This is a genomic window from Variovorax sp. Varisp41 (assembly GCF_047325085.1).
Lineage (GTDB): Bacteria > Pseudomonadota > Gammaproteobacteria > Burkholderiales > Burkholderiaceae_C > Variovorax.
In genome coordinates this window covers 6,672,863-6,726,824 of the sequence record NZ_CP168540.1, presented here as the reverse complement: position 1 = coordinate 6,726,824, position 53,962 = coordinate 6,672,863, and the positions used below count along the sequence as shown (strand labels likewise).

Sequence of the window (53,962 nt, the reverse complement as noted above, 5' to 3'; positions counted from 1 at the left end):
ACGTCGCTCATCTCGCGAAGCCGCCCGGGTAGTGACCGAAAAAGTCTGTCATGCGTTTGTTCTCACAGCGCCACCATCGAGCGCGGACCGATTGTTGGGGGGCGCCTCTCGCTTGCATACTGGGGCAAATGCCTATGCTGCAGTGCAACCTTCTCGAACGGTGAGACCGCCGCGGCACGCATGCGATTCGCACACTGTCGTCGCGACGACAAAGCATGCGAACCGCCACGGCCTGGGCTCGTGCGATGGCCGCGTTTTCACGCGCACTTCCGCGCTACATCGCATCGGCATCGCGCACGGTCCATCGGCGGCAGCCGGGTGGCTTCGGACCGCGCGCCGTCCCCGCGAAATCCGCACAAGTCTTGTGCGGCCACGCCACTACAACGGCACACCGATGCTTCGTACGCTTCGGTCTTCCTCCGTCATCCAGAGAAGACCATGCAGCATCCCAGCATCCGCACGCTCACCGGCGCACAGCCGACCACCCGCCTCGATCCCGCCACCACGGCGCTGATCGCGATCGATTTCCAGAACGAGTACTTCGATGGGCGCATGCCGATCCCCGATGGCTTGCCCGCGCTGCGCCAGGCGCGGCGGCTGATCGAGGCGGCGGACCGGCACGCGATGCCGGTGTTCCATGTGCAGCACCTCGCGCCCGCGGACAGCCCGATCTTCGCGCAGCACAGCGCGGCCTTCGAGATTCATCCCGAGTTGCATCCCGACGCGCGGCACGCGGTGCTGACGAAGGCGACGCCGAGCGCCTTCGCGGGCACCTCGCTCGATGCCGAGCTGCAGGCACGCGGCATCCGCACCCTGATCCTCACCGGCCTCATGACCCACATGTGCGTGTCGGCCACCGCCTTCGATGCCGCGCCGCGCGGCTACCAGAACCTGATCGCGGGCGATGCCTGCGCGACGCGCGACCTCGACCTGGAGGACGGCGGCGTGCTCGGCCACCGCGAACTGCATCGCGCGGCGCTGCGCGGCGTGTCGGACGTGGTGGCCGAGGTGCGCTCCACCGACGAGTTGCTGGGTCTGCTCGATCAGCCGGCCCCGTAACGCGCCGCCGCGAAATCGACGAAGGCGCGCACCTTGGGCGACAGGTGCCGGTTCTGCGGATAGAGCGCGTAGAGGTTCAACGCCGGCTGGCCGAAGTCCGGCAGCACGCGCACCAGTTCGCCGCGCGCGAGGTGGTCGCGCAGGAGAAAGGCCGGCGAGAGCGCGAGCCCGGTGCCGGCCAGCGCGGCCGTGCGCAGCACGATGCCGCTGTTGGCCTGCAACCGCCCGCCGACCTCGACCGTGTGCACGCCGCCGTCGCGCGCGGTGAAGCTCGGCTGCCCCGCCTTGCCCGCGAGCGAATAGTTGAGGCACTCGTGCGCCGCGAGGTCCGCGGGCACGACCGGCGTGCCGCGCCGCCGCAGGTAATCGGGCGAGGCCACCCACCACTCCTCGAAGCTCGCGAGGCGCTTGACGACCAGCGTCGAGTCCGACAGCGCATAGGCCAGCCGCAGGCCCACGTCGAAGCCCTCCTCGATCAGGTCGACGAAGCGGTCGTTGCACACCAGGTCGACCTTGAGCTGCGGATGCGCTTCGAGAAAAGCCGGCAGCCATTGCGCGAGCGCCTCGAGCCCGAAGGACATCGGCGCGTTGATGCGCAGCAGGCCCGTGGGCTCGACCTGGTGCCGCGCGACGGCCAGCGCCGCGGCCTCGAGCTGGTCGAGGATCTGGCGGCTGTGCTGGTAGTAGGTCTGGCCGGCCTCGGTGAGCGCGAAGCGGCGCGTGGTGCGGTTGAGCAATTGCACGCCGAGCGCGGCCTCGAGCTGCTTGACCTGGCGCGAGACGACGGTGTGCGAGACATCCATGGCCTCGGCCGCGGCCGTGAAGCCGCCGGCCTCGACCACCGCGCGAAATGCCTTCAAGGCGGCGAACTGATCCATGCGCGCGACTGTATGCGAACGAAAACCCCCGGGCCTCTTGCGAAACCCGGGGGTCGATGGGAGATGCGGCGAGCGCGGACTCAGTGCGCGCCGGCCGCCGCGTCGCTGCCCGCGCCGCCCGACTGCGGCCGCGCGAACCACACCAGCGGAATCAGCAGCAGGAACAGCACCGCCGATGCATAGAAGATGTCGTTCGAGGCCAGCATGAAGGACTGCTGGTCGACCAGGCGGTTGATCTGGCCCATCACCTGCTCGGTGCTGAAGCCGTTGCTCGCGAGGCCCGACATCGCGCTGGTCGCCGCTGCATTGCCCTGGTTGATCGACTCCGCGAGCTGCGCGTGGTGCAGCGTCGCGCGGTTCTCCCACAGCGTGGTGGCGATCGAGGTGCCCATGGCGCCGGCCGTGATGCGCAGGAAGTTCGACAGGCCCGAGGCGGCCGGGATGCGGTCGGGCGAGAGGCCCGAGAGCGTGACCGTCACCAGCGGGATGAAGAAGAACGCCATCGCGATGCCCTGGATGAAGGTCGGGATCATGATGGTCCCGAAGTCGGCCTGGGTGTTGAAGTTCGACCGCATCCACAGCACCAGCGCGAACACCAGGAACGAGAAGGTGGCGTAGCGGCGCGGGTCGACCTTGGCGATGGTCAGGCCCACCACCGGCGACAGGAAGATCGCCAGCAGCCCCACCGGCGCCATCACCATGCCGGCCTGGGTCGCGGTGTAGCCCATCCACTGCTGCAGCCACAGCGGCAGCAGCACCACGTTGCCGAAGAACAGGCCGTAGGCCACCGCGGTGGCGACCGCGCCCGACCAGAAGTTGCGGCGCTTGAACAGCGACAGGTCGACCACCGGGTGCTTGTCGGTCAGCTCCCAGATCAGGAAGAAGGCGAAGCCGACCACGGCCACCACCGCGAGGGTGACGATCTGCGCCGAGTGGAACCAGTCGAGCTCCTTGCCCTTGTCGAGCATGAGCTGCAGCGCGCCGACCCAGATCACCAGCAGCGCGAGGCCGATGGCGTCGATCGGCACCTTGCGCGTGATGCTCTCGCGCTTGCGGTACAGCACCCAGGTGATGGCCGCGGCGACGATGCCCACCGGGATGTTGATGTAGAAGATCCAGGGCCAGGAGATGTTGTCGGTGATCCAGCCGCCGAGCAGCGGCCCCATCACCGGCGCGACCAGCGTGGTCATCGACCACATGGCCATCGCGAGGCCGGCCTTGGCGCGCGGATAGCTCGACAGCAGCAGCGTCTGCGACAGCGGGATCATGGGACCGGCGACGAAGCCCTGCAGCGCGCGGAAGGCGATCAGGGTCGTCATGTTCGGCGCCAGCCCGCACAGCAGCGAGCTGACCATGAACAGGATCACGCTCGCCATGAACAGGCGGACCTGGCCGAAGCGCTGCGTCATGAAGCCGGTGAGCGGCACCGCGATGGCGTTGGCCACCGCGAAGCTGGTGATGACCCAGGTGCCCTGCGTGGTGCTCACGCCGAGGTCGCCCGAGATCGCCGGCAGCGACACGTTCGCGATCGACGAGTCGAGCACGTTCATGAAGGTGGCGGCCGAAAGCGCAATCGTCCCCCACACGCGGGCGGAGCCCTCGAGCGGAGGCGGCGGTACGTAGGCTGGAGCGGCGGCGGTGGCCATGGTTTCAGCGCGACGTGTGGAGGGAGAGCGGTCGCAACGGCAATGCCGTGGCGATCAACCCCGTTGGCCCTGCGCGGGGATCTGCGCGGCCGAGGCCGGCGACATCGCGGGCGCGGCGGGACTCGCCGGCACCGAGGGCACGTGCACCGCCTTCGCGGCCGGGCTGTTGCCGAGGTTGGCGGCCACGATGCGGTCGACCTCGGCATCGGCGCCGCGGTCGAGCTGGCTGTAGACCTGCGTCTGCGTGAGCGCGGTGGCGCGCGGCGCGTCGGCGAGCATCTTGCCGCCCTTCTGCGTGATGTCGACCTCGACGTCCATCGACAGGCCGATGCGCAGCGGGTTGGTCTTGAGTTGCTCGGCGTCCAGCGCGATGCGCACCGGCACGCGTTGCACCACCTTGATCCAGTTGCCGGTGGCGTTCTGCGCGGGCAGCAGCGCGAAGGCGCTGCCGGTGCCCACGCCGAGGCCGGCGACCTTGCCCGTGTACTCGACCTTCTTGCCGTAGACGTCGGCGGTGAGCTTCACCGGCTGGTCGATGCGGATGTTGCGCAGCTGCACTTCCTTGAAGTTGGCGTCGACCCACAGCTGGTTGAGCGGCACGATCGACATCATCGGCGTGCCGGCCGCGACGCGCTGGCCGAGCTGCACGGTGCGCTTGGCGACGTAGCCGTCGACCGGCGCGGGCATGGCGACGCGCTGCGTGGCCAGGTAGGCCTCGCGCACCTTGGCGGCGGCGGCCAGCACGCTCGGGTGCTCGGCCACGCTGGTGCCTTCGGTCAGCGACTGGTTGCTGGCGAGCTGCTCGCGCGCGGCGATCACGCCGGCCTGCGCCGCGGCCAGCGCGCTCTTCGCGTTGGCGAGCGTGGTCTCGGCATGGTTGAGTTCTTCCTTCGACACCGCGCCGTTGCCCGACAGCGCGCGGCGGCGCTGCAGGTCGTCCTGGGCCTTGGCGATGTCGCTCTGGGCCTTGACGATGTCGCTCTGGCGCAGCGTGACCTGCGCGGCCAGCGAGCCGTTGTTGGCGTACAGCGTGCGGGTCTGGCGCACGGTCTGCGCGAGCGCGGCCTCGGCCTGCTCGAGCGCGACCTTGGCATCGGCCGGGTCGAGCTGCACGAGCGGCTGGCCGGCCTTCACGTAGTCGGTGTCGTCGGCGTTGATCGCCATCACGGTGCCGCCGATCTGCGGCGTGATCTGGATCACGTTGCCCTGCACGTAGGCGTTGTCGGTGTCCTCGTAGTGGCTGGCCACCAGCCATTCGTAGAGGCCCCAGCCGCCGCCGACCACGACCACCGCGACGGTGAGCGCGGTGAGGGCGCGGCGGCGCTTGCCGTTGCCTGCTTCGGGGACCGCGGCGGAGGAAGGAGCAGCGGTGGTCTGTGTGTTGTTGTCGCTCATGATGGTCTTTCCGGATTCGAAAGAGAGATTCAATGGGTCGCGGCCGACGGGGTCGCGGATGCCGTGGTGGTGGCGCCGGAGGCGGCGCTCGCGGTGTTCGACGGGGGCTGCCAGCCGCCGCCGAGCGCACGCGCCAGCGCGACCTGGGTGTCGAGCGCGCGCGCGGCGAGGTCGACGGCGAGCCGGCGCTGCGCCAGCACCGAGGTCTCGGCGGTCAGCACGTTGAGGTAGTTGCCGAGGCCCGCGCGGTAGCGCTGCACGGCGATGTCGTAGGCGCCCTCGGCGGCCGTCTGCGCGGCGCGCTGCTCGGCCTGCTGGCGCGCGATCGACTGGATGCTGGTGACCTGGTCGGCGGCGTCGCGCACGGCATCGATCACGGTGGCGTTGTAGCTCTCGACCGCGGCATCGAGGTCGGCCGACTTGCCGCGCAGGTTGGCGCGCAGTTGGCCGCCCTCGAAGATCGGCAGGTGGATCGCCGGGCCCACGCCCCACTGCTCGCTGCCCGACTTCAGCAGCTTGCCGAAGCCCAGGCTCTGGAAGCCGACGAAGGCCGTGAGGTTGACGTTGGGATAGAACAGGGTCTTGGCATTGGCCACGTCGCTGGTGGCGGCCTCGACGCGCCAGCGCGCGGCCGCGATGTCGGCGCGGCGGCCCAGCAGGTCGGCCGGGATGTTCGGCTGCAGCACGATCGGCTTGACGCTCGCGATCAGCGGCGGCTTGAGGGCGTCGCTCGCGCCGGGCTGGCCCACGAGCGCGTCGAGCGCGTGCTTGGCGATTGCGATCTGCTCGTCGAGCGCCTCGATCTGCTGGCGCGCCTCGGGCAGGCCGCCTTCGCTCTGGCGCAGTTCGAGCCGGGTGTCGAGGCCGGCCGAGACGCGGTCGCGCACCAGCTTCAGGGTTTCGTCGCGCTGTGCCAGCGTGCGCTGCGCCACCGCGAGCTGGTCATTGAGGCGCGCCCACTGGAAGTAGCTGCGCGCCACGTTGCTCGCGAGCAGCACGCGGGCCGCGTCGGCATCGGCGGCGGCGGCATTGGCGGCGCCGATCGCGGCATCGAGCGCGGTGCGGTTCTTGCCGAAGAAGTCGAGCTCCCAGCTCGCGCCGAGCTGCAGCAGGCCGACGTTCTGGATCGAGCCACCCAGCGGTTCGGGATAGATGTAGTTGGTGTTGAACTTCTGGCGCGTGCCATTGAAGTCGAGCCCGACCTTGGGCTTGAGCGCCGCGCCCGCGACGTCGGCATTGGCCTGCGCGCGCGCGAGGCGGGCCTGCGCGACCTGCAGGTTGGGGTTGCCGGCCACCGCCTGGTCGACCAGGCCGTTGAGCTGCGCGTCGCCGAAGGCCAGCCACCATTGGCTGTCGAGGGCGGGAGCGGCGGCCTTGTCGGCCGAGGCGATACCGAGCGAGCCGGCATCGCGCAGCTTGGCATGGCCGCCGATGCCGGCCATGTCGGCGCAGCCGGCGAGCGCGACCACCAGCAGCGCGGCGACCATGACGGGAGTGCGGCGCAGGGCGCGCGCGGCGAATGAATCAGTCATTTTTTCCTCCACGGGCCGCGAGGGCCTGTGCGTTGTCGAGGATGCGGCGCAAGTAGGACTTGAGCTGCCCCCATTCATCGGCGGTGAAGTCCGCCAGCAATTCGTTCTGCACGCGGCTCAGGACGTGGGGCACTTCCTTGGCGGCCGCGCGGCCTTCGTCGGTGAGCTCGATGTTGACCACGCGCCGGTCCTCGAGCGAACGCACGCGCCGGCACAGGCCCTTGGCCTCGAGCCGGTCGAGCAGCCGCGTCATGGCGCCGGTGTCGAGCTCGCAGGCGCGCGCCAGCTCGGCCACCGTGGTGGCCGCGCCGATGTGCAGCTTGTAGAGCGGCACCCACTGCGGATAGGTCGGGCTGCCTGGCTCGCACATGCGGGTTTCCACCGACTGCGCCACCGTGGTGACGATCCGGCGCATGAGGTAGCCGATGCTTTCCTCGGTCGAATACGACTCCGCCCGGTAGAAATCGGGCGCACGGCGCACCTCGTCCGGCGAAACCGGAGCGTCATCGGGAGCAGTGGCATCGTTCATGGCTCGAATATTAGCTGCCATGGCAATTATTGTCAAGGCGACCTTTGTGAAGGCAAAGGTTCTCTCGCGACTCGCTAGAATCGCGGCCCATGGCTTCCTCCCCCTCGCCGGCCTCCACGGCCAAGGGCTCGCCCCGATCGCTGTCGGGACTGGGCCCTTTTCTTCATCCCTACCGTGTGCAGATCACCCTGGCGGCCGTGTTCCTGGTCATGGCGGCGGTCACGACGCTGGTGTTCCCGATCGCCCTGCGCAGCCTGATCGACGGCGGCCTGGTCAACCCCGACAAGGGCGCGCAGACGATGGCGCTGCGCGAGCATTTCGGCGCCCTGTTCGCGGTCGCGGTCGCGCTCGGGCTGTTCTCGGCGGCCCGCTTCTACACGGTGAGCTGGCTCGGCGAGCGCGTCACGGCCGACCTGCGCAACGCGGTCTACAGCCGGGTGCTGCGCCAGAGCCCGGTGTTCTTCGAGACCACCCAGACCGGCGAGGTGCTGTCGCGCCTGACGGCCGACACGACGCTGGTGCAGACGGTGGTCGGCTCCTCGCTGAGCATGGGCCTGCGCAACGCGGTGATGGGCGTGGGCGCGCTCGCGATGCTGGTCTGGACCAATCCCTACGTGATGGTGCAAGTGCTCGGCCTGCTGGTGGTGGTGGTGCTGCCGAGCATGTGGTTCGGCCGCCGCGTGCGCCGGCTGTCGCGCGCCAGCCAGGACCGCGTGGCCGACTCGAGCGCGATCGCGGCCGAGGTGCTGAACGCGATCCCCGTGGTGCAGAGCTACACCGCCGAGGACCGCGAGGCCGGCCGCTTCGAAGGTTCGACCGAGAACGCCTTCCGCACCGCCGTGCGCCGCACCAAGGCGCGCTCGGTGCTGGTCGCCTTCATCATCATCGCGACCTCGGCGGCGCTGCTGTGGGGCCTGTACCAGGGCACGCAGGCGGTGCTGCGCGGCGACATCACGGCCGGCCACCTGGGCCAGACCGTGGTCTACGTGGCGATCCTCGCGAGCGCCACCGCGGTGCTCGGCGAGGTCTACGGCGACCTGCTGCGCGCCGCCGGCGCCACCGAGCGGTTGATGGAGCTGCTGCACGCGCCCGCGGCCATCGTCTCGCCGGCCGCGCCGGTGCGCTCGCCCGTGCCCGCCGCGGGCAGCGCGATCGTGTTCGACCGGATCAGCTTCCACTACCCCTCGCGGCCCGGGACGCCGGCGCTGCGCGACTTCTCGCTGGCCGTGACGCCGGGCGAGACGGTGGCGCTGGTCGGCTCGAGCGGCGCCGGCAAGAGCACGGTGTTCCAGCTGCTGCTGCGCTACTACGACCCGCAGTCGGGCCAGCTGCTGCTCGACGACGCGCCGCTGTCCTCGCTGGCGCTGCACGACCTGCGCACGCGCATCGGCCTGGTGCCGCAAGATGCCGTGATCTTCTCGGCCAGCGCGCTCGAGAACATCCGCTACGGCCGGCCCGAGGCCAGCGTCGAGGAGGTGCATGCCGCCGCGCGCGCCGCCTTCGCGCACGACTTCCTGCAGGCCCTGCCGCAGGGCTACGACACCTTCCTCGGTGAGCGCGGCGTGCGGCTGTCGGGCGGCCAGCGCCAGCGCATCGCGATCGCGCGCGCCATGCTCAAGAATCCCCCGCTGCTGCTGCTCGACGAGGCCACGAGCGCGCTCGACGCCGAAAGCGAACGCATGGTGCAGGCCGCGCTCGAGTCGGCGATGGAAGGCCGCACGACGCTGGTGATCGCGCACCGGCTGGCCACCGTGCAGAAGGCCGACCGCATCGTGGTGCTCGACCATGGCGGCATCGTCGAACAGGGCACGCATGCGGCGCTGGTGGCGCAGGGCGGGGTCTATGCGCGGCTGGCGGCGCTGCAGTTCACCAGCTGATCGGGATCGGGGACCGAACGCGGAAGACGCGAAGGTTTCGCAGAAGTCGCAGAAGGAATTCGGAAAAGGAAAAGGAAAAGGAGAGCCTGGGCTCTCCTTTCTTGTTTCTGGTGTGGCCCGACCTTCGGGGGCTATTGCAGGGTTTCCTTGAGCCCCGCCGGAATCGGCAGCGGCATCACCGCGATGCCCTCGTCGAGCAGCGCCTCGGTCTGCTCGGGCGTCGCCTGGCCGCGGATGCCGCGCTCCTTGGTCTCGCCATAGTGCATCTTGCGGGCCTCGTCGGCGAAGCGGTCGCCGACGTCCTCGGTCTTGGCCAGCACCTCGCGCACGGCGCGCATCCAGCGCGCCTCGGGCGACATCTCGGCCGGCAGGTTCGCGGAGGCCGGTGCGGGAGCGCCGGCGTTCGAACGCTCGGACTCGGGCGCCTTCGCGTTGCCCAGGTTCAGGCGCGGCGCGCTCAGCAGCTTGACGATCGCGGTGTCGGCGCAGACCGGGCACTCGACCAGTCCGCGCGCGAGCTGGCTCTCGAAATCCTCATTGGACCCGAACCAGCCTTCGAAGCCGTGGCCGTGCGCGCATTGGAGATCGAGGACCTTCATGCGCGCGATTATCCCCGGGCCGAGTCGCCCTGCCAGTCGAGAGCCCATGCACCCGAACCCGTGTTCTGCAGCCACAGCGCGCAGGCCAGGGTCTTGGCGTCGGTGACCGAGCCGTCGCGGCACCAGCCCAGCAGTTCGTCGGGCGTGGCGGTGAACACGTCGAGGAACTCGCCGTGGTCGAGCTGCCGCTCGCCGAGCGAGAGTCCGCGCGCGAAGTAGATGTGGATGATTTCGGTCGAATAGCCCACGGCCAGGTGCATCGCGCCGGCACGCGCCCATTCGCGCGCGCGGTAGCCGGTTTCCTCGAGCAGTTCGCGCTGGCCGCAGACCAGCGGATCCTCGCCCGCGTCGAGCTTGCCCGCGGGGAATTCGATCATCACCTGGCCCACCGGGTAGCGGAACTGGCGCTCGAGCACCACGCGGCCATCGTCGAGCAGCGGAATCACCACCACGGCCCCCGGATGCACGACGTATTCGCGCGTGGCGCTGTGGCCATCGGGCAGCTTCACGGTGTCGCGGCGGACTTCGAGGAAGTTGCCCTTGGCGAGCGATTCGCGCGAGGTGAGCTCTTCGCGCAGGTGCGCGTCCGCGGGGGTGCTGGTGGTCATGGTGCGCTCCGTGATCGGGTGGATGGCGGCCTCAGTGCCGGTGCTTCATCAGGTAGCGCCACGTGAAGCCCGGGAAAGCCAGCACGATGAACAGCGCGCCGGTCACCGCATAGAACTCCCAGCCCTGCGTGGCGATCTGCCCTGCCCTGCGCTCGAACAGCAGGCCGATGCCGCCGGCGATGAAATACAGCACCACCAGCTCGCCGAAGCGCACGGCCAGCGTCTTGCGCGCGCCGATCGCCACGGCGCCGAAGAGCCGCTCGTTGACGAACGGCAGGTTGGCCGCCAGCAGGGCCAGCAGCAACACCACCCAGACCGAAGCCGTCTGCGACACCTTGTGCGGGCCCTGGCGCGCGGCGCGTCAGTTCGCCAGCGTGGCGACGATGGCCTTGGCGCACAGCGTCATCAGGCCGCCCGGCACGATGCCGAGGATCAGGATCAGCGCACCGTTGATCGTCAGCACGGTGCGCACGTCGCGCGGCGCCGACACGGTGCTGGCCGTGACCGGTGCGTCGAAGTACATGACCTTGACCACGCGCAGGTAGTAGAAGGCGCCCACCAGCGACATCAGCACCGCGAACACGGCGAGGCCGATGTAGAGGGCCTGGCCCGAGGCGATCAGCGCCTGCAGCACAGCCAGCTTGGCATAGAAGCCGACCAGCGGCGGGATGCCCGCGAGCGAGAACATGGTGATCGCCATCACGCCGGCATACAGCGGGCTGCGCTGGTTGAGGCCGGCCAGGTCGGTGATCTCCTCGCTCTCGAAGCCTTCGCGCGCCAGCAGCAGGATGGTGCCGAAGCTCGCCAGCGTCGTGAGCACGTAGGTCACGATGTAGAACATCGAGGCGCTGTAGGCGAACTGGGCGTTGTAGGTATTGCCGTTGACCACGCCCGCCACCAGGCCGAGCAGCACGAAGCCCATCTGCGAGATGGTCGAGTAGGCCAGCATGCGCTTGAGGTTGGTCTGCGCGATGGCGGCCAGGTTGCCGACCACCAGCGAGGCGATGGCCAGCACCGCGAGCATCTGCTGCCAGTCGATCGCCAGCGGCAGCAGGCCTTCGACCAGCAGGCGGATGATGATCGCGAAGGCCGCGAGTTCGGGCGCGGCGCCGATCATCAGCGTGATCGCCGTGGGCGCGCCCTGGTAGACGTCGGGCACCCACATGTGGAACGGGGCGGCGCCGACCTTGAACGCCAGACCGGCCACGATGAACACGAGGCCGAACACCAGCACCTGGTGGTTGACCTTGCCGCTCGCGATCGCCTTGAACACCTCGTTCACGTCGAGCGAACCGGTGGCGCCGTACATCATCGACAGGCCGTAGAGCAGGAAGCCGCTGGCCATGGCGCCGAGCACGAAGTACTTCATGGCGGCTTCGCTGGCGACCGCGTTGTCGCGGCGCAGCGCCACCAGCGCGTAGCTCGAGAGCGTCAGCAGTTCGAGGCCGAGGTAGATCAGCAGGAAGTTGCTGCCCGAGATCATCACGAACATGCCCAGCAGCGCGAACATGCCCAGCGTGAACATCTCGCCGCCGCGCAGCATGTCGCGGTCGGCCGCGTAGGGACGGCCGTAGACCAGCGTGACCATCAGCGCCAGCGAGGCGAAGCACTTGAGCCAGTTGCCCATCGGGTCGCTCACGACCATGTTGCCGAAGCCGTAGATGGCCTTGCCCTCGCTCGCGGCCATGCCGGTCATCGCGGCCACCACGGCCAGCGTGATCAGGGTCAGGACGTAGGTGCGGGTGCGGCGGGCGCTGGTGTCCGACAGGTCGACCAGCGCGATGATGCAGGCCATGACCAGCAACACGATTTCAGGGTAGATCGTGACCCAGCTGAGTTTGTCAATCATCTCGTTCTCTTCTTCAGCCAGCCATCAGGAGGGGATCTTCGACACCGCCACATGACGCAGCAGCTGGGTCACGGAGGCATCCATCACGTCGGTGAAGGGCTTGGGGAACAGGCCCATCCACAGCACCGCGATCGCCAGCAGCGCCAGCATCAGGAATTCGCGCGCATTGATGTCGCTGAGTTCCTTCACGTGGTCGTTGCCGACCGGCCCGAGGTAGACGCGCTTGTACATCCACAGGGTGTAGGCGGCGCCGAAGATCAGCGCGGTGGCCGAGGCCAGGCCGATCCAGAAGTTGGCCTTGACCGCGCCCAGGATCACCATCCACTCGCCGACGAAACCGGCGGTGCCCGGCAGGCCGCAGTTGGCCATCGCGAACAGCAGCATGAAGGCGGCGAACTTGGGCATGGTGTTGACCACGCCGCCGTAGTCCGCGATCTGGCGCGAATGCACGCGGTCGTAGAGCACGCCGATGCCGAGGAACATGGCGCCCGACACGAAGCCGTGGGCGATCATCTGCACGATGCCGCCGGCCACGCCGAGTTCGTTGAAGATGAAGAAGCCGAGCGTGACGAAGCCCATGTGGGCGACCGACGAATAGGCCACCAGCTTCTTCATGTCCTGCTGCACCATCGCGACCAGGCCGACGTAGATCACGGCGATCAGCGACAGCGCGATCATGAGCCAGGCCCATTCGTGCGCGGCATCGGGCGCGATCGGCATCGAGAAGCGCAGGAAGCCGTAGGCACCGAGCTTCAGCATGATCGCGGCCAGCACGGCGGAGCCGCCGGTCGGGGCCTCGACGTGCACGTCGGGCAGCCAGGTGTGGACCGGCCACATCGGCACCTTGACCGCGAAGGCCGCGAAGAAGGCGAAGAACAGCAGCGTCTGGGCATGGCCGCTCAGCGGCAGCTTGTGCCAGGCGAGGATGTCGAAGCTGCCGCCCGAGGTGTTGTACAGGTAGATCAGCGCCACCAGCATCAAGAGCGAGCCGAGCAGCGTGTAGAGGAAGAACTTGAAGGCCGCGTAGATCTTGTTCGGGCCGCCCCAGATGCCGATGATCAGGTACATCGGGATCAGCGTGGCTTCGAAGAAGACGTAGAACAGCAGGCCGTCGATGGCCGAGAACACGCCGATCATCAGGCCCGACAGGATCAGGAACGCGCCCATGTACTGGTTGACGCGCTCGGTGATCACTTCCCAGGCCGAGATCACCACGATGATCGTGATGAACGCGGTCAGCAGCACGAACCACACCGACAGGCCGTCGACGCCCAGGTTGTAGTTGATGTTGAAACGCTCGATCCAGGGCGCCTTCTCCACGAACTGCATCGCGGCGGTGCCGTTCTGGAACCGCGTGATCAGCGGCAGCGTGACCAGGAAGCTCACGATCGACCCGACGAGCGCCACCCAGCGCACGCCCTTGGCATGCTCGTCGCGACCGAACGCCAGCAGCACGGCACCGAATGCGATCGGCACCCAGATGGCAAGGCTCAACAAACCCATTTTTCTTTTACTCCAGCGCTTTGCGGCTTAGCGTTTGAACCAGACGAAGTACGTCATCAGGACGAAGATCCCGAGCAGCATCGCGAAGGCGTAGTGATAGATGTAGCCCGACTGCAGCCAGCGGACCACGCCCGAGATGCGGCCCACCAGCTTCCACGAGCCATTGACGACCGCGCCGTCGATCAGTGCCTGATCGCCGCCCTTCCACAGGCCCATGCCGAGGGCGCGGGCACCGCGCGCGATGATGTTCTCGTTGATCCAGTCGAGGTAGTACTTGTTCTCGAGCAGGCGGTACACGGGGCCGAAGGCGCGCTTGATCGCGGCCGGCAGCGCCGGGTTGACCATGTACATGTAGTACGAGAGCGCCACGCCCGCGAGCGCCAGCCAGAACGGCATGGTCTGCAGGCCGTGCAGCGCCATCGCGCCGGCACCGTGGAAGGCCTCCTCGAGCTCCTTCATGGCGTGGTGCTTCGTCGCGTCGACGAAGATCGCGTCCTTGAAGAACTCGCCGTAGAGCATCGGGTGGATCGTCAGGAAACCGATGACCACCGAGGGGATCGCGAGCAGCACCAGCGGCAGCCACACCACCCAGGGCGATTCGTGCGGCTTGTGGTCGTCGTGACCGTGGCCATGGCCGTGGTCGTCGTGCGCGTGATGGTCGTCGTGCGCGTGATGGTCGTCGTGGTGCGCATCGGGGTTCTGGTCGTAGCGTTCCTTGCCGTGGAAGACCAGGAAGTACATGCGGAACGAATAGAAGGCCGTGACGAACACGCCGATCAGCACCGCGTAGTAGGCGAAGTTCGCGCCCCACAGGTGGCTTTCCTTCACCGCCTCGATGATGCTGTCCTTCGAGTAGAAGCCCGAGAACAGCGGCGTGCCGATCAGCGCCAGCGAGCCCAGCAGCGAGGTGATCCAGGTGATCGGCATGTACTTGCGCACGCCGCCCATCCAGCGGATGTCCTGGTTGTGGTGCATGCCGATGATGACCGAGCCCGCGCCGAGGAACAGCAGCGCCTTGAAGAAGGCGTGGGTCATCAGGTGGAACACCGCGACCGAATAGGCCGAGGCACCGAGCGCCACCGTCATGTAGCCCAGCTGCGACAGCGTGGAGTACGCCACCACGCGCTTGATGTCGTTCTGGATGATGCCGAGGAAGCCCATGAACAGCGCGGTGATGGCACCGATCACGAGGATGAAGCTCAGGGCCGTGTCGCTCAGCTCGAACAGCGGCGACATGCGCGCCACCATGAAGATGCCTGCCGTCACCATGGTCGCCGCGTGGATCAGCGCCGAGATCGGGGTCGGGCCTTCCATCGAGTCGGGCAGCCACACGTGCAGCGGGAACTGCGCGCTCTTGCCCATCGCGCCGATGAACAGGCAGATGCAGATCACGGTGATCAGCATCCAGTCGGTGCCCGGGAAGGTGATGCCGCCGAGCGTGCCGGCCTTGGCGAAGGCTTCGGTGTAGTTGAGCGTGCCCGCGTAGGCCGCGATCAGGCCGATGCCGAGGATGAAGCCGAAGTCGCCCACGCGGTTGACCAGGAAGGCCTTCATGTTCGCGAAGATCGCGGTCGGCTTGTTGAACCAGAAGCCGATCAGCAGGTACGACACCAGGCCCACCGCTTCCCAGCCGAAGAACAGCTGCAGCATGTTGTTGCTCATCACGAGCATCAGCATGGAGAAGGTGAAGAGCGAGATGTACGCGAAGAAGCGGTTGTAGCCCTCGTCTTCTTCCATGTAGCCGATGGTGTAGATGTGGACCATCAGCGACACGAAGGTCACGACGCACATCATCATCGCGGTGAGGCCGTCGACCATGAAGCCGACTTCCATCTTGAGGCCGCCGACGACCATCCACTCGTAGAGGGTCTGGTTGAAGCGGGCGCCGTCGACGATGACCGACTTGAGCGTCAGCGCCGAGATGACGAAGGCGACGAACACGCCGAGGATGGTCAGCGAGTGCGTGATCTTGCGGCCGATGTGGTTGCCGCCGAACTTGGTGCCGAAGATGCCGGCCAGGGCCGCCCCGACCAGGGGGGCCATGGGAACGGCCAGCAGCGTGGATGCGGAAAGGGTTGCGCTCATTCTGGTGTCAGCCTTGGATCAGCCCTTGAGCGAGTTGAGTTCGTCGACGTTGATGTTCGACTTGTTGCGGAACAGCAGCACCAGCAGCGCGAGGCCGATGGCCGACTCGGCCGCGGCCACCGTCAGGATGAAGAACACGAAGATCTGGCCGTGCATGTCGCCCAGGAAGTGCGAGAAGGCGACGAAGTTCATGTTGACCGCGAGCAGCATCAGCTCGATGGCCATCAGCAGCACGATCAGGTTCTTGCGGTTCAGGAAGATGCCGATCACCGACAGCGCGAACAGCATCGCGCCCAGCGAGAGGAAGTGTCCGAGGGTGAGCGTCATGCCTTGTTCTCCTTTGCTGCCGGCGCCGCCGCTTCGGCCGGGGCTTCCACCACGGGCTCCGCCGCGCGGGTGACCGGCATCTGCACCACGCGCACGCGGTCGCGCGCCTTCACGCGCACCTGGTCGGCCGGGTCGACGTACTTGCTGTCCTTGCGGGTGCGCAGGGTCAGCGCGATGGCGGCGATGATGGCCACCAGCAGGATGACGGCGGCGATCTCCAGCGGATAGAGGTATTCGGAATACAGCAGCTTGCCCAGCTCGAGCGTGTTGGAGCTGTTGGCCGCGGCCACCGCGCGCGGTGCCTCGCCCAGGCGGAAGCCGCCCATCAGCACGGCCGCCATCTCGAGCGCGATCAGCGCGCCGACGGCCGCCGCCAGCGGGAAGTGCTTCCAGAAGCCCTGCCGCAGGCTGTCGACGTTGATGTCCAGCATCATCACGACGAACAGGAACAGCACCATCACCGCGCCCACGTACACCAGCACGAGCGAGATCGCGAGGAATTCGGCGCGCAGCAGCAGCCAGATGGCCGAAGCCTGGAAGAAGGCCAGCACGAGGTACAACGCCGCGTACACGGGGTTGCGGGCGGTGATGACGCGGAACGATGCGAACAGCAGCACCGCGGCAAACAGATAGAACAGACCGGTCTTGACGTCCATGAGTTCGAATTCGTAGGGGTTCAGGCCAGGCCGGCTCAGCGGTACTTGGCGTCAGCCGCCTTGTTTGCCGCGATTTCTGTTTCGTAGCGGTCGCCCACGGCCAGCAGCATGTCCTTGGTGAAGTACAGGTCGCCGCGCTTTTCGCCGTGGTATTCGAAGATGTGGGTTTCCACGATCGAGTCGACCGGGCAGCTCTCTTCGCAGAAGCCGCAGAAGATGCACTTCGTCAGGTCGATGTCGTAGCGCGTGGTGCGGCGCGAGCCGTCGTCGCGCACATCGGATTCGATGGTGATCGCGAGCGCGGGGCACACGGCCTCGCAGAGCTTGCAGGCGATGCAGCGTTCTTCGCCGTTCTCGTAGCGGCGCAGCGCGTGCAGGCCGCGGAAGCGCGGCGACAGCGGCGTCTTCTCTTCGGGGAACTGCACCGTGATCTTGCGGCTGAAGGCGTACTTGCCCGTGATGGCCAGGCCCTTGAACAGCTCGAACAGCATGAAGCTGCCGAGAAAGTCCTTGAGCGAGAACGGCGCGGACGGGGTTGCGGTGTGCGCAGACATGGTGTTGGCGCTTCCAGTTATTTCCAGATGTTGAACGGCGTCTGCATCCAGCCACCGACCACGACCAGCCACACGAGGGTGACGGGAATGAAGATCTTCCAGCCCAGACGCATGATCTGGTCATAGCGGAAGCGCGGGAACGTCGAGCGCACCCACAGGAACATGGTGACCACGCAGAAGGTCTTGGCGCCGAGCCAGATCCAGCCCGGGATGAAGCTCAGGAACTCGAACGGGGGCAGCCAGCCGCCGAGGAACAGGATGACGGTCAGGATCGAGACCAGCCACATGTTCGCGTACTCGGCCAGGAAGAACATCGCGAAGCTCATGCCCGAGTACTCGATCATGTGACCCGCGACGATTTCCGATTCGCCTTCCACCACGTCGAAGGGGTGGCGGTTGGTCTCGGCCAGGCCCGAGATGAAGTAGACGACGAAGATCGGCAGCAGCGGCAGCCAGTTCCACGACAGGAAGCCGACGCCGAGGTTGGCGAACATGCCCTTGCCCTGGACGTTCACGATCTCGCTCATGTTCAGGCTGCCGGTGACCATCAGCACCACGACGAAGCAGAAGCCCATCGCGATTTCGTAGCTCACCATCTGGGCCGATGCACGCAGCGCGCCCAGGAAGGCGTACTTCGAGTTCGAGGCCCAGCCCGCGATGATCACGCCATAGACCTCGAGCGAGGTGATGGCCATCACGAACAGCAGGCCGGCGTTGATGTTGGCGAGCGCCACGTCGGGACCGAAGGGAATCACGGCCCAGGCGGCGAGCGCCGGCATGATGGTCATGATCGGGCCGAGCAGGAACAGGCCCTTGTTGGCGACCGTCGGAAGGATGATTTCCTTGGTCATCAGCTTGAGCGCGTCGGCGATCGGCTGCAGCAGGCCCAGCGGCCCGATGCGGTTCGGGCCCACGCGGATCTGCGTGAAGCCGATGGCCTTGCGTTCCCACAGCGTGAGGTAGGCCACCGCCAGCATCAGCGGGATGACCACGACGATGATCTTGATCAGCGTCCAGATGACGGGCCAGACCACGCCGGTCCACCAGCCGGCGGCGACGAGACCCTGGCCGAAGCCGTGAATGGCGTCGATCATGCCGACACCTCCTCGGCCTGAGCGCTGGCGGGCGCGGCACCGATGCCATGGCCCGCGTTGCGCGCGTCGGCGGTCAGTTGCAGCGACGGCGCGCGGCGCACGATCGAATCGAGCTGGTAGATGCTCGCGACCACGGGCGCGGCCGCGCCGTTGTCGGCCGCCGCAGCGGCACCGGTGGCGTTGCGCAGCGCATCGGCCGGCAGCGCGCCGTTGTCGCCCACCGTGCGCAGCACGTCGGCGGTCGATTCGAACGCGAAGCCTTGCAGGCCCAGCAGGTTGGCGAGCACGCGCAGCACCTTCCAGGCCGGACGGGCCTCGCCCTGCGGCTTGACCACGGCGTGGAAGCTCTGCAGGCGGCCTTCGGCATTGACGAAGCTGCCGGGCGTTTCGGTGAACGGCGCGATCGGCAGCAGCACGTCGCTGAATTCGAGGTTGGCCTTGAACGGGCTCAGCGTGACCACCATCTGCGCATTGCCAATGGTGTCGGCGGCAGCGGCGCCGGCGGCCGAGTCGAACACCGGCTCGGTGTTCAGCAGCAGCACGGCCTTGAGGCCGGAGCCGGCGGCGAGCATCTGGCCGGCGTGAAGGCCGCCGTTCTTCGGGAACGCGCCCACGAGCTGCGCGCCCACGGTGTTCGCGGCTTCGGTCAGGTAGCCGACGCTGGCGCCGGTCTGCGCGCCGATCCAGTTGGCCAGCGCGAGCAGGCTGCCGGCCTGCGCATGGTGCGCGGCCGCATTGCCCAGCAGGATGGCCTTGCGCTCGCCGCTCAGCAGCGAGGCGGCGATGGCCTGCGCGGTGGCGTCGGGCGCGTTGGCGGGTGCCAGCGGCGCGGCGGCGCCAGTGGACTGGCCCACCACGGTCGCGATCGCGGCCAGCACTTCGATCCATTGGCCGGCATCGACGATGGCGGCCTGCGCGGGCTGGATGGCCCAGGCTTCGGCGTCGGCCATCAACTGCTTCGAGGTCAGCACGCTGAGCGCGGCGCCCTTGCGCACGGCCTGGCGGATGCGCTGCGCGAACAGCGGATGGTCCTTGCGCAGGTTCGAGCCGACGACGAAGGCGCGCTGCAGTTGGGTCAGCGAGGCGATCGAGGTGCCGAGCCAGCGGATGCCTTCGAAGGCCGTGAATTCGGCGTTGCGCAGGCGGTAGTCGATGTTGTCGCTGCCGAGCTCGCGCGTGAGCAGCGCGGCGAGCTGCAGCTCCTCGAGCGTGCTGTGCGGGCTGACCAGCGTGCCGATGCTCTGCGCGCCATGGTCGGCCTTGATCTGCTTGAGGCCGTTGGCCACGTACTCGAGCGCGGTCTGCCAGTCGACCTGCTGCCATTGGCCGCCCTGCTTGAGCATGGGCTGCGTCAGGCGCTCGCCGCCGTTGAGCGCTTCGTACGAGAAGCGGTCACGGTCGGCGATCCAGCATTCGTTGACGTCTTCGTTCTCGAGCGGCACCACGCGCATCACGCGGTTGTTCTTGACCTGGACGATCAGGTTGGCGCCGGTGGAGTCGTGCGGGCTCACCGACTTGCGGCGCGACAGTTCCCAGGTGCGGGCGCTGTAGCGGAAGGGCTTGCTCGTGAGCGCGCCGACCGGGCAGATGTCGATCATGTTGCCCGAGAGCTCGGAGTCGACCGAGTCGCCGAGGAAGGTTTCGATTTCCGAGTGCTCGCCGCGGTGCGACATGCCGAGCTCCATCACGCCGGCCACTTCCTGGCCGAAGCGGACGCAGCGCGTGCAGTGGATGCAGCGGCTCATCTCTTCCATGCTGATCAGCGGGCCCACGTCCTTGTGGAACACGACGCGCTTCTCTTCCTCGTAGCGCGAGGAGGAACCGCCGTAGCCCACGGCCAGGTCCTGCAGCTGGCATTCGCCGCCCTGGTCGCAGATCGGGCAGTCCAGCGGATGGTTGATCAGCAGGAACTCCATGACCGACTGCTGGGCCTTGATCGCCTTCTCGCTCTTGGTGCGGACGATCATGCCCTGCGTGACGGGCGTGGCGCAGGCCGGCATCGGCTTGGGCGCCTTTTCGACGTCGACCAGGCACATGCGGCAGTTGGCCGCGATGCTGAGCTTCTTGTGATAGCAGAAGTGCGGAATGTAGGTGCCGGCCTTGTCGGCAGCATGCATGACCATGCTGCCTTCGGCCACTTCGACCTTCTTGCCGTCGAGTTCGATTTCAACCATATGTCTTTTTCTCGCGCTCAGGCCTGGACCGTTGCTTTCGGGACGTAGCCCGGGATCAAGGCTTCGAACTCGTGGCGGAAGTGCTTGATCATGGCGCGCACCGGCATGGCCGCCGCGTCGCCGAGGGCGCAGATGGTGCGGCCCATGATGTCGCCGGCGACGGAGTCCAGCAGCTGCAGGTCGCTGGGCTTGCCCTGGCCGTTGTGGATGCGGTCGACCACGCGGTAGAGCCAGCCGGTGCCTTCGCGGCACGGCGTGCACTGGCCGCAGGATTCGTGCATGTAGAAATACGAGAGGCGCTTGAGCGACTCGACCATCGAGCGGCTGTCGTCCATCACGATCACCGCGCCCGACCCCAGCATGGAGCCGGCCTTGGAGATGGAGTCGTAGTCCATCGTGCACTGCATCATGATGTCGGCCGGCAGCACCGGTGCCGACGAGCCGCCGGGAATCACGGCCTTGAGCGTGCGGCCCTTGCGCACGCCGCCGGCCAGTTCGAGCAGCTTGGAGAACGGCGTGCCCATCGGCACTTCGTAGTTGCCCGGCAGTTCGACGTCGCCGCTGACCGAATAGATCTTGGTGCCGCCATTGTTCGGCTTGCCGCACTCGAGGTACGCCTGGCCACCGTTGCGGATGATCCAGGGCACCGCCGCGAAGGTCTCGGTGTTGTTGATGGTGGTCGGCTTGCCGTACAGGCCGAAGCTGGCCGGGAACGGCGGCTTGAAGCGCGGCTGGCCCTTCTTGCCTTCGAGCGATTCGAGCAGCGCGGTTTCCTCGCCGCAGATGTAGGCGCCGAAGCCGTGGGCGGCGTGCAACTGGAAGTTGTACGTGCTGCCCATGATCTTGTCGCCCAGATAACCGGCGGCGCGCGCCTCCTCGAGGGCTTCCTCGAAGCGCTCGTAGCTCTGGAAGATCTCGCCGTGGATGTAGTTGTAGCCCACGCTGATGCCCATCGCATAGGCGGCGATGGCCATGCCCTCGATCACGATGTGCGGGTTGAACTGCAGGATGTCGCGGTCCTTGCAGGTGCCCGGCTCGCCTTCGTCCGAATTGCAGACCAGGTACTTCTGGCCCGGGAACTGGCGCGGCATGAAGCTCCACTTCAGGCCGGTCGGGAAACCGGCGCCGCCGCGGCCGCGCAGGCCCGAGGCCTTGACCTCGGCGATCACCTGGTCGGGCGTCAGGCCCTCGGTGAGGATCTTGCGCAGCGCCTGGTAGCCGCCGCGCGCCTCGTAGTCGGCGAGATGCCAGTTGGTGCCGTCGAGGCCGGCATAGATCTGGGCGCCGATGTGGCGGTCATGGAAGCAGGTCTGCACGCCGGTGGCGCGGAACTGCGAAAGAACCTGATCGGGCGTCATCACGAAGCCTCCCCGGGGGTTGCACTGCGCAGGCCATCGACGAGCTGGTCGAGCTTGTCGTTGCTCATGAAGCTGCACATCGTGCGGTCGTTGACCAGCATCACCGGCGAATCGGCGCAGGCGCCCAGGCATTCGCTCTGCTGCAGCGTGAACAGGCCATCGGCCGTGGTCTCGCCCATCTTGATGCCGAGCTTCTTCTCGAGGTGCACGAGGGCGGCGACGCCATCGCGCAGCTGGCACGGCAGGTTGGTGCAGACGTTGAGCTTGTACTTGCCCACCGCATGCTGGTTGTACATGTTGTAGAAGGTCGTGACCTCGTGCACCGCGATCGGCGCCATGCCGAGGTACTCGGCGATCTCGCGCTCGCGCTGGGCGCTCACGAAACCCTCGTCCTGCTGCACGATCGCCAGGCAGGCCATCACGGCCGACTGCTTGCCGGCCTCGGGGTACTTGGCCACCTCGCGCGCGAAGCGTTCGAGGGTCTCAGGCTTCAGCGGCGCCGAAGGCGCCGCGTGAGTGTCATGGGTAGAGGAAGTCATTCGCTCTTTCTCACCTGTCGATTTCGCCGAACACGATGTCCATCGTGCCGATCACCGCGACAGCGTCGGCGATCATGTGGCCGCGCGACATTTCGTCGAGGGCGGCGAGGTGCGGGAAGCCAGGGGCGCGGATCTTCAGGCGGTACGGCTTGTTGGCGCCGTCGCTCACGAGATAGATGCCGAACTCGCCCTTCGGATGCTCGACGGCGGCATAGGCCTCGCCCTCGGGCACGTGGAAGCCTTCGGTGAAGAGCTTGAAATGGTGGATCAGCTCCTCCATGTTCGCCTTCATCGATTCGCGCGCGGGCGCGGCGACCTTGTGGTTGTCGGTGATCACCGGGCCGGGGTTGGCGCGCAGCCATGCCGCGCACTGCTGGATGATCTTGTTGGCCTGGCGCATCTCCTCGACGCGCACCAGGTAGCGGTCGTAGCAGTCGCCGGTGCGGCCGACCGGCACGTCGAACTGCATGCGGTCGTAGACGTCGTAGGGCTGCTTCTTGCGCAGGTCCCATTCGACGCCCGAGCCACGCAGCATCGGGCCGGTGAAGCCGAGGTTGAGCGCGCGCTCCGGCGTGACCACGCCGATGCCCACGGTGCGCTGCTTCCAGATACGGTTGTCGGTGAGCAGCGTCTCGTACTCGTCGACCATCTTCGGGAAGCGCTTGCAGAAATCGTCGACGAAGTCGAGCAGCGAGCCCTGGCGGTTCTCGTTGAGCTTCTCGATCGCCTTCGCGTTCTTGATCTTGCTGACCTTGTACTGCGGCATCACGTCCGGCAGGTCGCGGTACACGCCGCCCGGACGGAAGTAGGCCGCGTGCATGCGCGCGCCCGACACCGCCTCGTACATGTCGAACAGGTCTTCGCGTTCGCGGAAGCAGTAGATGAGCATGTTCATCGCACCGCAATCGAGGCCGTGCGCGCCGAGCCACAGCAGGTGGTTCAGCAGCCGGGTGATCTCGGCGAACATGACGCGGATGTACTGCGCGCGGATCGGCACCTCGAGGCCCATCATCTTCTCGATGGCGAGGCAGTAGGCGTGCTCGTTGGACATCATCGACACGTAGTCGAGGCGGTCCATGTAGGGCAGCGACTGGATGAAGGTGCGCGATTCGGCGAGCTTCTCGGTCGCGCGGTGCAGCAGGCCGATGTGCGGGTCGGCGCGCTGGATCACTTCGCCGTCGAGCTCGAGCACCAAGCGCAGCACGCCGTGTGCCGCGGGATGCTGGGGACCGAAGTTGAGGGTGTAGTTCTTGATTTCGGCCATGTCAGTGGAGTCCGCCGCCGTAGTTGTCTTCGCGGATCACGCGCGGCGTGATCTCGCGCGGCTCGATCGATACCGGCTGGTAGACCACGCGCTTCTGCTCTTCGTCGTAGCGCATCTCGACATGACCCGACACCGGGAAGTCCTTGCGGAACGGATGGCCGATGAAGCCGTAGTCGGTCAGGATGCGGCGCAGGTCGTCGTGGCCTTCGAACACGATGCCGTAGAGGTCGAAGGCCTCGCGCTCGAACCAGGTCGCCGCGTTCCACACGGGCTGCAGGGAGTCGACCACCGGCAGGTCTTCGCTGGGCGCGAACACCTTGAGGCGCACGCGCTGGTTGAGGCTCACCGACAGCAGGTGCGAGACGACGCCGTAGCGCTCGCCTTCCCACTCGCCTTCGCGGTAGTCGGAATAGTCCATGCCGCAGAGATCGATCAGCTGCTCGAAGCGGCAGCCCGGCGCATCGCGCAGCAGCAGCGCCGCGTCGATGTAATCGGCAGCGCCCACCACCACGGTCACCTCACCCAGCGCAACGGTCACGCTCCGGGCCTTGTCGCCCAGGGTCTGCACCAGAGTCGCCTGCAGCGCCTCCGGAGAAATTGCAAAGTCGGTCATCTCGGCAATTCCTCAGGCACGCGCGATGGTGTTGGTGCGGCGGATCTTCTGCTGCAGCTGGATGATCCCGTAGAGCAGCGCTTCGGCGGTGGGCGGGCAGCCCGGCACGTAGACGTCGACCGGAACGATCCGGTCGCAGCCACGCACCACCGAGTAGCTGTAGTGGTAGTAGCCGCCGCCGTTGGCGCACGAACCCATCGAGAGCACCCAGCGCGGCTCGGGCATCTGGTCATAGACCTTGCGCAGCGCCGGCGCCATCTTGTTGCACAGCGTGCCGGCCACGATCATCAGGTCGGACTGACGCGGGCTCGGACGGAACAGCATGCCGAAACGGTCGATGTCGTAGCGGGCCGCGCCCGCGTGCATCATTTCGACCGCACAGCAAGCCAGACCGAACGTCATCGGCCACAGAGATCCGGTCTTCGCCCAGTTCACCACCGAGTCGTAGGTGGTCGTGACGAAGCCTTCCTTGAGAACGCCTTCAATGGCCATCGTGTAGCTTCCTTATTCCCAGTCGAGCGCGCCTTTTTTCCACTCGTAGGCGAAGCCCACGACGAGGATGGCGAGAAAGATCATCATGGCCCAGAAGCCGACAGCACCGATCTCCTTGAGCGCAATGGCCCACGGGAAGAGAAAGGCAATCTCCAGATCGAACAGGATGAAGAGAATGGCAACCAGGTAATAGCGCACGTCGAACTTCATGCGCGCATCCTCGAAGGCCTCGAAGCCGCACTCGTAAGGTGCGTTCTTGGCTGCGTCAGGCCGATTGGGGCCGAGGATGTATCCGATGACCTGTGGAGCGACGCCTACGCCGACCCCGACCAGAATGAACAAAAGGACGGGAAGGTAGGAATCGAGGTTCATCGGGAGCTTTCACCGCTTGCCACCGACAGAAGCACCTTCATGAGGCGTCCTGTCGGTGAGATTTGGTGCGGTCGGCGAGACTCGAACTCGCACAGCTTTCGCCACTACCCCCTCAAGATAGCGTGTCTACCAATTTCACCACGACCGCGGTTTTTTCTGTTCGGATGGCATGAGGTGCCTACAAAGAGGTTTGGCTTTCCGAACAGCTTTAGAGTTTACCCTGAAATGAAGCCATTTCTTACGGGTCACTCTGAAAACATCAGAGTTACTTGCTGGGAATCTGTCCCGCGCCAGCCGCAGGCGCGCTCGCGGGTGCCGCGGCAGGCGCCGCGCCCGACTGGCCCGAGGGAATCTGGCCTGCCGCACCCGAAGCCGGCGTAGCGGGCACGCCGATGGCCGCACGCTCCAGCAGGCTGCCGCCGCCCGTGGGACGTGCGTGGCTGAAGTAGGCCAGCAGCAGCGTGCAGGCAAAGAACACCGCGGCCAGCACGGCCGTGGTGCGCGAGAGGAAGTTCGCGCTGCCGCTGGCGCCGAACAGGCTGCCGGCGCTGCCGCTGCCGAAGGCCGCGCCCATGTCGGCGCCCTTGCCGTGCTGGATCAGGATCAGCCCGATCATCACCAGCGCCGACAGCATCTGCACGCCGACCAGAAGGTTGAGGACCACGTTCATTCGTTCTTACTCCTAATTGATGCCTGCCCTGCCCGCTTCAGCGGACGGCGGCGGAAATGATCTGCAAAAAGTCGGGGGCCTTCAGGGAAGCGCCACCGATCAGGCCGCCGTCGATGTCGGCTTGCGCCAACAGTTCGGCCGCGTTGGCGGCATTCATGCTGCCGCCGTAGAGGATCTTGATGCCGGCCGCGTGCTCGCTCGCGGCGTGATGCAGTTGCGCGCGCAGCACCGCGTGCACCGCTTGCGCCTGTTCGGGCGTAGCGGTCTTGCCGGTGCCGATGGCCCACACGGGTTCGTAGGCGACCACGATCTCGCTGATGCAGTGGCCGTTCACGTGGATGACCGCCGCCAGCTGGCGCTTCACCACTTCCTCGGTCTGGCCCGCTTCGCGCTGCGCCAGCGTCTCGCCGACGCAGACGATCGGCGTGATGCCGTTGGCCAGCGCGGCCGCGGTCTTCGCGGCCACGGCGTCGTCGGTCTCGCCGTGGTACTGGCGGCGCTCCGAATGGCCGACGATGGCATAGCGCACACCGAAGTCCTTCAGCATCGCCGCCGACTGCTCGCCCGTGAAGGCGCCCTGCGCCTGCGCGGAAATGTCCTGCGCGCCCAGCGCCATCGGCGAACCCGCCAGCAGCGACTGCAGTTGCGCGAAATACGGCGCAGGCGCGCACAGCGCGATGTCGCACGCGGGCGCATTCGCCGCGAGTCCCTGCCGCAGCGCCGTCACCAGCGCCTCGTTGGCAGCCAGGCTGCCATTCATCTTCCAGTTCCCTGCGATCAGTTTCTTGTGGGTCGTCATCGTGCTCGTCTCGTCACCAGGTCAGCACGATCTTGCCGATGTGCTGGTTCGATTCCATCAACGCATGCGCCTGCGCCGCGCCGCTGGGCTCGCCGGCCGCCGCGAAGGTGCTGTGGATCACCGGCTTGACCGCGCCGCTCTCGAGCAGCGGCCACACCTTCTCGCGCAGCGCCTTGGCGATCGCGCCCTTGAATGCCACCGGCCGCGGACGCAGCGTCGAGCCCGTGATCGTGAGCCGCTTGCGCAGCACCAGGCCCGCGTTGATCTGGCTCTTGACGCCGCCCTGCACCGCGATGATCACCAGCCGGCCGTCCTCGGCCAGGCATTCGACCTCGCGCGCCACGTAGTCGCCCGCGACCATGTCGAGGATGACGTCCACGCCCTTGCCGCCGGTCAGCGACTTCGCCACTTCGACGAAATCGGCCGTGCGGTAGTTGATCGCGTGATCGGCGCCGAGTTTCAGGCAGGCCTCGCACTTGTCGTCGCTGCCGGCCGTGACGATCACGGTCGCACCCAGCGCCTTGGCGATCTGGATCGCCGTGACGCCGATGCCGCTCGAGCCGCCCTGGATCAGCAGGGTTTCGCCCTGCTGCAGGCGGCCGCGCTCGAACACGTTGCTCCAGACGGTGAAGAAGGTCTCGGGCAGCGAAGCCGCCTCGACGTCGCTCCAGCCCTTGGGCACCGGCAGGCACTGCGCCACCGGCGCCACGCACAGCTGTGCATAGCCGCCGCCGGCGATCAGCGCGCAGACGCGGTCGCCGATCGCGAAGCCCGCCTCGGCCAATGCCGCGGCATCGCCCGACACGATCTCGCCGGCCACCTCGAGGCCCGGCAGGTCGGAGGCGCCGGGCGGCACCGGGTAGTGGCCCATGCGCTGCAGCACGTCGGGGCGGTTGACACCGCTGGCCGACACGCGGATCAGCAGCTCGCCCACGCCGGCGACCGGATCGGGACGATCCGTGACGCGCAGCACCTCGGGGGCGCCGTACGAAGCGATTTCAATGGCTTTCATGGTCTCCTGGCCTCCAGCCGCCCGTGCGACGGGCGCATTCAGCAATCGGAAAGGCAAAGGCGGCGCGCGGCGCATGCCGCGGCCGCCATGGCCTTCTTACTCCTGCGACTCGCGCGGAGCCTGCGGCTGCTGCGACTCGCCGGCCGGAGCCTGCTCGTTGCGCGGCTGCTGCTGGTCGTTGTTGAAGCGCGGAGCGCGCTCGCCGCGGTCACCGCGGTCACCGCGATCGCCGCGATCACCACCACGGTCGCCGCGGTCGCCACGGTCACGGCGCTCGCCGCCACGGTCACCGCGGTCTTCGCGCGGCGGACGCTCGCTGTATTCCATGCCGGCCGGACGCTCGGTCAGTGCCTTCATCGACAGCTTGACGCGACCCTTGTCGTCGGTCTCGAGGACCTTGACCTTCACGATCTGGCCTTCGCTCAGGTAGTCGGTCACCTTCTCGACGCGTTCGTGCGCGATCTGGCTGATGTGCAGCAGGCCGTCCTTGCCGGGCAGCAGGTTGATGAGCGCACCGAAGTCCAGGATCTTGGTGACCGGGCCTTCGTAGATCTTGCCGATCTCGACCTCGGCCGTGATCTGCTCGATGCGCTTCTTGGCCTCTTCGGCCTTGGCCGGATCGGTCGACGCGATGGTGATGGTGCCGTCTTCGTCGATGTTGATCTGCGTGCCGGTTTCTTCCTGCAGGCCGCGGATGACCGCGCCGCCCTTGCCGATCACGTCGCGGATCTTCTCGGGGTTGATCTTCAGCGTGGTCAGGCGCGGTGCGAACTGCGACACGTCGGACTTGGCCTCGCCCATCGCTTCCTGCATCTTGCCGAGGATGTGCATGCGCGCTTCCTTGGCCTGTGCCAGCGCGACCTGCATGATTTCCTTGGTGATGCCCTGGATCTTGATGTCCATCTGCAGCGCGGTGATGCCGTTGGTCGTGCCGGCCACCTTGAAGTCCATGTCGCCGAGGTGGTCCTCGTCGCCCAGGATGTCGGTCAGCACCGCGAAGCGGTTGTCTTCCTTGATCAGGCCCATGGCGATGCCGGCCACGTGGGCCTTCATCGGCACGCCGGCGTCCATCATCGAGAGGCAGCCGCCGCAGACCGAAGCCATCGACGAGGAGCCGTTCGACTCGGTGATCTCCGACACCACGCGCACGGTGTAGGGGAACTCTTCCTTGTTCGGCAGCACGGCGACGAGAGCGCGCTTGGCCAGGCGGCCGTGGCCGACTTCGCGGCGCTTGGTCGAGCCCATGCGGCCCACTTCACCGGTGGCGAAGGGAGGCATGTTGTAGTGGAACAGGAAGCGGTCCTCGAACTCGCCGGCCAGCGCGTCGATGCGCTGCGCGTCGCGTTCGGTGCCCAGCGTGGTCACGACCAGCGCCTGGGTCTCGCCGCGCGTGAACAGCGCCGAGCCGTGGGTGCGCGGCAGCACCGAGTTGCGGATCTCGATCGGGCGCACGGTGCGGGTGTCGCGGCCGTCGATGCGCGGCTCGCCTTGCAGGATCTGGCTGCGCACGATGCGCGCTTCGATCGCGAACAGCAGGTCGCTGACCTTGCCGGCGTCGAATTCGGCGCCTTCGGCCTTCAGGGCCTCGTAGACGCTGGCATTGGCTTCGCGCAGGGCCTGGGTGCGGGCCTGCTTGCTGCGGATCTGGTAGACGGCGCGCAGCTTCTCCTCGGCCAGGCCGTTGACCTTGGCGATGAAGGCCTCGTCCTTGGCTTCGGGCGCCCAGGTGCCTTCCTTGACCCACAGCGGCTTGCCGGCGTCGCGCACCAGTTCGTGGATGGCGTTGATCGCCACCTTGCCCTGTTCGTGGCCGAAGACCACGGCGCCGAGCATGATCTCCTCGGCCAGTTGCTGGGCTTCGGACTCGACCATCAGCACGGCGGCTTCGGTGCCGGCCACGACGAGGTCCATCTGCGAATCCTTGCGCGCGGTCTGGCCCGGGTTCAACACGTACTGGCCGTTGATGTAGCCCACGCGCGCGGCGCCGATCGGGCCGTCGAACGGAATGCCCGAGACCGACAGGGCGGCGCTCACGGCGATCATCGCGGCGATGTCGGCGTCGACTTCGGGGTTCAGCGACACGGTGTGGATCACCACGTGCACTTCGTTGAGGAAGCCCTCGGGGAACAGCGGACGGATCGGGCGGTCGATCAGGCGGCTGGTCAGGGTCTCGAGCTCGCTGGGCTTGGCTTCGCGCTTGAAGAAGCTGCCGGGGATCTTGCCGGCGGCATAGGTCTTCTCGATGTAGTCGACGGTCAGCGGGAAGAAGTCCTGGCCCGGCTTGGCGCTCTTGGAAGCGACCACGGTGGCCAGCACGACGGTGCCGTCGATGTCGACCAGCACGGCGCCCGTGGCCTGACGGGCGATTTCGCCCGTTTCCATGACGACGGTCTTGTCGCCCCATTGGAAGGACTTGGTGACTTTGTTGAAGAGGCTCATGTTTGCTCCTGTTTTAGTAGCAGATCATCGAAGATCCGCAGGACTCGGAGGGCTTTCTCAGAACACGATGCCATTCCAGCGAAGCTCGGCTCGAACTTCCCTGGAATGACACAGCTTCGCTCTGTAGGGCACCCCGAAAGTGGTTCGCGAAGTAAAAAACGCCTGAGCTAGCGGACTAACCCAGGCGTTTTTTCATGCGATTCGGCTTACTTGCGCAGGCCCAGCTTGGCGATCAGCGCGGTGTAACGGTCGGCGTCCTTGGACTTCAGGTAGTCGAGCAGCTTGCGACGGCGGCTCACCATGCGCAGCAGGCCGCGACGGCCGTGGTGGTCCTTGGCGTGCGTCTTGAAGTGGGGGGTGAGCTCGTTGATGCGGGCGGTCAGCAGTGCGACTTGCACTTCGGGGCTGCCGGTGTCGTTGGCTGCGCGGGCGTTGTCCTTGACGACTTCGGCCTTGATGGAGGCTGCGATCATTGGTTTTTCCTTTGTTCCGGTGGTGTTTGACTTGCGGTGGGTGCTGGAACTGCGCTCACCGTGCGCCTTGCGGCATGCAAAGCCTTGGGATTATACATCGGCCGTCCCGGACGCCCCTTCCCGGCGGCGCCTGTCGAGCGAGACCAGCGCCACCGCCCCCAGCACGCAGGCCGCGCCGGCGATCTGGGGCCAGCCCACCGGTTCGCCCAGCCACCAGGCCGCGAGGGCCAGCGCCGACACCGGCATCAGCGCCGTGAACAGCGCCGCCTCGGCGCCGCTGAGCCGGGCCGCGCCCGCGTACCAGAGCAGGAAGCCCGCCACGGTCGGCACCAGCGCGTAGTAGGCCACACCGGCCAGCGCCTCGGCCGGCACCGCCTGCAGCCAGGCACGCTCGAGCAGCGCGGGCGGCAGCGACAGCAGCAGCCCCAGCGCGGTCATCGCGCTCGACTGCGCGAGCGGCGGCAGCGGCACGCGCAGCCGCTTGTTGAGCAGGATGAACAGCGATTCGAAGGCCACCGCGCCCAGCACCAGCAGGTTGCCGAGCAGCGCGGCCGGCGTGCGCGCGCCGCCCTCCCCGCCCGGTCGCAGCGTGATCGCCAGCACGCCCAGGCTCGCGAGCACGATCCCGCCGATCAGGTAGCGCCCGGGCCGCTCGCGCAGCGCGAGCACCGCCACCAGCGCGGCGATGGCGGGCCGGGGGCCGGCCACCACGCCCGCGTCGGCCGCCGGCGCCCAGCGCAGGCCCAGGATCAGCAGCACCGTGTAGCCGACGCTGCCCGCGGCCGCCTGGCACAGCAGCAGCCAGGCATCGTGCCGGTCCGGGCGCGGCCAGCGCACGCGCATCCACCGCATCAGCACCAGGAACACCGGCAGCGCCAGCGCGAAGCGCAGCGCGGTCGCCGTGAACGGCGGCAGGCCGCCCGCGATCAGCTTGCTCGCGACCACCGTGCTGCCGACCGTGACCATCGCGAGCGCGCACAGCCACATCCCCTTGCCACGTTCCGACATACCTGTCGCCTTTCATTTGCAGAAAGCGCGAGCGTCTCCCGCCGGAGGCGCGGCGGTCTTGAACGAAATTGCAGGGGACCGGCTCAGGCGCCGTGCGCGGCCGCATAGGCCCCGGGCGTGAAGCCCAGGAAGCGCACGAAGGCCCGCGTCATGTGGCTCTGGTCGGCGAAGCCCGCGCCGGCCGCGGCATCGGCCAGCGCCCGCCCCTGCGCGATCAGCCGGCGCGCGCGCGACAACCGGCACTGCTGCAGCCAGGCATGCGGCGGCAGCCCGAAGGCGGCCGCGAAGCCGCGCAGCAGCTGCCAGCGGCTCAGGCCGGCCTCGTGCGCGAGCTCGGCGAGCGTGGGCGCAGTCACGCAGTCGTCGGCGATGCGTGCCCGCGCGCGTTCCAGCGCCACGGAGGCGATGCGAGGCACGGGCTCCGGCGCCAGCGCGCCCGGTGCATCGCGCAGCAATTCGAGCACGCCCTGCTCGAGCGCCAACGCATCGGCGCCCTCGGCCACGCGCGCGAACAGCCGCTCGACCCCGCACCGCAGCGCCGGATCGTTGAGCACCGGCCGCGTCAGCTCGAGCCCGGGCGCGGCATCGGCCAGCAACGCGGGCGCCAGGTGCAGCATGCGCCAGGCGCGCGCCTCGCCGCGCAGCGCGACGCCGTCGTGCACCTCGCCCGGGTTGACCGTGATGACGTCCCCGCGCACCGCCTCGACCGCACCGCGGCCGCTGGCCGAGCGCTGGCCGCCGCGATCGATCACGCCGATGCCGTAGACGTCGTGCATGTGGCGCGGAAAGCTGCGCGCCGATTCGGCCGCGATCGTCTGCAGGCCCGCCAGCGCCGAGCCGCGGATGCGCACCGCATCGACGGTCGCGGGCCTCGGCTTCATTCAGCCCTGCTGCTTGGCGAGCCAGCCGCGCAGCCGCTCCACGCCCTGCACCAGCCGCTGCGGATCCTTCGAGGCGAAGCACCAGCGCAGCCAGCCCTGCCCCTCGGGGGCGAAGGCATTGCCGGGCGCGAGCCCGAGCCCGGCCTCGACCACCAGCCGCTTGGCCACCTCGAAGGAATCGTCGAAACCCTCGAGCCGGAAGAAGGCGTACATGCCGCCCCTGGCCGGCGCCACCTGCACGCCCGGCACATCCGCGAGCAACGGCACCAGCGTGTCGCGGCAATGCTTGAGGTGCGTCACCACGCGCGGCGTGATCTCGGCCGTGTGCTCGATCGCCACCACCCCAGCGCGCTGCGTGAACACGCTCGCGCACGAGGTGTTGAACTCGATCAGCTTGCCGATGCCCTCGACCAGCGCGGGCGGCAGCACCAGCCAGCCCAGGCGCCAGCCGGTCATCAGGAAGCTCTTCGAGAAGCTGTGCGTGACCACCAGCCGGTCGTCGGGCCGCGCGATGTCGAGGAAGCTCGGCGCGCAGCCGTTGGCCGTGGGCTCGAAGTACAGGCGCTCGTAGACCTCGTCCGCGAGGATCCAGGTGCCGGTCTCGCGGCAATGGTCGAGCACGGCCTGCTGTTCCTCGCGGGTCATCGTCCAGCCGGTCGGGTTGTTCGGCGCGTTGACGATCAGCAGCCTGGTGGTCGACGTGACCGCCGCGCGCAGCGCCTGCAGGTCCAGCGTCCATTCGCCCCGCACCGGCACCAGCGGCACCGTGCGCACCGTCGCGCCGAGGATCGCGGGCTGCGCCGTGAGGTTGGGCCACACGGGCGTCACCGCGACCACCTCGTCGCCGGCATCGACCAGCGCCTGCACCGCGAGCATCAGCGCGCTCACGCCGCCCGAGGTGACGGCGATGCGCGAGGCATCGACCGCGGGATGCAGGCTGCTGGTGTAGCGCGCGATCGCCGCGCGCAGCTCGGGCAGGCCGAGGTTGTGGGCGTAGAAGGTCTCGCCGCGCTGCAGCGAATCGATCGCCGCCTGGCGGATGACTTCGGGCGTGACCTCGTCGCTCTCGCCGAACCAGAAGGCGAGCACGTCGCTGCGGCCGAGGCCGGCATTGGCGACTTCGCGGATCTTGGAGGCTTCGAGGTTGTGGATGGCTTGGCGCATGCTGTGTTTTTCTTTCGTTGTCGTCGTGTCTTCGCTTCGTGCCTTCAGGGGCGCTTCATCTTGCACGAAGTCGGCAGCTCCGCGCGCTCGGGGGCAATGGTCTTGACCACGCGAAAGCCGTAGCCCGAGCCCTCGACGTCGAACTGCACGCCCGGTCGGCCCTGCCTGTCCATCACGCCGACCACCAGTTGCTGCTGGAACTGGTGGTCGGCCGCGCGCATGCGCCCGCGCTGGCCGTACAGCGTGACGTCGGCCTGCTCGAGCGCGCGCGCCACGGCCACGGTGTCGGTGCCGCCCGCGCGCTCGAGCGCCTGCGCCAGCGACTCGATCAAGAGCTGCATGCGCATGTGGACGTAGTCGTCCGCGGGCTTCGGAAAGCGCGTGCGGAAGGCGCGGTAGAAGGCCTCCGACTGCGGCGTCTGCACATTCGGCAGCCAGTCGGCCACCGCGATCACGCGGCCGATGCCGGCATCGCCGATGGCCGCGGGCGCGCCCAGCGCATTGCCGTAGAAGGTGTAGAAGGTGCCGTTGAAGCCGGCCTCGCGCGCGGCCTTCACGAGCAGCGTGAGGTCGTTGCCCCAGTTGCCCGTGACCACCGCCTGCGCGCCGCTCGCGATGATCTTGCTGGCGTAGGGCGCGAAGTCCTTGACCTTGCCCAGCGGATGCAGCTCGTCGCCGACGATCTCCACGTCGGGCCGCAGCGTGCCGAGCTGGCGCCGCGATTCGCGCAGCACCGCCTGGCCGAAGCTGTAGTCCTGTCCCAGCAGGTAGATGCGCTTGAGCGCGGCGTCGTCCTTCACCACGTCCATCAGCGCGGCCACGCGCATATCGGCATGGGCGTCGAAGCGAAAGTGCCAGAAGCTGCAGCGCTCATTGGTCAGCGAGGGCTCGACCGCCGCGTAGTTGAGGAACAGCATGCGCCGCTGCGGGTCGCGCTCGTTGTGCTTGTCGATCGCATCGATCAGGGCCGCCGCGGTGGCCGAGGAGTTGCCCTGCAGCACGATGCGCGCGCCATCGTCGATCGCGGCGCGCAGCGCCGACAGCGCTTCCTCGTTCTGACCCTTGCTGTCGTAGCGGTCGAGCTGCAGCGGCCGCGCGCCGCCCGGCAGCCTGATGCCGCCGCGCGCATTCACGCGCTCCACGGCCCACAGCAGGTTGCGGAACACCGCCTCGCCGGTGTTGGCGAACGGGCCGCTCATGCTTTCGATGAGCGCCAGGCGGATGGGCGCGGGCGGGGTCTGCGCAAGCGCCGCGAAGGGCCTCGCGCATAGCGACAGTGCCGCTAATTTCAAGGCCCGGCGGCGCTCGAAAAAGCTGGAATTCATTGACTTGAAACGCGCGCCACAAGGCCTAGATGAGGTCTCAAGCGGCACTCAGATTGAACGGCCGCGCAGTGTAAGGGACACACATTCCATGTCCCCATTGTGTTCATTCAGGAGTACTTCCATGTTTTTCGCACCCGCTCTCCGCGCCACCCGTTTCACCCCCCGCGCCTACGACCGCGCCTTCGAACGCTTCGTGAACGATGCCTTCGCCGGCACCGCGCGCCGCTCGCCGCTGGTCGAGCAGGACGACAAGAGCTGGACCCTGTCGCTCGACGTGCCCGGCTTCGCCCGCGAGGACCTGAGCATCGGCATCGAAGGCGCCGTGGTCCGCATCGAGAGCAAGGCCGACGCCAAGCGCCAGTTCAAGGCCGCCTACGAGCTGCCGCTGGACATCGACGCAGCGGCCAGCGAAGCCAAGCTCGAGAACGGCGTGCTGACCCTGAAGCTCGCCAAGGTGGTGCCGGTCAGCCAGGTCTCGCAGCTGCAGATCAACTGATCCAGGCGCAACCGACCTGCGAAAAAGCCCGCGCGGCGACCAGCCACGCGGGCTTTTTCATGGGCGCTCTCAGGCGGTGGCGGGCAGGTCCGCCGACAGCGAGGCCATCGGCCAGCGCGGCTTCACGTCGAAAGCGTAGCGCTCGGTGGGCTGCGACAGCCCCGACTGCAGCCGCATCGCCGCGGCCATCGCGATCATCGCGCCGTTGTCGGTGCACAGGTGCAGTTCGGGGTAGTGCACGCGCACGCCGCGCTTCGCGCAGGCGGCATTCAACTGCTCGCGCAGCATGCGGTTCGCTCCCACGCCGCCGGCCACCACCAGCCGCTTGAGGCCGGCCTGGTCGAGCGCGGCCAGCGACTTCTTCAGCAGCACTTCGACGATCGCCGCCTGCGTGGAGGCCGCGAGGTCGGGCTTGCGCGCCTCGAGCGAATCGCCGAGCTTCCTGGCCTGCGTGAGCACGGCCGTCTTGAGGCCGGCGAAGGAGAAGTCGAGATCGCCGCTGTGCAGCAACGGGCGCGGCAACTTGAAGGCCGCCGGATCGCCACCCTCGGCCAGCTTGGCGAGCCAGGGGCCGCCGGGGTACGGCAGGCCCATGAGCTTGGCGCTCTTGTCGAAGGCCTCGCCGGCCGCGTCGTCGATGGTTTCGCCCAGCAGCTCGTAGCGGCCCACGCCGTCCACGCGCATCAGCTGGGTGTGGCCGCCCGAGACCAGCAGCGCCACGAAGGGGAACTCGGGCGGGTCGGCGCTCAGGAACGGCGACAGCAGGTGGCCTTCGAGATGGTGCACGCCCAGCACGGGCTTGCCGAGCGCCGCGCCCAGCGCGCAGGCCACGCCCGCGCCCACGAGCAGCGCGCCCGCGAGGCCGGGGCCGCGCGTGTAGGCGACCACGTCGACCTCGGCCAGCGCACGCCCGGCCTCGGCCATCACGGCATCGGTCAGCGGCAGCACGCGGCGGATGTGGTCGCGGCTCGCGAGTTCGGGCACCACGCCGCCATAGGCCTGGTGCATCGCGATCTGGCTGTGCAGCGCATGCGAGCGCAGCACCGGCAGCGCGTCGCCATGCGACTCGACCAGCGCCACGCCGGTCTCGTCGCAGGAGGATTCGATTCCTAGAAGCAGCATGGCCGCGAGTGTAGGCGGCGGGCGGTAGGCGCTGCTGGCGCGGGGGTACGGCACGGATGTTGCTGCTCGTCCTGCACCCCATGAAATCCGGACTGCACTTCCTGATCGCCGCGCGGCGCAGCGAGATCGACGCGCTCGAGCAGCTCGCGCGCACCAGCGAGCTGGTCGGCGCCGTGGGCCGGCTCGTGCATGCGCTGCAACGCGAGCGCGGCATGTCGAACCTGTTCCTGGCCTCGCGCGGCGCGCGCTTCGGCGACCAGCGCGATCCTCAGATCGCCGAGTGCGTGGCGCTCGAGCAGGCGGTGCGGCTGGGCTTCGACCGGCTCGAGGCCGAGGCGCACGGCCGCGCGGGCGACGGCAACCACACGCGTCTGTTCAGCCGCATCGCCTGGGTGCTGCCGGGCCTGGACGGCCTGCCGGCCCTGCGCCGGCGCATCGGCGCGCTCGAACTGCAGCCCGCGCAGGCCACCGCGGCCTTCGCCAAGCTGGTCGCGGGGCTGCTGTCGGTGGTGTTCGAGGCCGCCGACGGCGCCACCGACCCCGAGATCTCGCGCCTGCTGGTGGCGCTGTTCAACTTCATGCAGGGCAAGGAGTTCGCGGGCCAGGAGCGCGCCCTCGGCGCCGCCGCCCTCGCCATGGGCCGCGTCGACGACGCCCAGCGGGCCCAGTGGCTGCACCTGGTCGAGTCGCAGGAGCGCTGCTTCCAGGTCTTCACCGAGTTCTCGAATCCCGCGCTGCTCGCGCTGTGGCGCCAGAGCCAGAGCGACAGCACCCTGGCCGGGCTCGAGCGCATGCGCCGCATCGGCACCGTGCATCCGGGCGCGGCGCCCGCGGGCGGCCTGCCCGACCCGCGGCTGAGCCAGGCCTGGTTCGACTGCTGCAGCGCGCGCATCGACGCCATGCGCACCGTCGAGGACCAGTTGGCCGACGACCTGCGCCTGCAGTGCGGCCACAAGACCGCGCAGGCGCGGCGCGAACTCGAGGACTACCAGCGCCTGCTCGACACCCTGGCGCCGCGCGACGACGGCGAGCGCTTCTTCGACGACGTGCTGGCGCCGGTACCGGCCGCCGCGCGTCCCGCCGCGCCCGAGGCCGCCACGCTCTACGGCCGCACGCTCGAGCGCTCGGTGCTCGACATGGTGCAGGCCCAGTCGCGCCGGCTGCAGGCCATGGGCGACGAGCTCGAGACCGTGCGCGCCTCGCTCAACGAGCGCAAGCTGGTCGAGCGCGCCAAGGGCCTCTTGATGGCGCACCGCCGGATGAGCGAGGAAGAGGCGCACAAGATGCTGCGCCAGACCGCGATGAACCAGAACCGCCGGCTGGTCGACGTGGCCGAGTCGGTGCTCGCGATGGCCGACTACCTGCCGCGTTGACCTGCGCGTCGATCGGTCCGCTCTGGTGCAGTGCACAACAACCGTGCCTGCCGACGCGCCGGCCGCCTTTTCCCACCGAATCGAAGGCCCGGGCGCACCCATACGGCGTATCGAGCTAGCAAAGCCATAGCAAAACCACGCGCGGCAGGGCTGGCACGCGCTTTGCTCAAGACATTTCATGAGGCTTTCGGGCCTCCAGGCAGAGGGCCCCCAATGGCGGGGGCCGTCCACCGACCCGGACAAAGGCGTCCTTATCCCGCGGGGCTGGCTCGTTTGCGAGCAGCCCCCGCGGTGGTGAGGACGCCTTTTCGTTTTTGTCTTCCGCCTTTCTCTTCGCAGGAGTCCGCCCCATGTCCGATCCGCTGCAAACCAAACTGAGCCGGCGCCGCGTGCTGCAGGCCGCCGCCATCGGCGCCGTCGGGATCGATCCCGCACTGCGCGCCGCCGTCTGGGCCCAGGGCTCCGACAAGCCCGAGAAGGAGGAAGTGAAGATCGGCTTCATCCCGCTGACCGACTGCGCCAGCGTGGTGATGGCCTCGGTGCTGGGCATCGACAAGAAGTACGGCGTGAAGATCGTGCCGAGCAAGGAGGCGAGCTGGGCCGGCGTGCGCGACAAGCTGGCCAACGGCGACCTCGACATGGCGCACGTGCTCTACGGCCTGGTCTACGGCATGCACCTGGGCCTGAGCGGCCCGAAGAAGGACATGGCCGTGCTCATGACCCTCAACAACAACGGCCAGGCGATCACGCTGTCGAAGAAGCTGGCCGACAAGGGCGCGGTCGACGCAGCCTCGCTCGCCAAGCTGATCGCCAGCGAGAAGCGCGAATACACCTTCGCCCAGACCTTCCCCACCGGCACCCACGCGATGTGGCTCTACTACTGGCTCGCCTCGGCCGGCATCGACCCGTTCAAGGACGTCAAGAACATCACCGTGCCGCCGCCGCAGATGGTGGCCAACATGCGCGTGGGCAACATGGACGGCTACTGCGTCGGCGAGCCCTGGGGCCAGCGCGCGATCATGGACGGCATCGGCATCACGGCCATCACCACGCAGGACATCTGGAAGGACCATCCCGAGAAGGTGCTCGGCACCACGGCCGAGTTCGCGAAGAAGTATCCGAACACCGCGCGCGCCGTGACCGCCGCCGTGCTCGAGGCCGGCAAGTGGATCGACGCCGGCCTGCAGAACAAGAACAAGATGGCCGAGACCATCGCCGACAAGAGCTACGTCAACACCAGCGTGGACGCGATCAACCAGCGCATCCTGGGCCGCTACGTCAACGGCCTGGGCAAGAGCTGGGACGACCCCAACCACATGAAGTTCTACAACGGCGGCGCGGTCAGCTTCCCCTACCTGTCCGACGGCATGTGGTTCCTCACGCAGCACAAGCGCTGGGGCCTGCTCAAGGAGCATCCCGACTACCTCAAGGTCGCGACCGAGATCAACCGCATCGACATCTACAAGCAGGCCGCGGCCGCCACGCAGACGCCGGTGCCCAAGGACCCGATGCGCAGCAGCAAGCTGTTCGACGGTTCGGTCTGGGACGGCAAGGACCCGAAGAAGTACGCCGAGTCCTTCAAGCTCCATGCATAGGGAGAACACCATGGTCAGCGCAGTCTTCCATTCGCCGCTCGAGGCGGTCGCCGCGCCGTCGGCCCCGGCCCTCGCGGCCAAGCCGGCGGCCGCCACCGCGGCCCCCGTTCGCCCCCTGCCCGCGCCCGAGCCGCGGGTGCGCACGCCGCTCGATTTGCGCGCCTTCTGGATGCGCGTGCTGCCGCCGCTCGCGGGCTTCGGCCTGCTGCTGCTGGTGTGGGAGATCGTGGCCATGCGCAGCACCACCGGCTTTCCCTCGCCGCTGGCGGTCTGGCAGCAGGCGCTCACGGTGTTCAGCGATCCCTTCTACAGCAAGGGCCCGAACGACCAGGGCGTGGGCTGGAACGTGCTGTCCTCGCTGCAGCGCGTGGCGCTGGGCTTCGGCCTCGCGGCGCTGGTCGGCATTCCGGCCGGCTTCGCGATCGGGCGCTTCGAGTTCCTTTCGCGCATGTTCAATCCGCTGATCAGCCTGCTGCGCCCCGTCTCGCCGCTGGCCTGGCTGCCGATCGGCCTCCTGGTGTTCAAGGGCGCCAACCCGGCGGCGATCTGGACCATCTTCATCTGCTCGATCTGGCCGATGGTGATCAACACCGCCGTGGGCGTGCAGCGCGTGCCGAGCGACTACATGAACGTGGCCAAGGTGCTGAACCTCAGCGAATGGAAGATCCTCACCAAGATCCTGTTCCCGGCCGTGCTGCCCTACATGCTGACCGGCGTGCGGCTGGCCGTGGGCACCGCCTGGCTGGTGATCGTGGCGGCCGAGATGCTGACCGGCGGCGTGGGCATCGGCTTCTGGGTCTGGGACGAGTGGAACAACCTCAACGTCGCCAACATCATCATCGCGATCTTCGTGATCGGCATCGTCGGCCTGGTGCTCGAGTTCGCGCTGATCAAGCTCGCGACGGCCTTCACGTTCGAAGAGGTGAAATCATGATCGACGAGTCGAAGTACATCGAGATCCACGGCGTCGAGCAGGCCTTCAAGACGCCCAAGGGCCGCTTCGTCGCGCTGCGCGATGTGAACCTGAACGTGGCCAAAGGCGAGTTCATCACGCTGATCGGCCATTCGGGCTGCGGCAAGTCCACGCTCTTGAACCTGATCGCCGGGCTCACCACGCCCACCGCGGGCGCGCTGCTGTGCGCCAACAAGGAGATCAAGGGCCCGGGCCCCGAGCGCGCGGTGGTGTTCCAGAACCATTCGCTGCTGCCCTGGCTCACCTGCTTCGAGAACGTCTATCTCGCGGTCGAGCGCGTGTTCGCCGCCACCGAGAACAAGGCGCAGCTGCGCGCGCGCACCGACGCGGCGCTGGCGCTGGTCGGCCTCACGCCCGCGGCGCAGAAGCGCCCCGGCGAGATCTCGGGCGGCATGAAGCAGCGCGTGGGCATCGCGCGCGCGCTGTCGATGGAGCCCAAGGTGCTGCTGATGGACGAGCCCTTCGGCGCGCTCGACGCCCTCACGCGCGCCAAGCTGCAGGACGAGCTGCTGGCCATCGTGCAGAAGACGCGCAGCACGGTCGTGATGGTCACGCACGACGTGGACGAGGCCGTGCTGCTGAGCGACCGCATCGTGATGCTGACCAACGGCCCGGCCGCCACCATCGGCGAGGTGCTCACGGTCGACATCCCGCGCCCACGCAACCGCGTCGAGCTCGCGGAGGATCCCGTCTACGTGCATGCGCGCAAGGCCGTGATCGACTTCCTCTACACGCGCCAGGGGCACGTGGAGAAGGCCGCGGCCTGACCCGGGTACGAGCCGGGCCGCCCGGCGCATCGGTGCACACCAGCGCCCCGCCCGCTCGATATCCGCTCGGTCGCAGAAAGGCAGGGCCCCATGAAGAAGATGAAACTCGTGCTGATCGGCAACGGCATGGCCGGCGTGCGCACGCTCGAGGAGCTGCTGAAGATCGCGCCCGGCCTCTACGAGATCACGGTGTTCGGCGCCGAGCCGCACCCCAACTACAACCGCATCATGCTGTCGCCGGTGCTCGCGGGCGAGCAGACGCTCGACGAGATCGTGCTCAACGGCTGGGACTGGTACCGCGACCACGGCATCGCGGTGCATGCCGGCAGGAAGGTGGTCGAGGTCGACCGCGTGAAGCGCATCGTGCGCGCCGACGACGGCACCGAGGCCGCCTACGACCGCCTGCTGGTCTGCACCGGCTCCACCCCCTTCATGCTGCCGGTACCCGGCAAGGAGCTCGAGGGCGTGATCGCCTACCGCGACATCGCCGACACCGACTGCATGATCGAGACCGCGCGCACGCACCGCCATGCGGTGGTGATCGGCGGCGGCCTGCTGGGCCTCGAGGCCGCCAACGGCCTGATGCGGCGCGGCATGGAGGTGACGGTGGTGCACGTCATGCCATGGCTCATGGAGCGCCAGCTCGACGAAACCGCGGCCCGGCTGCTGCAGCAGTCGCTCGAGGAACGCGGCCTCAATTTCAGGATGGGCGCGCAGACCCAGGAACTGGTCGGCGGCGAGCACGGCCGCGTCACCGCGATCCGCTTCAAGGACGGCAGCGAGGTCCCGGCCGACCTGGTCGTGATGGCCGTGGGCATCCGCCCCAACGTCGAGCTGGCCGAGCGCATGCGGCTGCACTGCCACCGCGGCATCGTGGTCACCGACACCCTGCAGACCGTGACCGATGCGCGCATCTACGCGGTGGGCGAATGCGCGGCGCACCGCGGCATCGCCTACGGCCTGGTGGCGCCGCTGTTCGAGCAGGCCAAGGTGGCGGCCAACCATCTCGCGCAGCTCGGCATCGGCCGCTACCAGGGCTCGCTGACCTCGACCAAGCTCAAGGTCACGGGCATCGACCTGTTCAGCGCGGGCGAGTTCATGGGCGGCGAAGGCACCGAGGAGATCGTGCTGAGCGATCCCTTCGGCGGCGTCTACAAGAAGCTGGTGCTCAAGGACGACAAGCTGGTGGGCGCCTGCCTCTACGGCGACACGGTGGACGGCAGCTGGTACTACGCGCTGGTGCGCGAAGGGCGCAGCGTGCAGGAGATCCGCGACCGGCTGATGTTCGGTGAAGCCGTTGCCAGCGAGGACGAACCGAAGGCGGCCGCATGACCGACACCCGCTCCACCTGCCCCTACTGCGGCGTCGGCTGCGGCGTGATCATCGAGTCCGAGGGCGCGCAGATCACGGGCGTGCGCGGCGACCCCGACCACCCCGCCAACTTCGGCCGCCTCTGCACCAAGGGCTCGACCCTGCACCTGACGGCCAGCGCGCCGATCACGCGCCAGACGCGGCTGCTGCGCCCGATGCAGCGCGCGCGCCGCAGCGAGGCACCGCAGCCGCTGGACTGGGATGCGGCGCTCGACCAGGCGGCCGGGCGCTTCGCCGGCATCGTGCAGGCGCACGGCCCCGACGCGGTCGGCTTCTACGTCTCGGGCCAGCTGCTCACCGAGGACTACTACGTCTTCAACAAGCTCGCCAAGGGCCTGGTCGGCACCAACAACATCGACACCAACTCGCGCCTGTGCATGAGCAGCGCGGTGGCAGGCTACAAGCAGACGCTGGGCGCCGACGCGCCGCCCGCCTGCTACGACGACCTGCGGCACGCACAGTGCCTGTTCATCGTCGGCAGCAACACCGCCTGGGCCCATCCGATCCTGTTCAGGCGCATCGAGGACGCGAAGGCCGCCAACCCGGCGCTGAAGATCGTGGTGGCCGATCCGCGCCGCACCGACACGGTGGAGATCGCCGACCTGTTCCTGCCGCTGCAGCCGGGCACCGACGTGATGCTGTTCAACGGCATGCTGCACCTGATGCTGCGCGAAGGCTGGATCGCCGCCGACTACATCGCGGCCCACACCAGCGGTTTCGAAGCGCTGAAGGCCACGGTCGGCGACTGCACGCCCGAGACGGTGGCGCGGGTCTGCGGCCTGTCGACCGAGCAGCTGTTCGAGGCGGCCCGGCTGTTCGCCACCTCGCCGGCCACGCTGAGCCTGTACTGCCAGGGGCTCAACCAGTCCTCGAGCGGCACCGCGAAGAATGCAGCGCTGATCAACCTGCACCTGGCCACGGGCCAGATCGGGCGCGCGGGGGCCGGGCCGTTCTCTCTGACCGGCCAGCCCAATGCGATGGGCGGGCGCGAGGTCGGCGGCCTCGCGAACCTGCTGAGCGCGCACCGCGATCTCGCGAACCCCGCGCACCGCGCCGAGGTGGCGGCGCTCTGGGGCGTGCCCTCGGTGCCCGCGCAGCCCGGCAAGACGGCGGTCGAGATGTTCCAGGCCGCGGCCGACGGCGAGATCCGCGCGCTGTGGATCGCCTGCACCAACCCGGCCCAGTCGATGCCCGACCAGGCCATGGTGCGCCGCGCGCTCGAGCGCGCCGAGTTCGTGGTGGTGCAGGAAGCCTTCGCCACCACCGCCACCTGCGCCTACGCCGACCTGCTGCTGCCGGCCACCACCTGGGGCGAGAAGGAAGGCACGGTCACCAACAGCGAGCGCCGCATCTCGCGCGTGCGCCCCGCCGTGCCGCCGCCCGGCGAGGCGCGCCACGACTGGTCGATCGCGGCCGAATTCGCGCGCCGGCTCGAGGCGAGGCTGGGCCGCGCGGCCACGCTGTTTCCCTACGGGAACGCCGAGTCGGTCTGGAACGAGCACCGCGAATCGACGCGCGGGCGCGACCTCGACATCACAGGCCTGAGCTGGGCGCTGCTCGAGCACGCCGGCCCGCAGCAATGGCCGCTGCGCGAGGGCGAAACGGCCGGCCGCGCGCGGCTCTACGAGGACGGCGTGTTCCCCACGCCCGACGGCCGCGCGCGCTTCGTCGACACCGTCTACCGCCCGCTGGCCGAGCCGCGCGAGCCGCGCTGGCCGTTCTCGCTCAACACCGGCCGGCTGCGCGACCAGTGGCACGGCATGAGCCGCACCGGCAACGTCGGCCGGCTGTTCGGCCACGTGGCCGAGCCCGCGGTGCAGATGAACCCGCAGGACATGGCGCGGCGCGCGCTGCGCGAGGGCGACCTGGTGCACCTGAGCTCGCGGCGCGGTTCGATCCTGCTGCCCGCGCGCGCCAGCGAGGAGATCGCGCCCGACCAGGCCTTCGTCGCGATGCACTGGGGCGGCGAGTACCTGGGCGGCTCGTCCTCCACCGGCACGCCGCTCGCCGGCATCAATACCGTCACCACGCCGGCGTACTGCCCCATCTCGAAGCAGCCCGAGCTCAAGCACGTGCCGGTCAAGATCCTCAAGGCCGAGCTGCCCTGGTCGCTGCTGGCCATGGCCTGGCTGCCCGACGACGACGCGCTGGCCGCCCGCCGCGCGCTGCAGGCGCTGATGGCGGCCTTCCCGTTCGCGGCCTGCGTGCCCTTCTCGGGCGCCGACGGCAGCCGCGGCGGCCTGCTGTTCCGCGCCGCCGCCCACGAAGCGCCCGACGACGCCCTGCTCTCGCGCATCGAGGGCCTGCTGGGCCTGCAGGCACCCGACACCCTGCGCTATGCCGACCGTCGCCGCGGCCAGCGCCGCGCGGCGCGGCTGGCGCGCCGGGCCGATGGCGCGCGGCTCGAGGCCTTCCTGCTGGGCGGCGACACCAGCGCCGAGGCCTGGATCGCCACCGTGCTGCGCGAGGAGCTGCCGGCGCAGGACTACGGCCGGCTGCTGCTGTCGCCCGGCGCGCGCGCCCCGGTGGCGGTGCAGTCGCGCGGCAAGCCGGTCTGCACCTGCTTCAACGTGACCGACCTCGCGATCGAGCGCCAGCTGCGGCGCTGCGACGGCTCGCCCGCGGAACGGCTGGCCGCGCTGCAGGGGGCGCTGAAATGCGGCACCAACTGCGGCTCCTGCATTCCCGAACTCAAGCGGCGGGTGCGGGCGACACCGGTCGAGGCTGCGGTGGCCGCATGAATACGGACTTCCGGACGCAGAGGACGCGAAGGTTGCGCGAAGGACGCGAAAGGAGAACCTCAAGAATTTCATGTCTTCTTTTGCGCTCTTTGCGCAACCTTCGCGTCCTCTGCGTCCGGCGGTCCGCTTTCAAGAAACCATGCATAAGCCGACTTTCATTCCGGCATAAGCCTTGCGGGACAATCCGCCTACCCATGGGAATCAGCCACTACATCAAGGAAATCGGCCGGGGCGCGCGCGGCGCCCGGCCGTTGTCGCGCGAACAGGCCTGCGACCTGTTCGGCCAGGTGCTCGACGGCACCGTCACCGACCTCGAGATCGGCGGCTTCTGCCTCGCGATGCGGATCAAGGGCGAAACGCCCGAGGAGATGGCCGGTTTCCTCGATGCCACGCATGCGCGGCTGGCGCGCTTTCCCGCCAGCGAGCGTCCGCTGGTCGTGCTGCCCAGCTACAACGGCGCGCGCAAGCTGCCGGTGCTCACGCCGCTGCTGGCGCTGCTGCTGGCGCGCGAGGGCCTGCCGGTGCTGGTGCACGGCAGCGCCACCGAGACCGCGCGCGTGCTGGCCTCCAACGTGCTCGAGGCGCTGGGCACCGCGCCGCTGACCGCGGTGCGCGAAATCGCCGCCGGCGAGGCCGCCTTCGCCGCCACCGAGCTGATGAGCCCGGGCCTCAAGCGGCTGCTCGACGTGCGCCGCGTGGTCGGCCTGCGCAATCCGGGCCACAGCGTGGTCAAGCTGATGCAGCCGGGCGCCGGCGCCTGCGTGGTGGTCGGCAGCTACACCCATCCCGAATACGCGCGCGTCATGGCCGACACCTTCGAGCTCACCGGCATGACGGCGCTGCTGTCGCGCGGCCTCGAGGGCGAGGTGGTGTCGGACCCGCGCCGCACCGCCCGGATCGACGGCTTCGTGCGCGGCGTGCGCACCGAGCTGCAGGCCCAGCAGCCCGGCACCGACCCCGAGGTGCCCGGCCTGCCGAAGGACATCGACGTCGCGACCACGGCCGACTACACGCGCCGCGTGCTGGCGGGCGAGCTCCCCGTGCCCGAGGCGATCGCAACGCAGGTCCGGTACATCACGCAACTGGCATCCCACGCATGACAACGAACGCCCCCACCCCCTCCCTCATCGCCGGCCGCTGCACGCTGGTGGGCGCCGGCCCGGGCGACCCCGAGCTGCTGACCGTCAAGGCCGTGAAGGCGATCCAGGCCGCCACGGTGCTGCTGGTCGACGACCTCGTGAACGACGCCATCGTGCAGGCCCATGCCCGGCCCGATGCGCGCATCGTGCACGTGGGCAAGCGCGGCGGCTGCAAGAGCACGCCGCAGGCCTTCATCGAGCGGCTGATGATCACCGCGGTGCGCGAGGGCGAGACGGTGGTGCGGCTCAAGGGCGGCGACCCCTTCATCTTCGGCCGCGGCGGCGAGGAGGTCGAGCACCTGCGCGAGGCCGGCATCGAATGCGCGGTGGTCAACGGCATCACGGCCGGCCTCGCGGCCGTCACCGCGCTGGGCGTGCCGCTCACGCACCGCGACCATGCGCAGGGCGTGGTGTTCGTCACCGGCCATGCCAAGACGGGCGCCGGCGCCGCCGACGATCCGACCGACTGGCGCGCGCTGGCCGCGACCGCGCACGGCGCGCGGCTCACGCTGGTGATCTACATGGGCGTGTCGGGCGCGGCCCATATCGAGCACGAGCTGCTGCACGGCCTGCCGGCCGACACGCCGGTGGCCGTGATCCAGCATGCGAGCCTGCCGCAGCAGCGCCACGTCGCGACCACGCTGGGCCGGCTGCAGCGCGGCATCGCAGAGGCCGGCCTCGCGAGCCCGGCGGTGATCGTGGTGGGCGACGTGCTGCGCGGCCTGGCCGCCGCCGGCCTGCCCGCGGACGCGGACCGCTTCGGCACCTGACCCCGGCGCGCGCCGTACGCCCTAAGGCGTAGAGGCGGCCCCGCCCGGCGGCCGCGGGCATGGATCGTGCTCGGCCACGGGTAATGAATGCCGTCGCCACGCCCGTCCCCGCCGCCATCGAGATCGTCGCGCTGAGCAAGCGCTACGCCCCGGGCACCCCGGCCGCCGTCGACCGGATCGACCTGCGCATCGCCAGCGGCAGCTACTGCTGCCTGCTCGGCCCCTCGGGCTGCGGCAAGAGCACCACGCTGCGCATGATCGCGGGCCACGAGTCGGTGACCAGCGGCGACATCCTGCTCGACAACCGCAACATCACCGATCTGCCGGCCGCCGCGCGCGGCACGGCGATGATGTTCCAGAGCTTCGCGCTGTTCCCGCACCTGTCGGCCACCGACAACGTGGCCTTCAGCCTCAAGATGAAGGGCGTGGCCAAGGCCGAGCGCCAGCAGCGCGCCAATGCGCTGCTCGAGCGCGTCGCGATGGGCCACCTGGCCGCGCGCAAGCCCGGCGAGCTCTCGGGCGGCCAGCAGCAGCGCGTGGCGCTGGCGCGCGCGCTGATCACCGAGCCGCGCGTGCTGCTGCTCGACGAGCCGCTGTCGGCGCTCGACCCCTTCCTGCGCATCCAGATGCGCGCCGAGCTGCGGCGCTGGCAGAAGGAGCTGGGCCTGACCTTCGTGCACGTCACGCACTCGCAGGAGGAGGCGATGGCGCTGGCCGACACCATGGTGGTGATGAACCACGGCGTGATCGAGCAGGTCGGCTCGCCGCACGCGGTCTACAACCATCCGGCCAGCGAGTTCGTGGCGCGCTTCATGGGCGGCCACAACGTGCTCGACACGCCCGCCGGCCCGATCGCGGTGCGCAACGACCGCATGCGGATCGCACCGGCCGCCGAGGCGTCGGAAGGCATCGCCGCCACCGTCACCGACGTCGAATACCAGGGCACCTACGTGCTGCTGGGTCTCGCGCTCGACGCGGCCGCGCCCGGGCGCGCGAATGTCTCGGTGCAGCTCGGCGAGGCCGCATTCCTCGCGCGGCCCTATGCGCTCGGCGAGGCCGTGCGGCTGTCGTGGGCCGAGGCCGATGCGCGCGTGCTCGGGCCGGGCGCCAAGCCGCCGGGCGAACGCGCGCCGCAGCCCGCCGCCGCGCTGCGCGACGACACGGCGGCGATCGCGATGACGCTCTGAGCCCCCTCTTTTCTTTCTTCTCTTCCGCGTTCCTCCCCTTTCTTTCAGGAGACCCAGCATGACCGACATCATCGACCCGACCCTCGGACTCAAGCGCCGCACGCTGCTGCAAGGCACGGCCGGCATCCTGGCCACGGGCATCGCGCCCTTCGTGCATGCGCAGGACAAGGTGGTGCTGCGCTATCTCGGCACGGCCGTGAACCAGGACAAGGCGATCGCCGAGAAGTTCAAGGCCGACACCGGCATCGAGATCCAGTACGTGGCCGTGACTACCGACGACGTGACCAAGCGCGCGGTGACGGCGCCCAACAGCTTCGACCTGATCGACACCGAGTTCTTCTCTCTCAAGAAGATCGTGCCGACCGGCAACCTCAAGGGCATCGACAGCAAGCGCGTGAAGTACGCCGACAAGATCACCTCGCTGTTCACCAAGGGCGAGGTGGCAGGCAAGAAGGTCGGCGACCAGGGCACGGCGCCCGTGAAGGTGATCTACCTCGAGGGCGAGAAGAGCAAGGCCTTCGCCAAGTCGGCCACGCAGTTCATGTCGCTGATCCCGACCACCTACAACGCCGACACGCTGGGCATCCGCCCCGACCTCATCAAGCGCCCGATCGGCTCCTGGGCCGAGCTGCTGAACCCCGAGTTCAAGGGCAAGACCGCGATCCTCAACATCCCCTCGATCGGCATCATGGACGCGGCGATGGTGGTGGAGGCCAAGGGCATCCACAAGTACGCCGACAAGGGCAACATGACCAAGGCCGAGATCGACCTCACGATCAAGACGCTGATCGAGGCCAAGAAGGCCGGCCAGTTCCGCGCGCTGTGGAAGGACTTCAACGAGTCGGTGAACCTGATGGCCTCGGGCGAGGTGGTGATCCAGTCGATGTGGTCGCCGGCCGTGACGGCCGTGCGCAGCAAGGGCATCGACTGCACCTTCCAGCCGCTCAAGGAGGGCTATCGCGCCTGGGCCTCGGGCTTCGGCCTGCCGGCCACGTTGTCGGGCAAGAAGCTCGACGCGGCCTACGAGTTCATCAACTGGTTCCTCGACGGCTGGGCCGGCGCCTACCTCAACCGTCAGGGCTACTACAGCGCGGTGCTCGACACCGCGAAGACCAAGATGGAAGCCTACGAATGGGCCTACTGGATGGAGGGCAAGCCCGCGGCGCAGGACATCAAGAGCCCGCAGGGCGACGTGATCGCCAAGGCCGGCGCGGTACGCGACGGCGGCAGCTACGAGCAGCGCATGGGCGGCATCGCCTGCTGGAACGCGGTGATGGACGAGAACGAGTACATGGTCCGCAAGTGGAACGAGTTCGTCGCGGCCTGATCCCGTGAGTGCACCCACCACCCGCGCGAACGCCGCCACCGCGCCCCTGCATGCCGTGAAGGCGTGGTGGCAGGCGGCGCCGTTCGCGCTGGTGTTCCTGCTGTTCTTCCTGGTTCCGCTGGCGCTGGTGGCGATGGTGAGCCTGTGGAACTTCAACGAGTACGAGCTGATCCCGGCGTTCACGCTGCGCAACTACCTGAGCCTGTTCGAGGGCTGTTCGCGGCTGACCGACAACGGCGATCTCTGCGTGACGCTCAACACCTACCTGAGCACCTTCAAGTTCTGCCTGCTGGTCTGGGGCATCACGCTGCTGATCGGTTTCTCGGTGGCCTACTTCCTGGCCTTCCACGTGCGCTCGTCGACGGTGCAGACGGTGCTGTTCGTGCTGTGCACGGTGCCGTTCTGGACCTCGAACGTGATCCGCATGATCTCGTGGGTACCGCTCTTGGGCCGCAACGGGCTGGTGAACCAGGCGCTGATGGGCCTGGGGCTGGTGCAGCAGCCGGTGGAGTGGCTGCTGTTCTCCGACTTCTCGGTGGTGCTGGCCTTCGTGCACCTCTACACGATGTTCATGATCGTGCCGATCTTCAACAGCATGATGCGCATCGACCGCTCGCTGCTCGAGGCCGCGAACGATGCGGGCGCCTCGGGCTGGCAGACGCTGTGGAACGTGGTGGTTCCGCTGTCGCGCACGGGCATCCTGATCGGCTCGATCTTCGTCATCACGATCGTGATGGGCGACTTCGTGACCATCGGCGTGATGGGCGGCCAGCAGATCGCCTCGATCGGCAAGATCATCCAGGTGCAGACCTCGTACCTGCAGTTCCCGCTGGCGGCGGCCAACGCGATGATCCTGCTGGCCGTGGTGCTGATGATCATCTGGGGGCTGACGCGGCTGGTCGACATTCGCAAGGAGCTCTAGTGACCCCGCACATCAGAGAGAAACGCAACAAGGGCTTCTGGCCCCTGGCCACCGTCTTCGCCCTCTTCGTGCTGTTCCTCTACGGCCCGATGATCACGATCTTCGTGCTGAGCTTCCAGGGCCCCGAAGGCGGCCTGACCTTCCCGCTGCGGGGCGTCTCGCTGCACTGGTTCCACAAGCTCGCCGAGGGCCTGGGCACGGTCGACATCGGCGCCGCGTTCCGGCGTTCGCTCGCGCTGGGCGCCGTGGTCATGGGCTTCACCGTCGTGCTCTCGGTGCTCGCGGGCCTCGCGTTCCGCAAGAAGCTCGCGGGCGGCAACACCCTGTTCTTCGTCACGGTCGCGAGCCTGATCATGCCGTCGATCATCATTTCGCTGGGCATCGGCCTGCAGTTCCGGCTGCTCGACAGCGGCATCAAGGCCCTGCTGACCGCCATGGACGCCACCACCCTGCTCGAGGGCTACGGCACCGCGCTCGGCCTGTTCAGCTCCGCCCTCGGCGCCCACCTCACCTGGACCCTGCCCTTCGGGCTGCTCATCATGTTCGCGGTCTTCAACCGCTTCAATCCGGCCTACGAGGAGGCCGCGCGCGACCTCGGCGCCACGCCCTGGCAGACCTTCCGCTTCGTCGTGCTGCCGCTGATCGGCCCCTCGATCGTGGGCATCGGCATGTTCGGCTTCACCCTCTCGTGGGACGAGATCGCGCGCACCTCGCAGGCCATCGGCGACGTCAACACCCTGCCGCTCGAGCTGCAGGGCCTGACCTCGACCGTGACCACCCCTTCGATCTATGCCCTCGGCACGGTGACGACCGTGGTGTCGCTACTGGTCATGGCGGCGGCGCTGGGGGCGGCCGCGTTGCTGCGGCGACGCTCCACCCGAAGGGGGTGACCGCTTTGGCGCCGCCCGACCTAAAATCGCGCCCCTACAAAAAAGCAAGACAGAGGCGGGCATGCTGGAAATCGACAAACTCAACGAACTCGCCGAAAGCCACGGCGAGCTGCGCCGTGGCAAGGGCATGGTCACGGGCACCATCGCCATCAGCCTCGCGGTGCTGTGCTTCCTCGGCGTGCTGGTATTCCACTTCCCGCAGTACCTGAGCACGCCCGAGCTGCGCAAGAGCTACAACGTCGACCTCATGCGCTGGGTGCTGCTGATCGCCATGGTGGTCTCGGGCAGCCTCTCGCTGGTCAACATCATCTTCAACCGCACGCGCTGGCTCTCGTCCTTCGCCTTCCTCTTGATCGTGCTGTCGGCCCTGCTCGGCGGCCACAAGGTCCCGGTCCACGACTTCGCCGACAACACCCCCTACATCGGCCTCGACTGGTTCATCCTCGACCTGCTCGGCTCCTCGCTGATCTTCATCTTCATCGAGAAGCTGTTCGCGCTGCGCAAGGACCAGCCCGTGTTCCGCGAGGAGTGGCAGACCGACTTCCACCACTTCGTGGTCAACCACATGATCGTGGGCTTCGTGCTGCTGGCCACCAACCTCATGGTGCACAAGCTGTTCGGCTGGGCCGCCAACGACGGCATTCGCGGCTGGGTCGGCAACCTGCCGTTCTGGGCCGGGCTGCTGCTGATCATCCTGGTGGCCGACCTGGTGCAGTACTGGACGCACCGCGCCTACCACGAGGTGCCGGTGCTGTGGCGGCTGCACGCGGTGCACCACAGCGTGAAGAGCATGGACTGGATGGCCGGCTCGCGCCAGCACATCCTCGAGCTGCTGATCACGCGCACCCTGGTGCTGGCGCCGATCTACGTACTGGGCTTCAGCAAGGAAGTGATCGACGCCTACATCGTGGTGGTGGGCTTCCAGGCGGTGTTCAACCACTGCAACGTGAGCGTGCGGCTCGGCCCGCTGCGCTACGTGATCGTGACGCCCAACTTCCACCACTGGCACCACAGCCAGGACCAGGAAGCGCTCGACAAGAACTACGCGGCGCACTACGCCTTCCTCGACTACCTGTTCGGCACCGCGGTGAAGAGCACCAGGCTCTGGCCCGAGAAATACGGCGTGCTCGGCGACTACGTGCCCAACGGCTTCTTCAAGCAGTTGAAGTTCCCGTTCGTCTGGAAGGGCTGATGCGCGCGTTCCGCCAGACCTGCGCGGCCCTCGCTGCCGCGGGCGCCGCCCTGCTGCTCGGGGCCTGTGCCACCCGTCTCGACCTGCCCTCGCAAGACAACGGCCTGCGCCTGCGGGTGCAGAGCTCGGTGATCGCGCCGGGCAACGGCGGCGAGCTGATCGCGGCCGACGCGCTGGAGCCCGGCGACATCCTGCTGACCTCGATCGCCACGGTGAACTCCTTCGGTATCCGGCTGGGCACCTTCTCGCCCGTGAGCCATGCGGTGCTCTACCTCGGCGACGGCCGGATCGCCGAGGCCGTGGGCAGCGGCGTGCGCGCGCGGGCGCTGGCCGAGGTGGTCGACGAGGAACAGATGGTGGTGGCCTTCCGCGTGCCCGGCGTGGACGCGGCCGGCGCCGAACGCATGCGCGCCTGGGCGCTGTCGCAAGTCGGCGTGCGCTACAACACCGTGGGCGTGCTGCTCAACGCCCCCTTCGTGCTGAATCGCCGGCTGTGCGAACTGCCGCTGATGCCGGGCGCGGTCAGCCACTACTGCATGAGCGGCATGGCCATGGTGCAGCTGGGCGCGAGCCGCGACGACCAGTTCTTCTGCTCGCAGTTCGTGCTCGAGGCCTACAACCGAGCCGGCCTGCCGATCACCAGCGCCGACCCGCGCTGGGTCAGCCCGGCCGACCTGCTGCACATGCGCGAGGGCGACGTGCCCTCGATCGCCGCCACCCAGCCGCTGCGCTACGTGGGCCACCTCAAGTACAACCCGCCGCCGGTGCTGGCGGCCGACGGGCCATGAGCGAGGCCAAGCATTTCGACGCCGTGGTGATCGGCGCCGGCGCCGCCGGCCTGTTCTGCGCGGGCGTGGCGGGCCAGCGCGGGCTCAAGGTGCTGCTGCTCGACCACAGCGAGAAGGTGGGCGAGAAGATCCGCATCTCCGGCGGCGGCCGCGCCAATTTCACCAACCGCGACCTCGACGTGCGCGCGCCGCAGCGCCACTTCATCGGCGAGAACCCGAATTTCTGCCGCTCGGCGCTGTCGCGCTATGCGCCGCAGCAGTTCATCGAACTCGTGCAGAAGCACGGCATCGCCTTCCACGAGAAGCACAAGGGGCAGCTGTTCTGCGACGGCTCCTCGCAGCAGATCGTCGACATGCTGCTGGCCGAATGCGCGGCCGGCGGGGTCGAGCGCTGGCAGCCCTGCCGCATCGGGCAGATCGTGTTCTCGGCCAAAAACGCAGATGGGGCGAGCGTCGGCAGCTATCGAATCGAGAGCAGCCGCGGCCCGATCGAGACGCCGAAGATCGTGGTCGCCACGGGCGGCCTGTCGATCCC

49 protein-coding genes, 1 tRNA gene and 1 pseudogene (1 of these 51 only partly in view) are annotated in these 53,962 nt (G+C 68.3%); 18 read left to right on the top strand and 33 right to left on the bottom strand.

Annotated elements, in window-relative coordinates; genetic code table 11:
- Positions 1 to 438 precede the first annotated feature (438 nt).
- On the top strand, positions 439 to 1,059 hold the full coding sequence (locus ACEN9J_RS31185; protein ID WP_261212647.1) for a cysteine hydrolase family protein: 621 nt from the start codon (positions 439 to 441) through the stop codon (positions 1,057 to 1,059).
- Here the strand turns inward: ACEN9J_RS31185 and ACEN9J_RS31180 are convergent.
- From ACEN9J_RS31180 to ACEN9J_RS31160, 5 genes are all read right to left on the bottom strand, one after another.
- Positions 1,044 to 1,937 carry a LysR family transcriptional regulator gene (locus ACEN9J_RS31180; protein ID WP_413762942.1) on the bottom strand — a complete coding sequence of 298 codons (894 nt, stop codon included), beginning with the start codon at positions 1,935 to 1,937 and terminating at the stop codon, positions 1,044 to 1,046. The two genes, ACEN9J_RS31185 and ACEN9J_RS31180, sit on opposite strands and share 16 nt — an antisense overlap.
- Before the next feature lie 80 nt (positions 1,938 to 2,017).
- Positions 2,018 to 3,583: a DHA2 family efflux MFS transporter permease subunit gene (locus ACEN9J_RS31175; RefSeq protein WP_057592183.1), complete on the bottom strand. Its 1,566-nt coding sequence runs from the start codon at positions 3,581 to 3,583 to the stop codon at positions 2,018 to 2,020.
- A gap of 54 nt (positions 3,584 to 3,637) precedes the next feature.
- Complete coding sequence (locus tag ACEN9J_RS31170; RefSeq protein ID WP_057592182.1) at positions 3,638 to 4,978, bottom strand: efflux RND transporter periplasmic adaptor subunit; 1,341 nt, start codon at positions 4,976 to 4,978, stop codon at positions 3,638 to 3,640.
- 29 nt (positions 4,979 to 5,007) lie between these two features.
- Positions 5,008 to 6,510 (bottom strand): efflux transporter outer membrane subunit, encoded by a 1,503-nt coding sequence (locus ACEN9J_RS31165; RefSeq protein ID WP_261212641.1) that lies wholly within the window; start codon positions 6,508 to 6,510, stop codon positions 5,008 to 5,010.
- Positions 6,503 to 7,039, bottom strand: a complete 537-nt coding sequence (locus ACEN9J_RS31160; RefSeq protein WP_057592180.1) for a MarR family winged helix-turn-helix transcriptional regulator — start codon at positions 7,037 to 7,039, stop codon at positions 6,503 to 6,505. The genes ACEN9J_RS31165 and ACEN9J_RS31160 overlap by 8 nt, the downstream gene beginning before the upstream one ends.
- Before the next feature lie 89 nt (positions 7,040 to 7,128).
- On the opposite strand from ACEN9J_RS31160, the gene ACEN9J_RS31155 reads away from it, so the two are divergent.
- A complete protein-coding gene (locus ACEN9J_RS31155) occupies positions 7,129 to 8,916 on the top strand; it encodes an ABC transporter transmembrane domain-containing protein (RefSeq protein WP_296736268.1) in 1,788 nt (595 codons plus the stop codon).
- Positions 8,917 to 9,047: 131 nt separating this feature from the next.
- Here ACEN9J_RS31155 and ACEN9J_RS31150 read toward each other — a convergent pair whose 3' ends face one another.
- From ACEN9J_RS31150 to ACEN9J_RS31020, 27 genes are all read right to left on the bottom strand, one after another.
- Positions 9,048 to 9,515 carry a DUF1178 family protein gene (locus ACEN9J_RS31150; RefSeq protein WP_057592178.1) on the bottom strand — a complete coding sequence of 156 codons (468 nt, stop codon included), beginning with the start codon at positions 9,513 to 9,515 and terminating at the stop codon, positions 9,048 to 9,050.
- Between the two features lie 8 nt (positions 9,516 to 9,523).
- Positions 9,524 to 10,123, bottom strand: a complete 600-nt coding sequence (locus tag ACEN9J_RS31145; protein WP_057592177.1) for an NUDIX domain-containing protein — start codon at positions 10,121 to 10,123, stop codon at positions 9,524 to 9,526.
- 31 nt (positions 10,124 to 10,154) lie between these two features.
- Positions 10,155 to 10,457 carry a DUF2818 family protein gene (locus ACEN9J_RS31140; RefSeq protein ID WP_413762941.1) on the bottom strand — a complete coding sequence of 101 codons (303 nt, stop codon included), beginning with the start codon at positions 10,455 to 10,457 and terminating at the stop codon, positions 10,155 to 10,157.
- Positions 10,458 to 10,484: 27 nt separating this feature from the next.
- Entirely contained in the window at positions 10,485 to 11,972 is a 1,488-nt protein-coding gene (gene nuoN / locus ACEN9J_RS31135) for an NADH-quinone oxidoreductase subunit NuoN (protein ID WP_057592175.1), read from the bottom strand.
- A gap of 24 nt (positions 11,973 to 11,996) precedes the next feature.
- The gene (locus tag ACEN9J_RS31130) at positions 11,997 to 13,475 is read right to left on the bottom strand and encodes an NADH-quinone oxidoreductase subunit M (protein WP_057592174.1); all 1,479 of its coding nucleotides are present in this window, start codon (positions 13,473 to 13,475) and stop codon (positions 11,997 to 11,999) included.
- 27 nt (positions 13,476 to 13,502) lie between these two features.
- Positions 13,503 to 15,560: an NADH-quinone oxidoreductase subunit L gene (nuoL, locus tag ACEN9J_RS31125; RefSeq protein ID WP_413762940.1), complete on the bottom strand. Its 2,058-nt coding sequence runs from the start codon at positions 15,558 to 15,560 to the stop codon at positions 13,503 to 13,505.
- Between the two features lie 18 nt (positions 15,561 to 15,578).
- Complete coding sequence (gene nuoK / locus ACEN9J_RS31120; RefSeq protein ID WP_019653383.1) at positions 15,579 to 15,887, bottom strand: NADH-quinone oxidoreductase subunit NuoK; 309 nt, start codon at positions 15,885 to 15,887, stop codon at positions 15,579 to 15,581.
- The gene (locus ACEN9J_RS31115; protein ID WP_057592172.1) at positions 15,884 to 16,543 is read right to left on the bottom strand and encodes an NADH-quinone oxidoreductase subunit J; all 660 of its coding nucleotides are present in this window, start codon (positions 16,541 to 16,543) and stop codon (positions 15,884 to 15,886) included. Before ACEN9J_RS31115 ends, nuoK begins: the two co-directional genes overlap by 4 nt.
- Before the next feature lie 35 nt (positions 16,544 to 16,578).
- Positions 16,579 to 17,097 carry an NADH-quinone oxidoreductase subunit NuoI gene (nuoI, locus tag ACEN9J_RS31110; protein ID WP_057592171.1) on the bottom strand — a complete coding sequence of 173 codons (519 nt, stop codon included), beginning with the start codon at positions 17,095 to 17,097 and terminating at the stop codon, positions 16,579 to 16,581.
- 17 nt (positions 17,098 to 17,114) lie between these two features.
- Entirely contained in the window at positions 17,115 to 18,191 is a 1,077-nt protein-coding gene (gene nuoH / locus ACEN9J_RS31105) for an NADH-quinone oxidoreductase subunit NuoH (RefSeq protein ID WP_057592170.1), read from the bottom strand.
- The gene (nuoG, locus tag ACEN9J_RS31100; protein WP_413762939.1) at positions 18,188 to 20,365 is read right to left on the bottom strand and encodes an NADH-quinone oxidoreductase subunit NuoG; all 2,178 of its coding nucleotides are present in this window, start codon (positions 20,363 to 20,365) and stop codon (positions 18,188 to 18,190) included. The genes nuoH and nuoG overlap by 4 nt, the downstream gene beginning before the upstream one ends.
- Positions 20,366 to 20,382: 17 nt before the next feature.
- The gene (gene nuoF / locus ACEN9J_RS31095; RefSeq protein ID WP_057592168.1) at positions 20,383 to 21,723 is read right to left on the bottom strand and encodes an NADH-quinone oxidoreductase subunit NuoF; all 1,341 of its coding nucleotides are present in this window, start codon (positions 21,721 to 21,723) and stop codon (positions 20,383 to 20,385) included.
- Positions 21,723 to 22,262, bottom strand: coding sequence for an NADH-quinone oxidoreductase subunit NuoE (gene nuoE, locus ACEN9J_RS31090; RefSeq protein WP_413762938.1), 540 nt, complete (start codon positions 22,260 to 22,262; stop codon positions 21,723 to 21,725). The genes nuoF and nuoE overlap by 1 nt, the downstream gene beginning before the upstream one ends.
- A 10-nt stretch (positions 22,263 to 22,272) precedes the next feature.
- Positions 22,273 to 23,526 (bottom strand): NADH-quinone oxidoreductase subunit D, encoded by a 1,254-nt coding sequence (locus ACEN9J_RS31085; protein ID WP_057592166.1) that lies wholly within the window; start codon positions 23,524 to 23,526, stop codon positions 22,273 to 22,275.
- 1 nt (position 23,527) lies between these two features.
- Positions 23,528 to 24,139 (bottom strand): NADH-quinone oxidoreductase subunit C, encoded by a 612-nt coding sequence (locus ACEN9J_RS31080; protein ID WP_057592165.1) that lies wholly within the window; start codon positions 24,137 to 24,139, stop codon positions 23,528 to 23,530.
- A 12-nt stretch (positions 24,140 to 24,151) separates the two neighbouring features.
- The gene (locus ACEN9J_RS31075; protein ID WP_057592164.1) at positions 24,152 to 24,631 is read right to left on the bottom strand and encodes a NuoB/complex I 20 kDa subunit family protein; all 480 of its coding nucleotides are present in this window, start codon (positions 24,629 to 24,631) and stop codon (positions 24,152 to 24,154) included.
- A gap of 12 nt (positions 24,632 to 24,643) precedes the next feature.
- The gene (locus tag ACEN9J_RS31070; RefSeq protein ID WP_012748607.1) at positions 24,644 to 25,003 is read right to left on the bottom strand and encodes an NADH-quinone oxidoreductase subunit A; all 360 of its coding nucleotides are present in this window, start codon (positions 25,001 to 25,003) and stop codon (positions 24,644 to 24,646) included.
- 63 nt (positions 25,004 to 25,066) lie between these two features.
- Positions 25,067 to 25,151 (bottom strand) — tRNA-Leu (locus tag ACEN9J_RS31065).
- A 117-nt stretch (positions 25,152 to 25,268) separates the two neighbouring features.
- Positions 25,269 to 25,673 carry a preprotein translocase subunit SecG gene (gene secG / locus ACEN9J_RS31060; RefSeq protein ID WP_057592163.1) on the bottom strand — a complete coding sequence of 135 codons (405 nt, stop codon included), beginning with the start codon at positions 25,671 to 25,673 and terminating at the stop codon, positions 25,269 to 25,271.
- A 37-nt stretch (positions 25,674 to 25,710) separates the two neighbouring features.
- Positions 25,711 to 26,472 carry a triose-phosphate isomerase gene (tpiA, locus tag ACEN9J_RS31055; RefSeq protein WP_261212615.1) on the bottom strand — a complete coding sequence of 254 codons (762 nt, stop codon included), beginning with the start codon at positions 26,470 to 26,472 and terminating at the stop codon, positions 25,711 to 25,713.
- Between the two features lie 13 nt (positions 26,473 to 26,485).
- Positions 26,486 to 27,484: an NAD(P)H-quinone oxidoreductase gene (locus tag ACEN9J_RS31050; protein WP_413762937.1), complete on the bottom strand. Its 999-nt coding sequence runs from the start codon at positions 27,482 to 27,484 to the stop codon at positions 26,486 to 26,488.
- Between the two features lie 96 nt (positions 27,485 to 27,580).
- Entirely contained in the window at positions 27,581 to 29,923 is a 2,343-nt protein-coding gene (gene pnp / locus ACEN9J_RS31045; protein WP_413762936.1) for a polyribonucleotide nucleotidyltransferase, read from the bottom strand.
- Between the two features lie 206 nt (positions 29,924 to 30,129).
- Complete coding sequence (gene rpsO, locus ACEN9J_RS31040) at positions 30,130 to 30,396, bottom strand: 30S ribosomal protein S15 (RefSeq protein WP_007837783.1); 267 nt, start codon at positions 30,394 to 30,396, stop codon at positions 30,130 to 30,132.
- Between the two features lie 90 nt (positions 30,397 to 30,486).
- Positions 30,487 to 31,404 (bottom strand): DMT family transporter, encoded by a 918-nt coding sequence (locus ACEN9J_RS31035; protein ID WP_413762935.1) that lies wholly within the window; start codon positions 31,402 to 31,404, stop codon positions 30,487 to 30,489.
- 83 nt (positions 31,405 to 31,487) lie between these two features.
- Positions 31,488 to 32,285 carry an AraC family transcriptional regulator gene (locus ACEN9J_RS31030; protein WP_413762934.1) on the bottom strand — a complete coding sequence of 266 codons (798 nt, stop codon included), beginning with the start codon at positions 32,283 to 32,285 and terminating at the stop codon, positions 31,488 to 31,490.
- Entirely contained in the window at positions 32,286 to 33,497 is a 1,212-nt protein-coding gene (locus ACEN9J_RS31025) for a pyridoxal phosphate-dependent aminotransferase (protein ID WP_413764645.1), read from the bottom strand.
- Positions 33,494 to 34,774 carry a branched-chain amino acid ABC transporter substrate-binding protein gene (locus ACEN9J_RS31020; RefSeq protein ID WP_413762933.1) on the bottom strand — a complete coding sequence of 427 codons (1,281 nt, stop codon included), beginning with the start codon at positions 34,772 to 34,774 and terminating at the stop codon, positions 33,494 to 33,496. The genes ACEN9J_RS31025 and ACEN9J_RS31020 overlap by 4 nt, the downstream gene beginning before the upstream one ends.
- 121 nt (positions 34,775 to 34,895) lie before the next feature.
- Here ACEN9J_RS31020 and ACEN9J_RS31015 point away from each other — a divergent pair, with 121 nt between their 5' ends.
- A complete protein-coding gene (locus ACEN9J_RS31015; RefSeq protein WP_296737480.1) occupies positions 34,896 to 35,270 on the top strand; it encodes an Hsp20/alpha crystallin family protein in 375 nt (124 codons plus the stop codon).
- A 69-nt stretch (positions 35,271 to 35,339) separates the two neighbouring features.
- On the opposite strand, the gene tsaD is transcribed toward ACEN9J_RS31015, so the two are convergent.
- A complete protein-coding gene (tsaD, locus tag ACEN9J_RS31010) occupies positions 35,340 to 36,392 on the bottom strand; it encodes a tRNA (adenosine(37)-N6)-threonylcarbamoyltransferase complex transferase subunit TsaD (protein WP_057592154.1) in 1,053 nt (350 codons plus the stop codon).
- 80 nt (positions 36,393 to 36,472) lie between these two features.
- Here tsaD and ACEN9J_RS31005 point away from each other — a divergent pair, with 80 nt between their 5' ends.
- The 15 genes and pseudogenes from ACEN9J_RS31005 to ACEN9J_RS30935 form a co-directional block, all read left to right on the top strand.
- Positions 36,473 to 37,765, top strand: a complete 1,293-nt coding sequence (locus tag ACEN9J_RS31005) for a nitrate- and nitrite sensing domain-containing protein (protein ID WP_413762932.1) — start codon at positions 36,473 to 36,475, stop codon at positions 37,763 to 37,765.
- Positions 37,766 to 38,115: 350 nt separating this feature from the next.
- Positions 38,116 to 39,360 carry a CmpA/NrtA family ABC transporter substrate-binding protein gene (locus tag ACEN9J_RS31000; RefSeq protein WP_261212594.1) on the top strand — a complete coding sequence of 415 codons (1,245 nt, stop codon included), beginning with the start codon at positions 38,116 to 38,118 and terminating at the stop codon, positions 39,358 to 39,360.
- A 10-nt stretch (positions 39,361 to 39,370) separates the two neighbouring features.
- Complete coding sequence (gene ntrB, locus ACEN9J_RS30995; RefSeq protein WP_261212593.1) at positions 39,371 to 40,294, top strand: nitrate ABC transporter permease; 924 nt, start codon at positions 39,371 to 39,373, stop codon at positions 40,292 to 40,294.
- The gene (locus ACEN9J_RS30990; protein ID WP_057592150.1) at positions 40,291 to 41,100 is read left to right on the top strand and encodes an ABC transporter ATP-binding protein; all 810 of its coding nucleotides are present in this window, start codon (positions 40,291 to 40,293) and stop codon (positions 41,098 to 41,100) included. Before ntrB ends, ACEN9J_RS30990 begins: the two co-directional genes overlap by 4 nt.
- A 90-nt stretch (positions 41,101 to 41,190) precedes the next feature.
- Positions 41,191 to 42,491: pseudogene (locus ACEN9J_RS30985) on the top strand (FAD-dependent oxidoreductase); the annotation flags it as partial.
- Positions 42,477 to 45,212 carry a molybdopterin-dependent oxidoreductase gene (locus tag ACEN9J_RS30980; RefSeq protein WP_413764643.1) on the top strand — a complete coding sequence of 912 codons (2,736 nt, stop codon included), beginning with the start codon at positions 42,477 to 42,479 and terminating at the stop codon, positions 45,210 to 45,212. The pseudogene ACEN9J_RS30985 and the gene ACEN9J_RS30980, both read left to right, overlap by 15 nt.
- 194 nt (positions 45,213 to 45,406) lie before the next feature.
- Positions 45,407 to 46,312, top strand: coding sequence for a DNA-binding protein YbiB (gene ybiB / locus ACEN9J_RS30975; protein ID WP_261212587.1), 906 nt, complete (start codon positions 45,407 to 45,409; stop codon positions 46,310 to 46,312).
- Complete coding sequence (cobA, locus tag ACEN9J_RS30970) at positions 46,309 to 47,121, top strand: uroporphyrinogen-III C-methyltransferase (RefSeq protein WP_413762931.1); 813 nt, start codon at positions 46,309 to 46,311, stop codon at positions 47,119 to 47,121. Before ybiB ends, cobA begins: the two co-directional genes overlap by 4 nt.
- Positions 47,122 to 47,204: 83 nt before the next feature.
- Positions 47,205 to 48,308: an ABC transporter ATP-binding protein gene (locus ACEN9J_RS30965; RefSeq protein WP_413762930.1), complete on the top strand. Its 1,104-nt coding sequence runs from the start codon at positions 47,205 to 47,207 to the stop codon at positions 48,306 to 48,308.
- A 58-nt stretch (positions 48,309 to 48,366) separates the two neighbouring features.
- Positions 48,367 to 49,635, top strand: a complete 1,269-nt coding sequence (locus ACEN9J_RS30960) for an ABC transporter substrate-binding protein (protein ID WP_413762929.1) — start codon at positions 48,367 to 48,369, stop codon at positions 49,633 to 49,635.
- Positions 49,636 to 49,639: 4 nt separating this feature from the next.
- Entirely contained in the window at positions 49,640 to 50,557 is a 918-nt protein-coding gene (locus tag ACEN9J_RS30955) for an ABC transporter permease (protein WP_413762928.1), read from the top strand.
- On the top strand, positions 50,557 to 51,447 hold the full coding sequence (locus ACEN9J_RS30950) for an ABC transporter permease (protein ID WP_413762927.1): 891 nt from the start codon (positions 50,557 to 50,559) through the stop codon (positions 51,445 to 51,447). The genes ACEN9J_RS30955 and ACEN9J_RS30950 overlap by 1 nt, the downstream gene beginning before the upstream one ends.
- A 61-nt stretch (positions 51,448 to 51,508) precedes the next feature.
- Complete coding sequence (locus ACEN9J_RS30945) at positions 51,509 to 52,639, top strand: sterol desaturase family protein (RefSeq protein WP_413762926.1); 1,131 nt, start codon at positions 51,509 to 51,511, stop codon at positions 52,637 to 52,639.
- On the top strand, positions 52,639 to 53,427 hold the full coding sequence (locus ACEN9J_RS30940; RefSeq protein WP_413762925.1) for a YaeF family permuted papain-like enzyme: 789 nt from the start codon (positions 52,639 to 52,641) through the stop codon (positions 53,425 to 53,427). The genes ACEN9J_RS30945 and ACEN9J_RS30940 overlap by 1 nt, the downstream gene beginning before the upstream one ends.
- Positions 53,424 to 53,962, top strand: partial view of an NAD(P)/FAD-dependent oxidoreductase gene (locus ACEN9J_RS30935; protein ID WP_413762924.1) — the 5' end (the start) only. Its footprint extends 694 nt past the window's final position; only the first 539 of its 1,233 coding nucleotides appear in the window; it begins with the start codon at positions 53,424 to 53,426; its stop codon lies off the right edge, out of view. The genes ACEN9J_RS30940 and ACEN9J_RS30935 overlap by 4 nt, the downstream gene beginning before the upstream one ends.

Excerpts from the sequence above, each read along its gene's own strand:
- ACEN9J_RS31185 (WP_261212647.1), top strand. The coding sequence starts at position 439 with ATGCAGCATCCCAGCATCCGCACGCTCACCGGCGCACAGCCGACCACC.
- ACEN9J_RS31180 (WP_413762942.1), bottom strand. The coding sequence starts at position 1,937 with ATGGATCAGTTCGCCGCCTTGAAGGCATTTCGCGCGGTGGTCGAGGCC.
- ACEN9J_RS31175 (WP_057592183.1), bottom strand. The coding sequence starts at position 3,583 with ATGGCCACCGCCGCCGCTCCAGCCTACGTACCGCCGCCTCCGCTCGAG.
- ACEN9J_RS31170 (WP_057592182.1), bottom strand. The coding sequence starts at position 4,978 with ATGAGCGACAACAACACACAGACCACCGCTGCTCCTTCCTCCGCCGCG.
- ACEN9J_RS31165 (WP_261212641.1), bottom strand. The coding sequence starts at position 6,510 with ATGACTGATTCATTCGCCGCGCGCGCCCTGCGCCGCACTCCCGTCATG.
- ACEN9J_RS31160 (WP_057592180.1), bottom strand. The coding sequence starts at position 7,039 with ATGAACGATGCCACTGCTCCCGATGACGCTCCGGTTTCGCCGGACGAG.
- ACEN9J_RS31155 (WP_296736268.1), top strand. The coding sequence starts at position 7,129 with ATGGCTTCCTCCCCCTCGCCGGCCTCCACGGCCAAGGGCTCGCCCCGA.
- ACEN9J_RS31150 (WP_057592178.1), bottom strand. The coding sequence starts at position 9,515 with ATGAAGGTCCTCGATCTCCAATGCGCGCACGGCCACGGCTTCGAAGGC.
- ACEN9J_RS31145 (WP_057592177.1), bottom strand. The coding sequence starts at position 10,123 with ATGACCACCAGCACCCCCGCGGACGCGCACCTGCGCGAAGAGCTCACC.
- nuoN (WP_057592175.1), bottom strand. The coding sequence starts at position 11,972 with ATGATTGACAAACTCAGCTGGGTCACGATCTACCCTGAAATCGTGTTG.
- ACEN9J_RS31130 (WP_057592174.1), bottom strand. The coding sequence starts at position 13,475 with ATGGGTTTGTTGAGCCTTGCCATCTGGGTGCCGATCGCATTCGGTGCC.
- nuoL (WP_413762940.1), bottom strand. The coding sequence starts at position 15,560 with ATGAGCGCAACCCTTTCCGCATCCACGCTGCTGGCCGTTCCCATGGCC.
- nuoK (WP_019653383.1), bottom strand. The coding sequence starts at position 15,887 with ATGACGCTCACCCTCGGACACTTCCTCTCGCTGGGCGCGATGCTGTTC.
- ACEN9J_RS31115 (WP_057592172.1), bottom strand. The coding sequence starts at position 16,543 with ATGGACGTCAAGACCGGTCTGTTCTATCTGTTTGCCGCGGTGCTGCTG.
- nuoI (WP_057592171.1), bottom strand. The coding sequence starts at position 17,097 with ATGTCTGCGCACACCGCAACCCCGTCCGCGCCGTTCTCGCTCAAGGAC.
- nuoH (WP_057592170.1), bottom strand. The coding sequence starts at position 18,191 with ATGATCGACGCCATTCACGGCTTCGGCCAGGGTCTCGTCGCCGCCGGC.
- nuoG (WP_413762939.1), bottom strand. The coding sequence starts at position 20,365 with ATGGTTGAAATCGAACTCGACGGCAAGAAGGTCGAAGTGGCCGAAGGC.
- nuoF (WP_057592168.1), bottom strand. The coding sequence starts at position 21,723 with ATGACGCCCGATCAGGTTCTTTCGCAGTTCCGCGCCACCGGCGTGCAG.
- nuoE (WP_413762938.1), bottom strand. The coding sequence starts at position 22,262 with ATGACTTCCTCTACCCATGACACTCACGCGGCGCCTTCGGCGCCGCTG.
- ACEN9J_RS31085 (WP_057592166.1), bottom strand. The coding sequence starts at position 23,526 with ATGGCCGAAATCAAGAACTACACCCTCAACTTCGGTCCCCAGCATCCC.
- ACEN9J_RS31080 (WP_057592165.1), bottom strand. The coding sequence starts at position 24,139 with ATGACCGACTTTGCAATTTCTCCGGAGGCGCTGCAGGCGACTCTGGTG.
- ACEN9J_RS31075 (WP_057592164.1), bottom strand. The coding sequence starts at position 24,631 with ATGGCCATTGAAGGCGTTCTCAAGGAAGGCTTCGTCACGACCACCTAC.
- ACEN9J_RS31070 (WP_012748607.1), bottom strand. The coding sequence starts at position 25,003 with ATGAACCTCGATTCCTACCTTCCCGTCCTTTTGTTCATTCTGGTCGGG.
- secG (WP_057592163.1), bottom strand. The coding sequence starts at position 25,673 with ATGAACGTGGTCCTCAACCTTCTGGTCGGCGTGCAGATGCTGTCGGCG.
- tpiA (WP_261212615.1), bottom strand. The coding sequence starts at position 26,472 with ATGACGACCCACAAGAAACTGATCGCAGGGAACTGGAAGATGAATGGC.
- ACEN9J_RS31050 (WP_413762937.1), bottom strand. The coding sequence starts at position 27,484 with ATGAAAGCCATTGAAATCGCTTCGTACGGCGCCCCCGAGGTGCTGCGC.
- pnp (WP_413762936.1), bottom strand. The coding sequence starts at position 29,923 with ATGAGCCTCTTCAACAAAGTCACCAAGTCCTTCCAATGGGGCGACAAG.
- rpsO (WP_007837783.1), bottom strand. The coding sequence starts at position 30,396 with ATGATCGCAGCCTCCATCAAGGCCGAAGTCGTCAAGGACAACGCCCGC.
- ACEN9J_RS31035 (WP_413762935.1), bottom strand. The coding sequence starts at position 31,404 with ATGTCGGAACGTGGCAAGGGGATGTGGCTGTGCGCGCTCGCGATGGTC.
- ACEN9J_RS31030 (WP_413762934.1), bottom strand. The coding sequence starts at position 32,285 with ATGAAGCCGAGGCCCGCGACCGTCGATGCGGTGCGCATCCGCGGCTCG.
- ACEN9J_RS31020 (WP_413762933.1), bottom strand. The coding sequence starts at position 34,774 with ATGAATTCCAGCTTTTTCGAGCGCCGCCGGGCCTTGAAATTAGCGGCA.
- ACEN9J_RS31015 (WP_296737480.1), top strand. The coding sequence starts at position 34,896 with ATGTTTTTCGCACCCGCTCTCCGCGCCACCCGTTTCACCCCCCGCGCC.
- tsaD (WP_057592154.1), bottom strand. The coding sequence starts at position 36,392 with ATGCTGCTTCTAGGAATCGAATCCTCCTGCGACGAGACCGGCGTGGCG.
- ACEN9J_RS31005 (WP_413762932.1), top strand. The coding sequence starts at position 36,473 with ATGAAATCCGGACTGCACTTCCTGATCGCCGCGCGGCGCAGCGAGATC.
- ACEN9J_RS31000 (WP_261212594.1), top strand. The coding sequence starts at position 38,116 with ATGTCCGATCCGCTGCAAACCAAACTGAGCCGGCGCCGCGTGCTGCAG.
- ntrB (WP_261212593.1), top strand. The coding sequence starts at position 39,371 with ATGGTCAGCGCAGTCTTCCATTCGCCGCTCGAGGCGGTCGCCGCGCCG.
- ACEN9J_RS30990 (WP_057592150.1), top strand. The coding sequence starts at position 40,291 with ATGATCGACGAGTCGAAGTACATCGAGATCCACGGCGTCGAGCAGGCC.
- ybiB (WP_261212587.1), top strand. The coding sequence starts at position 45,407 with ATGGGAATCAGCCACTACATCAAGGAAATCGGCCGGGGCGCGCGCGGC.
- cobA (WP_413762931.1), top strand. The coding sequence starts at position 46,309 with ATGACAACGAACGCCCCCACCCCCTCCCTCATCGCCGGCCGCTGCACG.
- ACEN9J_RS30965 (WP_413762930.1), top strand. The coding sequence starts at position 47,205 with ATGAATGCCGTCGCCACGCCCGTCCCCGCCGCCATCGAGATCGTCGCG.
- ACEN9J_RS30960 (WP_413762929.1), top strand. The coding sequence starts at position 48,367 with ATGACCGACATCATCGACCCGACCCTCGGACTCAAGCGCCGCACGCTG.
- ACEN9J_RS30945 (WP_413762926.1), top strand. The coding sequence starts at position 51,509 with ATGCTGGAAATCGACAAACTCAACGAACTCGCCGAAAGCCACGGCGAG.
- ACEN9J_RS30940 (WP_413762925.1), top strand. The coding sequence starts at position 52,639 with ATGCGCGCGTTCCGCCAGACCTGCGCGGCCCTCGCTGCCGCGGGCGCC.